63 protein-coding genes and 1 riboswitch (2 of these 64 cut by a window edge) are annotated in these 57,671 nt (G+C 40.6%); of the genes, 53 read left to right on the top strand and 10 right to left on the bottom strand.

The genetic code is table 11. The annotated features are described in order from the left end of the window. From metH to BM380_RS09540, 6 genes are all read left to right on the top strand, one after another. Positions 1-1,168, top strand: partial view of a methionine synthase gene (gene metH, locus BM380_RS09570; protein WP_090494139.1) — the 3' end only. 1,466 nt of this gene lie to the left of the window's left edge; only the last 1,168 of its 2,634 coding nucleotides appear in the window; its start codon lies beyond the left edge, outside the window; its stop codon occupies positions 1,166-1,168. 297 nt (positions 1,169-1,465) lie between these two features. Next, on the top strand, positions 1,466-2,119 hold the full coding sequence (locus BM380_RS09565; protein ID WP_254772064.1) for a hypothetical protein: 654 nt from the start codon (positions 1,466-1,468) through the stop codon (positions 2,117-2,119). A 240-nt stretch (positions 2,120-2,359) separates the two neighbouring features. Next, positions 2,360-3,115, top strand: a complete 756-nt coding sequence (locus tag BM380_RS09560; protein ID WP_090494137.1) for a hypothetical protein — start codon at positions 2,360-2,362, stop codon at positions 3,113-3,115. A 57-nt stretch (positions 3,116-3,172) separates the two neighbouring features. Beyond that, the gene (locus tag BM380_RS09555) at positions 3,173-3,616 is read left to right on the top strand and encodes a hypothetical protein (protein ID WP_090494135.1); all 444 of its coding nucleotides are present in this window, start codon (positions 3,173-3,175) and stop codon (positions 3,614-3,616) included. A 422-nt stretch (positions 3,617-4,038) separates the two neighbouring features. Then, positions 4,039-4,734 carry an aspartate/glutamate racemase family protein gene (locus BM380_RS09545; protein WP_090494133.1) on the top strand — a complete coding sequence of 232 codons (696 nt, stop codon included), beginning with the start codon at positions 4,039-4,041 and terminating at the stop codon, positions 4,732-4,734. 85 nt (positions 4,735-4,819) lie between these two features. Continuing rightward, positions 4,820-5,350, top strand: coding sequence for an ankyrin repeat domain-containing protein (locus BM380_RS09540; protein WP_090494131.1), 531 nt, complete (start codon positions 4,820-4,822; stop codon positions 5,348-5,350). Between the two features lie 108 nt (positions 5,351-5,458). Here BM380_RS09540 and BM380_RS09535 read toward each other — a convergent pair whose 3' ends face one another. Further along, a complete protein-coding gene (locus BM380_RS09535; protein WP_010391132.1) occupies positions 5,459-5,656 on the bottom strand; it encodes a CsbD family protein in 198 nt (65 codons plus the stop codon). Positions 5,657-5,763: 107 nt separating this feature from the next. Here BM380_RS09535 and BM380_RS09530 point away from each other — a divergent pair, with 107 nt between their 5' ends. Further along, on the top strand, positions 5,764-5,943 hold the full coding sequence (locus BM380_RS09530) for a hypothetical protein (RefSeq protein ID WP_090494129.1): 180 nt from the start codon (positions 5,764-5,766) through the stop codon (positions 5,941-5,943). Positions 5,944-5,993: 50 nt separating this feature from the next. Here the strand turns inward: BM380_RS09530 and BM380_RS09525 are convergent, their stop codons facing one another. The 4 genes from BM380_RS09525 to flgA all read right to left on the bottom strand — a co-directional run bounded on the left by BM380_RS09525 (position 5,994) and on the right by flgA (position 9,583). After that, positions 5,994-7,511, bottom strand: a complete 1,518-nt coding sequence (locus BM380_RS09525; protein WP_090494127.1) for a DUF3360 family protein — start codon at positions 7,509-7,511, stop codon at positions 5,994-5,996. A gap of 507 nt (positions 7,512-8,018) precedes the next feature. Further along, the gene (gene flgN, locus BM380_RS09520; protein ID WP_016899393.1) at positions 8,019-8,441 is read right to left on the bottom strand and encodes a flagellar export chaperone FlgN; all 423 of its coding nucleotides are present in this window, start codon (positions 8,439-8,441) and stop codon (positions 8,019-8,021) included. Further along, positions 8,438-8,728: a flagellar biosynthesis anti-sigma factor FlgM gene (gene flgM / locus BM380_RS09515; RefSeq protein WP_016899394.1), complete on the bottom strand. Its 291-nt coding sequence runs from the start codon at positions 8,726-8,728 to the stop codon at positions 8,438-8,440. The genes flgN and flgM overlap by 4 nt, the downstream gene beginning before the upstream one ends. A 93-nt stretch (positions 8,729-8,821) precedes the next feature. Then, the gene (flgA, locus tag BM380_RS09510) at positions 8,822-9,583 is read right to left on the bottom strand and encodes a flagellar basal body P-ring formation chaperone FlgA (protein WP_090494125.1); all 762 of its coding nucleotides are present in this window, start codon (positions 9,581-9,583) and stop codon (positions 8,822-8,824) included. Between the two features lie 59 nt (positions 9,584-9,642). Here flgA and flgB point away from each other — a divergent pair, with 59 nt between their 5' ends. From flgB to BM380_RS09305, 40 genes are all read left to right on the top strand, one after another. Then, a complete protein-coding gene (flgB, locus tag BM380_RS09505; RefSeq protein ID WP_016899396.1) occupies positions 9,643-10,062 on the top strand; it encodes a flagellar basal body rod protein FlgB in 420 nt (139 codons plus the stop codon). After that, positions 10,062-10,478: a flagellar basal body rod protein FlgC gene (gene flgC, locus BM380_RS09500; protein WP_010391144.1), complete on the top strand. Its 417-nt coding sequence runs from the start codon at positions 10,062-10,064 to the stop codon at positions 10,476-10,478. The genes flgB and flgC overlap by 1 nt, the downstream gene beginning before the upstream one ends. Positions 10,479-10,482: 4 nt before the next feature. After that, positions 10,483-11,136 carry a flagellar hook assembly protein FlgD gene (locus BM380_RS09495; protein ID WP_090494123.1) on the top strand — a complete coding sequence of 218 codons (654 nt, stop codon included), beginning with the start codon at positions 10,483-10,485 and terminating at the stop codon, positions 11,134-11,136. Between the two features lie 18 nt (positions 11,137-11,154). Continuing rightward, positions 11,155-12,483: a flagellar hook protein FlgE gene (locus BM380_RS09490; protein ID WP_036956802.1), complete on the top strand. Its 1,329-nt coding sequence runs from the start codon at positions 11,155-11,157 to the stop codon at positions 12,481-12,483. Between the two features lie 11 nt (positions 12,484-12,494). Further along, a complete protein-coding gene (locus tag BM380_RS09485; RefSeq protein ID WP_013464382.1) occupies positions 12,495-13,226 on the top strand; it encodes a flagellar basal body rod protein FlgF in 732 nt (243 codons plus the stop codon). A gap of 14 nt (positions 13,227-13,240) precedes the next feature. Further along, positions 13,241-14,026, top strand: coding sequence for a flagellar basal-body rod protein FlgG (flgG, locus tag BM380_RS09480; RefSeq protein WP_010391154.1), 786 nt, complete (start codon positions 13,241-13,243; stop codon positions 14,024-14,026). A 2-nt stretch (positions 14,027-14,028) separates the two neighbouring features. Beyond that, on the top strand, positions 14,029-14,751 hold the full coding sequence (locus BM380_RS09475) for a flagellar basal body L-ring protein FlgH (protein WP_013464383.1): 723 nt from the start codon (positions 14,029-14,031) through the stop codon (positions 14,749-14,751). Positions 14,752-14,769: 18 nt separating this feature from the next. Beyond that, on the top strand, positions 14,770-15,879 hold the full coding sequence (locus tag BM380_RS09470) for a flagellar basal body P-ring protein FlgI (RefSeq protein ID WP_090494121.1): 1,110 nt from the start codon (positions 14,770-14,772) through the stop codon (positions 15,877-15,879). A gap of 11 nt (positions 15,880-15,890) precedes the next feature. Continuing rightward, on the top strand, positions 15,891-16,352 hold the full coding sequence (locus BM380_RS09465) for a rod-binding protein (protein WP_055011657.1): 462 nt from the start codon (positions 15,891-15,893) through the stop codon (positions 16,350-16,352). A gap of 6 nt (positions 16,353-16,358) precedes the next feature. Beyond that, complete coding sequence (gene flgK / locus BM380_RS09460) at positions 16,359-17,666, top strand: flagellar hook-associated protein FlgK (protein ID WP_090494119.1); 1,308 nt, start codon at positions 16,359-16,361, stop codon at positions 17,664-17,666. Between the two features lie 12 nt (positions 17,667-17,678). After that, positions 17,679-18,575, top strand: coding sequence for a flagellar hook-associated protein FlgL (gene flgL, locus BM380_RS09450; protein WP_090494117.1), 897 nt, complete (start codon positions 17,679-17,681; stop codon positions 18,573-18,575). 26 nt (positions 18,576-18,601) lie between these two features. Next, entirely contained in the window at positions 18,602-19,627 is a 1,026-nt protein-coding gene (locus BM380_RS09445; protein ID WP_090494115.1) for a flagellin, read from the top strand. 235 nt (positions 19,628-19,862) lie between these two features. Then, positions 19,863-20,702 (top strand): flagellin N-terminal helical domain-containing protein, encoded by an 840-nt coding sequence (locus BM380_RS09440; protein WP_010391170.1) that lies wholly within the window; start codon positions 19,863-19,865, stop codon positions 20,700-20,702. Positions 20,703-20,826: 124 nt separating this feature from the next. After that, positions 20,827-22,125, top strand: coding sequence for a flagellar filament capping protein FliD (fliD, locus tag BM380_RS09435; protein WP_090494113.1), 1,299 nt, complete (start codon positions 20,827-20,829; stop codon positions 22,123-22,125). Positions 22,126-22,131: 6 nt separating this feature from the next. Further along, the gene (fliS, locus tag BM380_RS09430) at positions 22,132-22,518 is read left to right on the top strand and encodes a flagellar export chaperone FliS (RefSeq protein WP_016899403.1); all 387 of its coding nucleotides are present in this window, start codon (positions 22,132-22,134) and stop codon (positions 22,516-22,518) included. Between the two features lie 226 nt (positions 22,519-22,744). Continuing rightward, complete coding sequence (locus BM380_RS09425) at positions 22,745-23,080, top strand: hypothetical protein (RefSeq protein WP_090494111.1); 336 nt, start codon at positions 22,745-22,747, stop codon at positions 23,078-23,080. Beyond that, the gene (locus BM380_RS09420; protein ID WP_090494109.1) at positions 23,077-24,366 is read left to right on the top strand and encodes a flagellar hook-length control protein FliK; all 1,290 of its coding nucleotides are present in this window, start codon (positions 23,077-23,079) and stop codon (positions 24,364-24,366) included. Before BM380_RS09425 ends, BM380_RS09420 begins: the two co-directional genes overlap by 4 nt. 25 nt (positions 24,367-24,391) lie before the next feature. After that, positions 24,392-24,823, top strand: a complete 432-nt coding sequence (locus tag BM380_RS09415) for a flagellar basal body-associated FliL family protein (protein ID WP_028835459.1) — start codon at positions 24,392-24,394, stop codon at positions 24,821-24,823. Between the two features lie 9 nt (positions 24,824-24,832). Continuing rightward, positions 24,833-25,555: a FliA/WhiG family RNA polymerase sigma factor gene (locus tag BM380_RS09410; RefSeq protein ID WP_051440338.1), complete on the top strand. Its 723-nt coding sequence runs from the start codon at positions 24,833-24,835 to the stop codon at positions 25,553-25,555. A gap of 17 nt (positions 25,556-25,572) precedes the next feature. Next, entirely contained in the window at positions 25,573-26,436 is an 864-nt protein-coding gene (gene motA / locus BM380_RS09405; RefSeq protein WP_010391179.1) for a flagellar motor stator protein MotA, read from the top strand. 2 nt (positions 26,437-26,438) lie between these two features. Further along, positions 26,439-27,434: a flagellar motor protein MotB gene (locus tag BM380_RS09400; RefSeq protein ID WP_090494107.1), complete on the top strand. Its 996-nt coding sequence runs from the start codon at positions 26,439-26,441 to the stop codon at positions 27,432-27,434. Next, complete coding sequence (locus BM380_RS09395) at positions 27,427-27,828, top strand: PilZ domain-containing protein (RefSeq protein WP_013464393.1); 402 nt, start codon at positions 27,427-27,429, stop codon at positions 27,826-27,828. Before BM380_RS09400 ends, BM380_RS09395 begins: the two co-directional genes overlap by 8 nt. Positions 27,829-27,861: 33 nt before the next feature. Next, entirely contained in the window at positions 27,862-28,767 is a 906-nt protein-coding gene (locus BM380_RS09390) for a FliM/FliN family flagellar motor switch protein (protein ID WP_090494105.1), read from the top strand. 3 nt (positions 28,768-28,770) lie between these two features. Next, on the top strand, positions 28,771-29,103 hold the full coding sequence (locus BM380_RS09385) for a FliM/FliN family flagellar motor switch protein (protein WP_055011667.1): 333 nt from the start codon (positions 28,771-28,773) through the stop codon (positions 29,101-29,103). 4 nt (positions 29,104-29,107) lie between these two features. After that, entirely contained in the window at positions 29,108-29,860 is a 753-nt protein-coding gene (fliP, locus tag BM380_RS09380; protein ID WP_013464396.1) for a flagellar type III secretion system pore protein FliP, read from the top strand. Next, positions 29,857-30,126 (top strand): flagellar biosynthetic protein FliQ, encoded by a 270-nt coding sequence (locus BM380_RS09375; protein WP_013464397.1) that lies wholly within the window; start codon positions 29,857-29,859, stop codon positions 30,124-30,126. Before fliP ends, BM380_RS09375 begins: the two co-directional genes overlap by 4 nt. After that, positions 30,123-30,902: a flagellar biosynthetic protein FliR gene (gene fliR / locus BM380_RS09370; RefSeq protein ID WP_090494104.1), complete on the top strand. Its 780-nt coding sequence runs from the start codon at positions 30,123-30,125 to the stop codon at positions 30,900-30,902. The genes BM380_RS09375 and fliR overlap by 4 nt, the downstream gene beginning before the upstream one ends. 4 nt (positions 30,903-30,906) lie before the next feature. Further along, complete coding sequence (gene flhB / locus BM380_RS09365; RefSeq protein ID WP_090494103.1) at positions 30,907-32,037, top strand: flagellar biosynthesis protein FlhB; 1,131 nt, start codon at positions 30,907-30,909, stop codon at positions 32,035-32,037. Positions 32,038-32,053: 16 nt separating this feature from the next. After that, the gene (flhA, locus tag BM380_RS09360) at positions 32,054-34,129 is read left to right on the top strand and encodes a flagellar biosynthesis protein FlhA (protein WP_090494101.1); all 2,076 of its coding nucleotides are present in this window, start codon (positions 32,054-32,056) and stop codon (positions 34,127-34,129) included. A 139-nt stretch (positions 34,130-34,268) separates the two neighbouring features. Beyond that, a riboswitch (cyclic di-GMP riboswitch) is annotated at positions 34,269-34,351 on the top strand. A gap of 95 nt (positions 34,352-34,446) precedes the next feature. Further along, on the top strand, positions 34,447-35,319 hold the full coding sequence (locus BM380_RS09355; RefSeq protein WP_028835452.1) for an OmpA family protein: 873 nt from the start codon (positions 34,447-34,449) through the stop codon (positions 35,317-35,319). Positions 35,320-35,339: 20 nt separating this feature from the next. Then, a complete protein-coding gene (locus BM380_RS09350; RefSeq protein ID WP_090494098.1) occupies positions 35,340-36,653 on the top strand; it encodes a sigma-54-dependent transcriptional regulator in 1,314 nt (437 codons plus the stop codon). Positions 36,654-36,670: 17 nt separating this feature from the next. Continuing rightward, on the top strand, positions 36,671-36,994 hold the full coding sequence (locus tag BM380_RS09345; RefSeq protein ID WP_010391195.1) for a flagellar hook-basal body complex protein FliE: 324 nt from the start codon (positions 36,671-36,673) through the stop codon (positions 36,992-36,994). A gap of 8 nt (positions 36,995-37,002) precedes the next feature. Continuing rightward, positions 37,003-38,730, top strand: a complete 1,728-nt coding sequence (gene fliF / locus BM380_RS09340; protein WP_090494096.1) for a flagellar basal-body MS-ring/collar protein FliF — start codon at positions 37,003-37,005, stop codon at positions 38,728-38,730. Then, the gene (locus BM380_RS09335; RefSeq protein WP_090494094.1) at positions 38,711-39,730 is read left to right on the top strand and encodes a FliG C-terminal domain-containing protein; all 1,020 of its coding nucleotides are present in this window, start codon (positions 38,711-38,713) and stop codon (positions 39,728-39,730) included. The genes fliF and BM380_RS09335 overlap by 20 nt, the downstream gene beginning before the upstream one ends. 2 nt (positions 39,731-39,732) lie before the next feature. After that, positions 39,733-40,365 carry a FliH/SctL family protein gene (locus BM380_RS09330; RefSeq protein ID WP_090494092.1) on the top strand — a complete coding sequence of 211 codons (633 nt, stop codon included), beginning with the start codon at positions 39,733-39,735 and terminating at the stop codon, positions 40,363-40,365. Further along, complete coding sequence (locus tag BM380_RS09325) at positions 40,358-41,707, top strand: FliI/YscN family ATPase (protein ID WP_090494090.1); 1,350 nt, start codon at positions 40,358-40,360, stop codon at positions 41,705-41,707. The genes BM380_RS09330 and BM380_RS09325 overlap by 8 nt, the downstream gene beginning before the upstream one ends. Further along, on the top strand, positions 41,700-42,116 hold the full coding sequence (locus tag BM380_RS09320) for a hypothetical protein (RefSeq protein WP_090494088.1): 417 nt from the start codon (positions 41,700-41,702) through the stop codon (positions 42,114-42,116). The genes BM380_RS09325 and BM380_RS09320 overlap by 8 nt, the downstream gene beginning before the upstream one ends. Before the next feature lie 48 nt (positions 42,117-42,164). Further along, positions 42,165-44,591, top strand: a complete 2,427-nt coding sequence (gene hrpB, locus BM380_RS09315) for an ATP-dependent helicase HrpB (RefSeq protein WP_090494086.1) — start codon at positions 42,165-42,167, stop codon at positions 44,589-44,591. Between the two features lie 219 nt (positions 44,592-44,810). Then, positions 44,811-45,362 (top strand): heme NO-binding domain-containing protein, encoded by a 552-nt coding sequence (locus BM380_RS09310; RefSeq protein WP_090494084.1) that lies wholly within the window; start codon positions 44,811-44,813, stop codon positions 45,360-45,362. Then, positions 45,355-46,305, top strand: coding sequence for a sensor histidine kinase (locus BM380_RS09305; RefSeq protein ID WP_090494082.1), 951 nt, complete (start codon positions 45,355-45,357; stop codon positions 46,303-46,305). Before BM380_RS09310 ends, BM380_RS09305 begins: the two co-directional genes overlap by 8 nt. Positions 46,306-46,381: 76 nt before the next feature. On the opposite strand, the gene BM380_RS09300 is transcribed toward BM380_RS09305, so the two are convergent. Continuing rightward, positions 46,382-46,603 (bottom strand): hypothetical protein, encoded by a 222-nt coding sequence (locus BM380_RS09300; protein WP_008108632.1) that lies wholly within the window; start codon positions 46,601-46,603, stop codon positions 46,382-46,384. A 192-nt stretch (positions 46,604-46,795) separates the two neighbouring features. On the opposite strand from BM380_RS09300, the gene BM380_RS09295 reads away from it, so the two are divergent. Then, complete coding sequence (locus BM380_RS09295; protein ID WP_013464411.1) at positions 46,796-47,509, top strand: DUF1499 domain-containing protein; 714 nt, start codon at positions 46,796-46,798, stop codon at positions 47,507-47,509. Between the two features lie 119 nt (positions 47,510-47,628). After that, a complete protein-coding gene (locus tag BM380_RS09290) occupies positions 47,629-48,675 on the top strand; it encodes an NAD(P)-dependent alcohol dehydrogenase (RefSeq protein WP_013464412.1) in 1,047 nt (348 codons plus the stop codon). 54 nt (positions 48,676-48,729) lie between these two features. Here the strand turns inward: BM380_RS09290 and BM380_RS09285 are convergent, their stop codons facing one another. Continuing rightward, entirely contained in the window at positions 48,730-49,935 is a 1,206-nt protein-coding gene (locus BM380_RS09285) for an MFS transporter (protein WP_013464413.1), read from the bottom strand. Between the two features lie 341 nt (positions 49,936-50,276). On the opposite strand from BM380_RS09285, the gene BM380_RS09280 reads away from it, so the two are divergent. The 3 genes from BM380_RS09280 (at position 50,277) to BM380_RS09270 (ending at position 53,108) form a co-directional block, all read left to right on the top strand. Continuing rightward, on the top strand, positions 50,277-50,699 hold the full coding sequence (locus BM380_RS09280) for a hypothetical protein (protein WP_028835426.1): 423 nt from the start codon (positions 50,277-50,279) through the stop codon (positions 50,697-50,699). Further along, entirely contained in the window at positions 50,696-50,893 is a 198-nt protein-coding gene (locus BM380_RS09275) for a helix-turn-helix transcriptional regulator (protein WP_013464415.1), read from the top strand. The genes BM380_RS09280 and BM380_RS09275 overlap by 4 nt, the downstream gene beginning before the upstream one ends. An 88-nt stretch (positions 50,894-50,981) precedes the next feature. Further along, positions 50,982-53,108, top strand: coding sequence for a TonB-dependent receptor plug domain-containing protein (locus BM380_RS09270; RefSeq protein WP_090494080.1), 2,127 nt, complete (start codon positions 50,982-50,984; stop codon positions 53,106-53,108). A gap of 106 nt (positions 53,109-53,214) precedes the next feature. On the opposite strand, the gene BM380_RS09265 is transcribed toward BM380_RS09270, so the two are convergent. Both BM380_RS09265 and BM380_RS09260 read right to left on the bottom strand, forming a co-directional pair. Further along, on the bottom strand, positions 53,215-54,558 hold the full coding sequence (locus BM380_RS09265) for a Fic family protein (RefSeq protein WP_036983282.1): 1,344 nt from the start codon (positions 54,556-54,558) through the stop codon (positions 53,215-53,217). A 223-nt stretch (positions 54,559-54,781) separates the two neighbouring features. After that, positions 54,782-55,660 carry a LysR family transcriptional regulator gene (locus BM380_RS09260; protein WP_090494078.1) on the bottom strand — a complete coding sequence of 293 codons (879 nt, stop codon included), beginning with the start codon at positions 55,658-55,660 and terminating at the stop codon, positions 54,782-54,784. A 111-nt stretch (positions 55,661-55,771) separates the two neighbouring features. On the opposite strand from BM380_RS09260, the gene BM380_RS09255 reads away from it, so the two are divergent. Further along, positions 55,772-56,752 carry a TDT family transporter gene (locus BM380_RS09255; RefSeq protein WP_090494076.1) on the top strand — a complete coding sequence of 327 codons (981 nt, stop codon included), beginning with the start codon at positions 55,772-55,774 and terminating at the stop codon, positions 56,750-56,752. Positions 56,753-56,828: 76 nt separating this feature from the next. Here BM380_RS09255 and BM380_RS09250 read toward each other — a convergent pair whose 3' ends face one another. Next, on the bottom strand, positions 56,829-57,671 hold the 3' portion of the coding sequence (locus tag BM380_RS09250; protein WP_090494074.1) for a pre-peptidase C-terminal domain-containing protein. The gene runs 558 nt beyond the window's last position; the window shows 843 of its 1,401 coding nt (coding positions 559-1,401); its start codon lies off the right edge, out of view; its stop codon occupies positions 56,829-56,831.

The following is a 57,671-nucleotide window of genomic DNA, read 5'->3' as shown; positions in this document are numbered from 1 at the left end:
AGCGCATACCGCAGTAAAAATAGAGCCGCAGTACGACAAAGGCGTAGTGTATGTAAATAACGCCAGCCGCGCCGTGGGTGTGGTGTCTAATTTATTATCAAAAGAGCATAAAGCAGAATTTTTAGCTAAAACCACCGCCGAGTACGACAAAGTACGCGAACAACAAGCACGCAAAAAACCGCGCTCAAAACCAGTTACCATACAGCGCGCCCGCGATAATGCTGCAAAGCTCGATTGGGATAACTACACACCACCCGTGCCTAAAAAGCTGGGCGTGACCGAGTTTAAAAATGTATCAATCGCGACTCTACGCAAATACATAGACTGGACGCCGTACTTTATGACCTGGTCAATCGCCGGTAAATATCCGCGCATAATGACCGACGAAGTAGTGGGCGAACAAGCACAAAGCTTGTTTAAAGACGCCAACGACATGCTCGATGAGCTTGAAAAGTCAGGCACTTTGCAGCCATTAGGTGTTATTGGCTTATTCCCAGCTAACCGTGTGGGCGATGATATAGAAATTTACACCGACGAAACGCGAAAAGAGCTATTAACTACCTCATGCCATTTACGCCAGCAAACCGAAAAAACCGACTTTGCTAACTACTGCCTAGCCGATTACATTGCGCCAAAAGGCACACCCGATTACTTTGGTGCGTTTGCGGTAACAGGCGGTTTAGAAGAAGACGACCTCGCCGACGCGTTCGATGCCAAGCAAGACGACTACAATAAAATAATGGTAAAAGCGGTTGCTGATAGGCTCGCCGAGGCCTTTGCTGAATACTTGCACGAACAAGTGCGTAAAGAGTATTGGGGTTATGCACCGGATGAAAACCTGGGTAACGATGAGTTAATCCGCGAAAACTACCAAGGTATTCGCCCAGCACCGGGTTACCCAGCGTGCCCAGAGCACACCGAGAAAAAGAAAATTTGGCAACTACTCGATACCGAAAAGCGCATTGGTATGCAGCTCACCAGCTCATACGCCATGTGGCCAGGTGCTGCGGTTTCGGGTTGGTACTTTTCACACCCACAAGCGAAATACTACGCCGTTGCTGCAATACAGAAGGATCAGGTAGAAGACTACGCTAAGCGAACAAATATGACGCTCGCAGAAGCCGAAAGATGGTTATCGCCTAACTTGGGGTATGAGCCGGAATCATAGCGAAGCGGTCAGTTTTTAGCTGTCAGCTATCAGTAAAAAAAAACGAGCTCAAAGTGGCTCGTTTTTTTTAACTTGCATAAGGGCAGCCGATTGAATTCATATAATAAGGCTATTCAAGTGTGATTAGTGATTTTTATTGAACTGGATTAATATTAGGTAAACGGTTAGGAGTTCCTATAAAGTAATGGTCTAGCTGTAGTAATTGGAAACTACTATGTTTAGTAGCTAAATATAATTTTTTAGTTATCTAATTATCGAGTGAATTATTAAGTTTTTTTAAAATAAGGATTAGCTGTTTTGAGGGGTAAAATTAAGGATTTTTGGAATAGGAAAAAATTTATATTAATCACATTTTTTGCTCTTGCTGTTACTTTTATTGGTGTTTACGAAATTCTCTATCACTCTAATCTACATTATGATGTTTGGCCTGATTTAGGTAGTTGGGTTGGTGGTGTAGGTACTATTTATGCTGTATTTATCGCAATTATTGAGTACAGGAGTCGTAAAAAGGTTGATGGGGCATATGAGAGGTTTGAAATACTGAGTTGTGTAAAAGGAGAGTATTTTCACAGTTGGATGTATTGTACTTTGTATCAACTAGAAACCAAAAGCTGCTTGGAGTCATTAAGAAGTTCTTCAAAAGACAAGCAAGATATTGCCTTGGGAAAGTGGGAGCGTTCTTTAAAATCGACACTAGAGTATTATCAAAAATTTATAAGCGCTCATAGTAAATTGTCTAACTTAGTTATACGTCTAAGGTTTTTGTCTCCGGATAAATATAAAATATTAGAAGGTGATTTTGAAAATTTGTATAAATTAGCAAATGATGTTGAAAAGCTTATGGATACTATTGATCAGCGGCGATTTGATAAAATTGATCCTAGCTGGACGTCAGAATTGAAAGTTTTATCAGATAATATAAGTAAAAAAATAATTATGATCACATTTTAAATATTCAGTATGATAATGAATGGTTGGAATATTTAGAAGGCATTCAAGAAAATGTATTTAACCTTCTATTAAAAAAGTTAGAAAATCCAAAGTTATAATTTAGCAATATAAGGCTATCAAGAGCGTTAAGATACATTACTTTTTTATAAAGTAACTTCCTACCTTATATTTTCACTTAGTGTCAGGTATTACCTGCCTTTATACAATGCATTCTCAGTAACTTTAGATAAAGGACTACTAATGAAGTATCTAAACTACTTATTACTTTTCCTATCTCTACTTTTCACATCTAACATATTTGCGCTTGAGCAAAAGTATCACAAGAATGTTTTACCTGTTATTGCTGCTTTTAAAGCACATGATAAAACTGCGATTGCTGCGCATATTCGCTACCCTTTAAAAAGACGATACTCATTGCCTGATATTAAAAATGAAGCTGAGTTTATTACCCGTTTTGATGAAGTGTTTGATGAGGAACTTGTTACTATTATTGGCAGCTCTAATATTAATACCGATTGGAATAAAGTTGGTTGGCGCGGCATTATGCTAAATAACGGCGTAATGTGGGTAGATACAGACGGCAAAGTTATTGCCGTGAATACACAAAATACCACTGAGCAAGCACATGCAGAAAAGTTAATCGCTCAAGATAAACAATCACTCCATTCAAGTATTAAAACCTTTCAAAAACCAATACTTGATTGGAAAACAGCTAACTATCGTGTTCGCATTGATAATTTAGGCGATGGAAACTTCCGTTATGCGTCGTGGAATATGGATAAAAGCCCAAGGGATAGGCCTGATATCGTTTTAATTCATGGTGAGATAACGTTTAGTGGCAGTGGCGGTAATCACAGTTATACGTTTAAAAACGGGCGCTATAGTTACATATTACACGTTACTGTAATTGGCTGTGATACCTCACCACCAGGTTGGCTTGAAGTATATAAAAACGATAAGCAATTGTTATTTGAAGACGTTGTAAGTAAAGGTTAATACAGTAGCGAAAAGAGTACATAGTTACTAATGATTAAACAGAATTAGATATAAAATATGAAAATAGAAGATATAAAACTTAAAATTGAAAGCTCTGAATTTTATAAAAACTATAATGTTAAACAGTTGATTAAACTGGTTATTGATTTATATGAAAGCTACAGAATTGAAAATACTATTTTAGAAAATGACGGCGATATGCTTCTTTTTCAGTGCGGGGAAGATAGCCTAAGTAAAGACTACTTTATTGTTGATATTACACGCCAAATTATTCCTGATTTAGACGACATAGATGAAGCTACAGATGCTATGCAGCAACTTAGTACGACTTTTAAATTTTTACCAAGCGAGGCTGCATTTGCGCTTTCAACAACGAGTCAGTGGTGTTCTGCGTTAAATGAGGTTGATAGTCTTAGGGCGTTTATTGAAAATAGTGATGCTTTTCAATGGGCTATTAAAAATGATGTGGTAAAAGTAGATATTGAATTATCTTATATATAAATATTAAAACAATAATTGTAGTCGCATAAACTACGATAATGAAATTGGTTGTGCAATTAGCTTTTTTAAAAGGATTTACATGAATAAAAAAACTTCAAACTTAGTCATTATATTTTTATCTGCATTCATTACATCGTTTGTTAGCCGCTATTTAACTGATTCAATAATAAACCTAAAAGATCTACCTTTTTATATGGAGTTTTTACTTTTCCTAGCTATTTATTTGGTAATTTATTTCCCACTAAATTGTGTATTCGAAAAATTCGTTGTTAAGTCAACATCTGATAGTTAGCAAAACAGTAAGGCAGAATGAGTCAGAGGGTTCGCTATACAAGGCTTTACAGGTATCTTTGCTTATTCTTTTGTCGCATATCTGTGTAGTAATCGGCTTGCTCTTAACCACTTTTAAACTAGGCAATTTTATGAAAACGATTGGCATGCTCGGAGGTATGAGTTGGGAGTCGACAGCCAGCTATTACAAAGCGTTAAACCACGGTGTTAAAAATGCGTTAGGTGGGTTGCATAGTGCTAAAATTTGTATGGTGAGCGTCGATTTTGCAAAAATTGAAACGCTGCAGCATCAGGGCGATTGGCAACAAACAGCCACTATACTCACCGAGGCGGCTAAATCTGTAGAGGCTGGTGGTGCCGACTTTTTACTTATTTGTACCAACACTATGCATAAAGTGGCCGATGAGATTGCCAGTAATATTACTATTCCTATTTTGCATATTGCCGATGCCACCGCAGAGCAACTAAAACTCGATAATATTTCGCGAGTAGGGTTGTTGGGCACGCAATTTACAATGGAGCAAAACTTTTACAAAGAGCGTTTAACTAATAAGCATAACATTGAGGTATTAATACCTGAGCCTAATGAGCGAAAGCGAGTGCACGAGGTTATTTATTCGCAGTTATGCCAAGGGATTATTGATGACGATTCGCGAACTGATTATGTGCGTATTATAGAGCGCTTATTTGCACAAGGCGCACAGGCTATTATTTTAGGCTGTACTGAAATCGCCTTGTTGGTAAAACCACAACATACGCAGGTTCCGCTTTACGATACCACCAAAATACATGCCGAGGCAGCAGTAAAACTAGCGCTGGCTAAATAAATAAGATTGAGCTTAATTCTGTAAATAATCACTTCGTTATGCTTGCATACAGTGATGCTGAGAGTAAAGTAATTTGGGGGTAGAGGTGAAAAAGCTTACTATTTATTTGTTACTTTTATTATCTGTTGGATATTCTGCAGTTGCTTTATATTCGCTTATTAATAGTGATATTGAAGATGTTATTATTTGCAGCACTGATGAGAATACTCATTACATCCCAAGTGACGCTTGTGAATATTACTTACTTAATTATAGAGCAGATAAGAGTGATATTGAATCACTTGAATCAGGCGCTGGTCTAGCATTTTTATTTGAAATTAAAGATATAGATAAGCGCGATGCTTATATCGAATACTTTATTTCTAAAGGAATCAAAGTAAATACGTTAAGTCACATAGATGGTTTATCACCTCTACACTCGGCTATTTTGCTTAATGACTTTGGTTTAGTGCAACTTTTAATGGATAAAGGCGCGAGTATTACTATTAAAGAAAAATCACATGGGCTTACACCTTTAGAGTTTATTCATAAACTGAGTGAAAAAAATGCTCAGATAGATAGGCAGCTGATATCTGAACTTTTGACGTCGATTTCAAATAATAAACAGGCTGGTTAATTCAAAGAATTACCGAATATGTTAAATCTAGTGATTCTATTATTTACCAACAAAAAACCGCCAATTGGCGGTTTTTTATTAGCAAGTAAAGCTGTTAACACGCTTATATTAATGACCTTTCTCAAAGTCATTTACTTCGCGCTCGGCTTCCTCTTTCGACTTACCGTATTTTTGCTGAATTTTACCAACAAGCTCGGTACGGCTACCTTCAATTTTATCTAAATCATCGTTGGTAAGATCGCCCCATTTTTGCTGCGCTTTACCTTTAAGTTCTTTCCAATTTCCTTCGATACGATCGCTATTCATAATTAGCTCCTTATTAAGAGTGATGATTTTTCATTTTAAAAGTGTTACTAATAAAATGATTTTTAACGTTCACTTATAAAGTTGCAAAGGCTATACCAGAAAGTAAAATGTTTAATTTTATTTATATATCAACTGGTTATGATTTTTTGATGCGTAAAGTTTTTTTAGCTGGTGGCGAGCTTTATAAAAATTCTGCAGGGTGGCTTGTAATTATTTCAGGGACTGTTACTTCAGGGGCTGTTACTTCAAGGGGGATTATTGCAAGTACACTGTGCTGGTTTTTATAAGTATAAAAAAAGCGAGCTATTAAAGCTCGCTTTGCTGTTTAATAAAGGAATTAATGTCTAAAGCTTGGCATTAGCGCAGGAATGCCTGGCAGCATACCTACCAGTGCCATTACACTGGTTAATAACACAAACATAATAAGTGGGATGACCCAGCGACTCATTCGCGATAAATCAGCACTTCTTTCTTTACAGCCAATAAGGCCTAAGTTATCCAAAAGCATAGTCAGTGACCAACCAAATGCAGGGTTTACTAAGCTTGAGGCAAACACCACAATAGCTGCCGACTGCGTGGTTTTACCTTCACGCGTCATTTCCATACCCGCTTCAAGTAGTGGAATAAACACCCCTACAATTAAGGCAACACATAATACTGGCTGCCAAATAGCTAAGTCCATTGGATAGCCCCAAACACCCGCGATAATACAAAATAACGCAGTTAAAATAGCGCCTGCAGGAATAGGGCGTTTTGCAATAGCAGCAGGAACAATGTAAGTGCCCCAAGATGACGCAAAGTTAGCACCGCCTAATAGCGAGCCAAAGGTTTGTCTTGTTGATGCGCTAAGCATGGTATCGTCAATATTCATTTGTACTTTTTCAGTACGCTCTGGGTAACTAATTTTTTGAAATACTTGATGGCCTAAAAAGTCAGGCGACCACATAGCAACCGCTAAAACTGCAAAAGGAAGTACAACTACAAAGCTTTCAGCGGTTGGTAAACCAAGCATCCAACCAGTGTTTTCCCCCCACCAGTACATAGGGTTCATGTTTGGTAAGCCTGGAGCCGTATGAAACTCAAACGGTGCGCCCAATGCAAAAGCAGTAAAACCACCAATTAAACAGCTCAGTGGCACGGCTAACCAGCGTTTTTTGTAATGCTCCAATAAAGCATAAAGTAAAATTGTGGCTAAGATTACGATAAAAGCAATATGGGTCATTTGAATTTCTTCAGCCCATGCAAACAGCTTTTTAACTTGTGAAATGGTACCCACAAAGCCTAAATAGAGGAGTAGGCCACCACACACCCCTTTACTGGTGAGCTTGGCCATGAGGCTGCCGCCTTTACTAAATGCTAATATCAATCCAAAGGCACCTATGAGTAAACCAAAGGCCATAGGGTGTCCGCCTGCGGCAACCACAATAGGAATTAATGGAATGAGTGGGCCATGAGTACCGGCTAAATTAGCGGTCGGTAAAATAAAGCCCGAAAATAGTAAAATAAATAGCGAAACAATTAAAAGTTCGTAGCGTACGTTTTCAAGTACAAAGCCATCACTTAAACCCAAAGGGCCTGCAAACGTGGCAGCAATGGCTGCAACCATCACAACTTTACCTATAGTAGCGGCCATCGCTGGAATGGTGTCTTCAAATTCAAAGCGATAATCTCTAAATGGTAAATTTGGACGCCAGCGTTTTGGCTGCATAATTTGCAGTTCGTGCTCTAGGTAAGCGTCGCGGCTTTCAAACTCAGAGCTGGGCTTATGAAGATTTTCATAGCTATCGGACACGGTTTGAGTATCCGCTCCTGGTATAGCATCAGATGAATTATCATCTAGCGGCTTGGTGGTCATGACTTCTCCTGCAACTTAGTTGCTAACTCAAAATAAAAATACAGCTTTTACAAAGCAAATGAACATTGAGTGCGCAGGGTAAAACAGCTTGCTACAGATTGTAATTAGGCAAAAGGTCGTGCATAGCCCAGCTTAACGCTTTGTAAGTGTTAACAAAAATAGCAAAGGGATATGTTGTAACTGGCTTGTTAAATCTAAAAGATATTTAAATTCAATGTCTTATGTTTTTGTTTTTACAGTGTGATCTTGCCATGTAAAATAGCAAAAAGGTCATAAAATCAGCAGATTCAGCAGCAATCATTCTTTAGTCTAATAAAGGTGGCGTTAGCCGCTATTTGCTTATTATAAATACAATTAGCCGCAAAGTTGCACAAAAGCTAACAATACTAAGCTTTAACGGAACGACTATTTTTGGACTCAAGATAGGATTTTGAAAGGTAATAATAGGAGTAAAGTAAAAATATGGCGTAAAGTGACTAAACAAGGAAAAGCCTTTATGGAACGTAATTATAAAGGCATTTCTGGGTACGCTTGTTTGTTTTCACCGCCAGTTAAACGCTGTAACAACCGACGTTGGCTTGAGAGTAATTGCCCTGAGCGTTCATTCATTATTTTGCAGGTTTTGGTTTTTAGCTCAAGCTGGTGTAATAATTTTGTGGTGAGCGAGTTTATATCAGCAGGCAGCAACGCGGTTAATTGTGCTAAGCCTTCTTTGCCACCTTGCAGGCCTAAACTCACCAAAAAGCCATCGCGCTGGTTATGCGATTCATTTAAGCTTTCTAAAAAGCCAAGCATTTTTTTATTGTGTGTTTCTAGTTGCACATTACGTTGGCTTAGCAATTCGTATTGCGTTTCAAGTAATTCAATTAATGCGTCTAGCTTAATAATGTCTTGTTGCAGACTTACAATATACTCTTTTACAGTTTTCATTTTTTATGAAGTTCAACCATAGCGTTAACGGTTTCATCAATATTAATTTTAAATTCACCACTGGCAATTGCCGCTTTCATTTGGGCTACTTTATCCATATCAACGTCTGGCTTTGCAGCTAAATCTTGAAATGTTGAGTCTATTGATTTACTTAATGCACTCACTGAATTTACTTGCTCTTGTTTAGCCGCTACAGGTTGTTGCTCTGGTTTTGCATCCAGTGATGAACGCTGGTTTGTTTTTTGGCTTTGCTCAACCGCAGTGGTTGTTATTGCGCTTATATTCATTGTTTGTTACCTAATTCGTTTATCGAATTTATATTGCTTAGTTTATATCAGCGACCAAGTACAAGCATTACTTAACTTTTATTTCGACATTTTTTAAAATGCCGCCTCTGCCACACCTTGCGCAATTACTCTGCCCTGAACTACTTTTTTTGATGATAAATTTTTTACATTAATAACCTCACCAAGCTGACCATCTTCAAGGGCAATGGCTTTAACATTGGCTGAGAAAGTGGCGGTATTTATTTGCAGTGAAATATGCTCATTTTTATTGATTAAATACTGCTTTTCTAGGTATCGGTTGGAGATCACCGTGCCTTTATCAATCTCGCGTTTAACGGTGAGTCCAACTAGCTGGTCAATACCTGTTTCGCCTTGATGGCGGTGCTTACCTAAATCCACGCTTTTATATTCTAAGTCTTGCTTATTAAGCACTTTACCTCGGTTTAAAGTGTGCTTGGCAGCTACTAGGTTTATCCACACACTTACTTTGGCACTGGCCCTAAAACGCCAAGCAGGCGATGGGCAAGATACAGAAATACTTACTCTGCCTGCGGGTGGCGTGTGACTTTGTGAGCGAGTGATTTGCAACTCATCACAGTTTAGGTTTTCGCTACCTTTAGGAATAAATAGCTCTATGTTTTGCTGCTGACTCTGCGAATTAATCGAGTGCAAATAGCTATTTATTTCACTGTGTAAAAACTGCCGAATTTCTTTATCAAAATTAATGGGGGTGGCCATAGCATGAGCTGGCAGTAGTCCAATAGTTAAAAGTAAGCGGAAAAACCAACGCTTCCCTTGGGGAAGTTTAGCTTCCGTATGTTGGGCTGTTTTTTGCTCTTTTTTTATATAAGTCATTGAAAAAATATACTTTTAAAAGTTGGCATAAAGGTTGTTATACACAAGGTAGAAAGTGTATGCGAAGCGCGAAAGCATACAAGAAACAAAAATTAGAGGCAACAATGGAACTATTTGATAAAGCGTTAGGTGTTCACCCTTTTTCAATGAAATTAAGGTTAGACAGAGCAGAAATCATTGCCAGTAACTTGGCTAATGTTGACACGCCAGGGTTTAAATCTCGAGATGTAGATTACCGTCAAATTATGCAAAGTGTTTCATCCAGTTTTTCGCAAAACAGAGAGGTTGATTTTGCTGGCGTACAAACAGATGAACTTAAATATCGCGTTCCTTATCAACCATCAAGTGATGGTAATACTGTTGAGTTAAATATTGAGCAAGCAAAATTTGCTAGCAACAGTATGGATTTTCAAACCAGTTTGACCTTTTTAAATATGAAAATAAATGGCTTACATAAAGTTATTTCAGGGAAATCATAATGTCTTTTAATTCAATTTATGACGCTAGCGGCAGCGCCATGCGCGCTCAAGTTATTCGCCTCGATACCATTGCATCTAACTTAGCTAATGCCGATACCGCAGCCGGTTCAGAAGCCGACGCTTACAAGGCACTTAAACCGGTATTTTCTGCTTTGTACAAACAAACTCAAGACAGCCAATCAATTTCAGCCTCGGTTGATGTACTGGGGATCACTGAGTCAAACCGTGCGGTAGAGCAGCGCTACGAGCCAAATAACCCAATAGCTAACAACGATGGTTATGTATTTTACTCCAACGTAAATGCACTTGAAGAAATGGCCGACATGATGTCTGCAAGTCGTAGCTACCAAACATCTGTTGAAGTTATGGGGCGTGTAAATAGCATGCAGCAAAGCATTCTTAAGTTAGGACAATAATTTTATGCAAGTTAATTCAGCCGTTCCAAGCGCTGCAGACGCCACAAAAAATACCACGAATATTGCCGGTAATAGTTCTGCAGATGAAATGTCGACCATGTTTTTAGAGTTACTCGTTGCGCAAATTAGTAATCAAAATCCATTACAGCCTATGGATGGCACCCAGTATGTAAGCCAGCTTGCAGAGTTTTCGAATGTTGAGTCGTTACAAAGCATTCGCCAAAACACCGCCGATGGCTTGGATTATGTCAGCAGCTTAGCGGTACTTGAAGCCACTAATATGGTTGGTAAAACGGTTGATGTGCAAGCAAGCAGTATTGCCCTTGAGCAAGATGGCAGTGTCTCAGGCATGGTTAATTTAGGGGAGCCCGCAGACTCTGTCACTGTACAACTTTATAACCAAGATGGTGAGTTAGTTGAAGAAAAACAACTGCCTTATTCAGGAGTCGGTTCGCTGCGTTTTGAATTTGAAAACCAAGAAGCCGGTGCGTATGCAGTTAGAGCGTATGCCACTACCGCAGAGGTGCCAAAGCAGCTTGATACTTGGTTAAGCGGTGAGGTTGAGCGTGTTTCTGTAGGTAAATCGTTAGAAGATATTTTATTGCAAGTCGATGGTTTGGGTAATTTTGGCATCACTGAAATTAATCAAGTGGCATAAATAAGAGGAATAAATAATATGTCTATGTTCAATATAGGATTAAGTGGTCTTAAAAGTACCCAAACAGGATTAGAAGTAACCAGTAATAATATTGCTAACTCGGGTACTGCTGGTTATAAAAATAACACTGCAGAATTTGCCGCGGTTTATAACGGTAGCCAACGCGGCGGTGTAAAAGTTGCTAATGTTAAAGAAGATTTTGTTACCGGTGGTGAAATTGTGCGCACTGGTAATGCGCTGGATATCGCTATTGATGGCCAAGGGTTTTTTGCCATATCAGAAAACGGCCGAACGGCTTACACTCAAGCTGGCCAGTTTCAGTTAGATAACGACTTAAATATTGTTAATGCCAACGGCGGCAAACTGCAAGGCTTTGGCGTGTCTCAAGTTGATGGTGGTGATCCGACAATTGTACCGGGTGTATTAACCGATTTAAAAATTGAAGCCTCAAACATAGAAGCGCAAGCTAGTACAAACATTAACTTTAACGGTAACTTAAGTTCTTCTAGCGATGTGATTGCTTATCCAACAGCTCCTGCGGTATTTGATCCTAAAGATGGTAGCCAATATAACTTTTCTCAATCTACCGAAGTGTTTGACTCATTAGGTAATAGCCATGTGATGACCCAGTACTTTAACCATACGGGTAGTAACGAATGGCAAGCGATGTTTTTCTTAGATGGTAAACCCCTTACTCAAGGTCAGCTCTCAGCGCTTGGTGCGACGACAGGTTCTCAAGCTATTGATGATGGTGCGGGTGGTTCAATTAACGCCGGAACCATTACACTTAACTTTGATACCGATGGAAAAATGGTGCCGTTTTCAGGTGATTTAACGGCGGTTGATTTAGAAGTGCCTATTACTTCAACACCAGGAAATGCAGAAATAACCAGTGGTGCTGCAGCGTTAAATATCGCACTTAAATTTGATGGCACTACGCAGTTTGGTTCAAGTTTCAGTGTTAACGAAAATGATGCCAACGGCTATACCTCAGGAGCGTTTTCTGGTGTGAAAGTTGAAGACGACGGCCGTGTATTTGCAACATTTACTAACGGTGAATCTAAATTACAAGGCCAAGTTGTACTTGCTTCGTTTGCGAACGTTGATGGTTTAGAGCAAGGCAGCAATACCGTGTGGTATCAAACTGAAGAGTCTGGCTCTGCACTCTACGGCGAGCCAGAAAGTGGCTCACTGGGTAAATTGCTATCGGGTTCATTTATGGGCTCAAATGTTGATATTAGTGAGCAGCTGGTTGGCTTAATGTCATTTCAACAAAACTACCAAGCCAACGCAAAAACCATCAGCAGCGCTGATGAAATGATGCAAATTTTATTTAGTAACACCTAAGGAAGCTGAGCGTGGAAAAGTTAATTTATACCGCTGTTTCGGGTGCTGAACTTAATAATACCGCCTTACGTGTTGCTGCAAATAACCTAGCAAATGTTAGCACCGTAGGTTTTAAAGCCGACTTAGAGCAAGCGCAATCAATGATGGTACAAGGCGAAGGCTTTCGTACTCGTTACCACGCGCAACTAACACCAGTAACTACTGATTTATCGTCAGGGCCAATCATGGATACTGGCCGTAATCTTGATATAGCACTGAGCAACGGCGGTTATTTAGAGGTGATGGATGACAACGGTGAGCCTGCTTATACCCGTGCGGGTAACTTAGTGGTTGATGCCGATGGCTTTGTTACTGTTAATGGCCGTCGCGTGCAAGGTGACGGTGGCGATATTCAACTTCCTGAGTTTGGTGATATTGAAATTGGCTCAAACGGCATGATCAACCTAACCCCCATTGGCGGTGGTGTAATTGCAGAAGATGCGCAAATTAAATTAGCCAGTACCGATGCAAACTTAATCAAAGGTGCTGATGGCTTACTCAGAGCTAACGATTTACAGCCTCTTGAGGCCGACGAAACAATCACAGTAAGAACCGGTGCTTTAGAAGGCTCTAATGTGAATGCCGTGGCTGAAATGATCAAAACCATGAATATCAGTCGCCAATTTGAGATGAATGTAAAAATGATGAAGTCTGCTGACGAACTAGCAACCAGCGGAAATAAGCTCATCAGTGGACGTGGATAAACAGGAAGCCAAACATGAATTCAGCATTATGGGTGAGTAAAACCGGTCTTGCAGCGCAAGATTTAAGAATGACAACAATATCTAATAACCTCGCAAACGTGAGCACTGCCGGTTTTAAAAAAGACAGAGCGGTATTTGAAGACTTATTTTACCAAGTACAAAAACAACCTGGCGCGCAGGTAGATGAGCTTAATCAGCTGCCATCTGGGATTCAGGTGGGAACCGGTGTGCGTATTAACGGCACGCAAAAGCAATTTACTGAAGGCAGTTTTGAAACAACCAGCAACCAGTTAGATGTGGCCATTGCTGGGCAAGGTTTCTTTCAAATTGAAAGCCCTGACGGCGAGTTATTATTTACCCGTAACGGTCAGTTTCAGCTTAACTCTGAGTCATTACTGGTAAACAGCAACGGCTTACCATTGGCACAAAATATTGCGCTGCCAGAGGGCACCACTAAAGTGAGTATTGGCACCGACGGCACCGTTACTGCGGTAGTAGGTAAGGATGCGCAAGCGGTTGAGTTAGGCCAAATGTTAACGGTTAACTTTGCAAACCCTGCAGGCTTACAGAGCTTAGGTGGCAATTTGTACCGCGAAACAGCGGCATCCGGTGAACCTGTTGAGGGGATCCCTGGCGAAGATGCTTTTGGGGGCTTACAACAATTTACTATTGAAGGCTCAAACGTGAGCGTCGTTGATGAAATGGTCAGCATGATTGCCGTACAGCGCGCTTACGAGATGAACGCTAAAGTAGTCTCTGCGGCAGATGAAATGCTGCGCTTTATAAACCAAAACGTATGATTATGATGAATAAGTTAACATTATTTTTGCTGCTTTTAGGTGTTGCTGGTTGCAGCAACACTCCATCAAAAACCCAAATGGTGGAATGTGAAGTGGTGTATGGGGAAGTGAAATGCCCACAAAATACCACTCAAAAATCAGTTCAAGACTATGAAATAAGCCAAGATGCCTATGCACAGGGTTTGAATCAGCAAGATGGTAGCTTATTTCAAGATAACTATATGTTTTCTTTGTATGCAGATAAACGTGCTTACCGGGTTGGCGATATTTTAACTGTGGTGCTGAACGAGCGTACGCAATCGAGTAAAAGTGCCGATTCGAGTTTAGATAAAAGTACCGACTTGGATGTTTCGGTGCCAGTAGCAGGTGCACTCAATGTAGCTGATTTTAATTTGGGTATAGGCTCGAGTGCTAAGTTTGACGGTGAAAGCAGTGCCAGCCAGCAAAACTTCCTCAGTGGCGCTATTACTGTACGGGTTAATCATGTTTTATCTAATGGGTCGCTGGTTATTAAAGGGCGTAAGCAAATTAAGCTCAACCAAGGTGATGAATACATTGAAATTGAAGGGTTGGTTCGCCCAGGCGATATTGATGTAAGTAACCGTGTTTCGTCGCTTCGTATTGCTGAAGCGCAAATAAGCTATACCGGCAAAGGCACATTGGCTGATGCGAATCGTCCAGGTTGGTTTACCACTTTATTTACCCGATTCTTAAACCCGTTCTAAGGGATTACTGAGGTTTTAATGAAATATTTACTATTAATGCTAGTGTGCTTTTTTAGCCTATTAGCGCCTGCAACTGTGACCGCCAAAGCACGTCCATTATTAGATATTGTTGATGTGCTAGGTGTGCGAGAAAACCAACTCGTGGGTTACGGTTTAGTAGTGGGCTTGCCGGGGTCGGGTGATAAAGCCCAAGTAAAATTTGCCGGCCAATCGCTAAGTAATATGCTAAAGCAATTTGGTGTCTCTGTAGATGAAGAGCGATTACCAAAATCAAAAAATATAGCGGCTGTTGCTGTCCATGCTACGTTGCCGCCTATGGGAAGCCCAGGCCAAGCCATTGATGTAACTGTGAACTCATTAGGCGATGCAAAAAGCTTACATGGTGGCAGCTTAATGTTGACCCCGTTAAAGGGGGTTGATGGCAAAGTGTATGCGCTAGCACAAGGTAATTTAGTGGTGGGTGGTATTAATGCCAGTGGTAAAAGTGGCTCCTCGGTGACTGTTAATGTGCCTACTTCAGGGCTTATTCCTAATGGTGCAATTATTGAGCGCAGTGTTATGGCTATGTATGAAAGTCAAAGCGATGTAATTCTTAATTTAAAAGATCCAAATTATCAAACTGCCCGCAATGTTGTACGTGCTATCAATAAAGTATTTGGGCCTGATGTAGCTACTGCTGAAAACTGGGCGCGCTTAGTGGTTAGTGCGCCAAGCGATGCCAATAGTCGCAACACGTTTATGTCGATGCTACAAGATATTACTGTAGAGCAAGGCTCTGAGCGTCCTAAAATCGTATTTAATAGTCGCACCGGTACTGTCGTAATGAACGATACTGTACGGGTGAATCAGGCTGCGGTTAACCATGGCAATTTAACCATTACCATAAGTGAACAAGAGCAAGTGTCGCAACCAGGGCCGTTTTCAAATGGCCAAACTACGACCACGCAATCAAGTGATATCACAGTAGATCAACAACAAAAAAATATGCTGTTGTGGCCTGAAGGCACCTCATTAGATGAAATTGTAAAAGCGGTAAATGCACTTGGCGCAACGCCAGCCGAGCTTATGTCGATATTAATTGCACTTGATAATGCTGGGGCTCTAGAAGCCGAGCTATTAGTTATTTAAAGGAAATAGCCATGAAAATAGAGTCATCAACCCAATTATCTCAGTCATTAGCGATTGACCCGACCCATCTAGAAAATATTACCGGCAACAGTGAAGCTGGCGTTAAACAGGCAGCAGAGCAGTTTGAAGCCATTTTTTTACAGCTGGTATTAAAAAGTATGGATAGCACCACCAAAACTATGGCCGGTGACAATGGTTTTTTTAATAGTAACGAGCAAGCGCAATTTAGAGATATGCATAATGCTCAAACCGCGCAGCATTTAGCGTCAACTCATCAACTGGGTTTAGCCGAAGCGATTGTTAAGCAGTTTGATGAGAAAATTGCCCCCATAGAAAATACATTTAAGAATAGCCAAAGCTTGGTCGCTAATGATCAACATAAAGGTGCTGAAAGCGTTGAGCCAACCCAAAGCTATGATATTTATGCGGGATCGGCATTTGTTCAGCCATTGAATGCTAATACGATTAGGTAGTTAATTATGTCTATGTTAAATAACGCGTTAAGCGGCCTCAATGCTGCAAATATTGCACTGACTGTGTCAGGGCAAAATGTCGCGAATGCAGCCGTTGAGGGTTATTCGCGTCAGCAAGCTCAATTTAAAACCTCTAATGTATATTTAGGCGGGGTTGAGGTGGCGTCTGTTGATCGGGTTGTTGACGCCTTTTTAAATGACGATATTTGGCGCACTAATTCTGATACCACTTATTATGAAAACAAACAGTCATACCTAGGTTTTATTGAGCAAATCATTGGTACCGACTCGTTAAACTTAAATAACTCCCTTGCAAGCCTAACAGATGCACTCAATGCTGCAGCAACCAAGCCTGATTCACAGGCTTTCAGGCAACAATTTTTATCTTCAGCCGAAGGCTTTATGCAAGATATTGCGCAAATTAATGGCGCACTGGCAGGCCAAGCAACAAAGTTAAATGCACAAATGAGTAACGTAGCGCTTAACGTGTCTTCTATAACTAAGCAAATAGCCGAAATTAACAGTAGCATCGGGTTAGCAACAGCAAATAATCAATCAACCGCAGAGCTAAAAGACAACCGAGAACGCCTAGTAAACCAGTTATCTGGGCATATTGGTGTATCTATTGTTGAGCGAGATAATGGCTTTATTGATATCAGTACCTTAAGTGGTGCTCCGCTGGTGGTAGGTAGTAAAGCCGCCTCAATCTCTGTAAATGGTACTACAGTTACGAGCGAGTTTATTGGACAAGAATTTACTCTTGATAAAAACGTCGGCGGTCAATTTGGTGGCTTGATCAGTGTTGATAACGATGTAATTAAACCAACGCTTGCAACCTTAAACGACCTAGTTGCCGACCTTGCTGATGATATGAACGGTGCACTGCAAAGTGGCTTTGATTTAAATAACAACCCCGGTGAAGCACTGTTTACTTACAATCCATTAAACCCATTAGGGACGATTGAGGTTAACCCAACGATCACTCCTGACAAACTTGGCTTTAAAGACAGTAGTACCTCAGGACCTGGTGATAACTCTAATATTGCTAATATTGTTGCTTCAATGGCAGGAAAAGGCGATAAGTTTACGTTATTAGTAGGGGATCTTGCTATTACTAGTAAGCAAAACTTAAATAGCATTACCACCGCTACTAATTTAAGTGAAAACGCCATTGCTGCGCGCGATAGCTACAGCGGGGTGAACCTTGATGAAGAGGCGGCAAACTTAATGCATTTTCAACAAATGTACAGTGCCAATGCCAAAGTGATCAGCACAGCAGATCAAATGTTTAAATCTTTACTGCAAATGTTTTAAAAGGGCAATGTTATGCGAGTTAGTAGTCATCAGTTTCATTTAAATTCAATCAAAAACATTCAAAGTAATACTGAAAACTTTAACGAAAAGTCAATTCAGCTGGCAACCAATAAGCGAATTCTTAAGCCCTCAGATGATCCGCTTGGCACCGTGATGATCATGAACCTAGGTTCAGAAATTAAATCACTAGAGCAATACAAAACCAATATGGATGCGGTTAACTTTTCATTAGGTCAACAAGAAGTACAGCTAACCGGTATTGTTAACCAAATATATTCACTGCAAAGTTTAATTACCACCGCCGCCGATGGCTCAATGGGCGAGGCAGAAATTAAAGCACTCGGCCAAGAAATGAGTGTGGCTTTCCCGGCAATTGTTGATTTACTAAATGCTACCGACAGCGATGGGCAATATTTTTTTTCAGGCAGTAAAACCGATGAAAAACCCTTTCAAATTGATGCCACGGGTAATTATGTTTATGCCGGTGACGATATTGTCAGAGAAGTCGCTGTATCTGACGACTCAAGTGTAAAAAACAATATCGTAGGTAATGATTTAGACCCCGGTGCAGGTTTTTTAAATGCCATGCAAGACTATCTTGTTGATGTAAATAATCCGCCAGCGGGTGGCGTTGGCAATCAATCACGGGTGATGATAGATAAATTAGCTGACTTTTTAGGTACTATTAGTAGCCAAGTGACCACCATAGGCTCTACTATGGCTTCGCTTGATTCGATTACTACCAGTAATCTAGATATCACCACATTTACGGTTAACTTGCAGGACGATTTGAGTGCTGTAGATTATCCAGAAGCGTTTATTTCGATGAATGAATCTATGGCGGCGTATGAATCATCGATGCAGGTTTACTCGACAGTAAGTAAACTTTCATTGTTTTCATACATTTAAAATTATAATACTTTCAGGAACTAACTATGCTGGTTAAAAGTAGCGAAAAAGCGCAAGCAATTGACTTGGTTAATACCAATAAATCGGATGCACTCGTTACATCAACAAAGGATTCTGCTAACAATTTGTGGAAAAACAAAATTGTTGCCAGAGAGGACCAAGTTAAAGTACTGACTGGCTGGGCGCAGCGCGGGGCACTGAGTCAAGCGCTAGCAAAAGCCGAACAAAGCGAAAGCACTATTCGTAATTTGTATATGGGACTTGAAAAATTAGCACAACAATTAAATACCCAAGCTGCTAACACTCAGCCACAACCTATGCAACAACAGCAAATTAAAGTGCAAATAGCGTCATTACAAAACATAGCAAATAAAAAAGGCTCAGGACTTGATACCCAGCTGAAAATAACGGATCCAAATCGCGCTATTAGCAAACAGCTTAATGCAAATATAGACCTGCTTAGCGCACGTCCACATGAAGAAAACATCCAGTTAGTGATGGGTCGTTCGGGCAAATCATTAAGCTTAAAGATACCCGCCTATCAAGATGAAAAAACCAATTTAACTGCCATTCAAAATGCGTTTGCACCACATCATATAAATGTTGAGCTTAATCGTGAAAACCGTCTGCTTTTTAGTGCGCAAAAAGATAATGCGGCTCCACTTTTAGAGCCTTGGGTGATGAGTGGTCAAGGTGTACGAATTGCTGCAGGAAACCCGATTTCTTTGCAGCTCAATGATTTAGATAACCCTCTGAATGAACTTGCTAAAATAGCCGATAAAAATGCCACTATTGCTCAGCACCGAGAGCAAATCCAAAGTGCGCAGCGCCATTTAAAAGCGAATTTAATAAAAATTCAGGCACAAAAACAGCAATTACAAAGCCAACTAGAGCAGCTTGACTCTGCTAGTTCATTAGCTAACACTGATGAACTACTTGCTTTAAGTCTAGGGGTTAAACAGCATATGCAAAACCCTAGGGTAAATAGTGTAGCTGCGATTATGTCGCAGGCAAACATTACCCGTAATATGGTGCAATACTCACTCACTTAATTTTTTAATGCAGCAAGCTAGTATTGCTGCATCTTTTTTTATTTCTATTATTCCTCTTATCTGCTTTTAGCTAGCGAAAATGCCTATTTTACCCGCTTTGAATACATTGCTTAAAAAAATATAAAAAATAATTAGAAAAAAGTTTAGGTAATTAAAAATATGGTCGCTCTTAGTTATTAGAAGGTGATTTAGGTTCACTAATTACTTTAGCTATTCATTTAAAGAGGAAATAAACATGGCTTTATCAATTCAATCAAACATGGCTTCAATGTCAATCCAAAACCAACTTGGTCGTAGCAACAACGATTTGTCTACAGCACTTGAGCGTTTAGGTTCTGGTTTTAAAATTAACTCTGCTAAAGATGACGCGGCTGGTCTACAAATCGCTTCACGCTTAAACGCACAGGTACGTGGTCAAGACGCTGGTTTATATAACGGTAACAATGCTATGTCTATGATGCAAACTGCTGAAGGTGCGTTTGATGAAATGACTAACATTGCTTACCGCATGAAAGAACTTGCTACTCAAGGTTCAAGTGATACAAACGGTGCAAAAGAATGGGCTGCACAAAGTGCAGAATACACAGCACTAGCTACTGAGCTTACAAACATCATGGACAACACATCGTTTGGTGATGGAACTAAACTTTTAGCAGCTACTGGTAAGTTTGGTGCAGGTGCGGTTAACTTCCAAGTAGGTTCAAGTGCAGCAGAAACCCTTAATGTTGATATTTCTACTCAGTTAGGTGCTGTAACAACAGCCATTGGTTCTGCTGCTGCATTTACTGACGTTGCAACAGCACAAGCGCAGATTGCGTTTGTTGATACTTTAGTTGGCGAAATTGGTACTGCACGTTCAACGCTTGGTGCATCAATGAACCGTCTTGACCATACAATGACTAACGTATCTAACATGAAGCAAAACACTCAAGCTGCTGTAGGTACGTTAATGGACGCTGATTTTGCTGCTGAAACATCAAACATGACTAAGCAACAATTGCTAATGAACTCTGGTATCTCGGTACTGAGCACAGCTAACAGCACAACACAAATGATTGGTTCACTACTTCGTTAATAGTGATTAATCAATTAAGTATGCATAGCTACACCTAAGGGTGTAGCTATTATTGTTTATAGTCATAAGTAAAAATATTTACTTTAGATTTTTTTGCTTATAACTAAAATGCTTGGAGATTAAAATGAGCTCTGCAATAGGAATCAATCCTGGGCAATTAGCCTCACAATATACACAAATTGAGCGTAGCGCTAAAGATCAGCAATTAAGTACTAAAAGTAGCCTTTTTAGCAATCAAATTAAGGCGTTTGATAGCTTGAAAAGTAATTTATCAAGCTTTTTTGATGACTTACAAGCTAGCTTAAAAGACACCAGTAGTTTATTTTCCAACACAGCCACAGTGAGCAATCCATCGGCATTAGGTGTGAGTGCAACTGGCACAGCAGCCAGCGGCGAGTACGATGTATTTGTGGAGCAATTAGCGCAAGCACACCAAGTTGCATTGAGTTTTGACCCGGCTAAAGCTTTAACCACTGATGGTGAGTTAAGCATTGATTTGGCAGGCAGTGCGTTTAGTATTGATTTTGCAAGCCTTGGCGCCGATGTATCATTAACTGATGTTGCTAATGCTATCAACTCGCATGTTGATAATAGCGGTGTTAAAGCCTCTGTTGTGCGCTCTGGCACAGAAACTTTTTTAACTTTAACCAGTGCTGAGCCGGGTGCTGCTAATCAGGTGGGTGTGAGTTTTACTCCAGCTGCGGATGCCAATGGCATTGATATCACCAATGCCATAACAAACAAACAAGATTTAACCTTAGCGCAAGATGCGATTGTTAAGCTAGGGGCTAATTCAGCACTGACAATCACTTCAAGCAGTAATAAACTCGATACGGTTATTGATGGGGTGACGATTGATTTAACGCAGGCGCAGTCGCCGGGCGATCAGCCAATTCACATATCAATTAACCAAGATCAAGAAAGCTCTAAAGAAAACATCCAAAGTTTTGTAGATAAATTTAATTCGCTCACCAATGGCATTACCAGTAACCAGTACTTAAAAAGAGATAATATGGCTGCCGGCCTTGCTCGCTCTTTACGTAACGATTTTCAGGGTACGTTTGAAGGTAAAACCTTGTTCTCTGTGGGTATTGAGTTTGATCGTAGCGGTAACTTAAAAATAGATAATAAAAAACTTGAAGAAGCCATGGCGACTAATCCTGAGCAGTTAACCAGCATGCTCACAGGTGAAAACGGGTTGTTATCTAAGCTGGAAACCCGCGTAGAGCCTTTCACTAAAAGCTATGGTTTGATGACGGATAAAAAGCAATCATTGCAGGCGAGCTTAAATATAGTCACTAGGCAACAAAAAGATCATGAAGTGTCGATGGAGCAAGTGTACCAACGTTACTTGTCGCAGTTTACACAAATGCAACAGACTATTGCGCAATTAGAATCTACAATGGGTCAATTTGGAGGCTAAACATAGATGTTAGATTTAAATGATGGCTTTTCAGCCTATAAAAGCACATCGGTAGATGCAAAAGCGGCCAGTGCTGATATTCATAAACTGGTATTAATGTTATTTGATGGTTTTTCGGATGAGCTTGAAAGAGTAACCGGCCATATAAAACAAAAAAGACATGATAAAAAAGCCGAAAGTATTGAAAAGCTAATGCGCATTTTAGGCGGGCTTGAGGCCTCATTAGACCTTGAAAAAGGCGGTGAAGTAGCGCAAAACATGCAAAACCTTTATCAGCATTGTGGGCAAGCGTTATTGCAAGCGAGTATAAAAAACGACTTGAGCTATATTGATTCCACCCGTGTGGTGATGAACAACCTGCAAGAAGGGTGGCAAGGGTTAGGCACACAATAAACGTATTAGAACCAGCTACCCTTAGCTGGTTTTTTCATTTTTAACACGGCTATTTTTTTACTTCCTCTACTGCTTAAATAATCTTTCTATTTATTATTAATAGCACATCACTTCCTTCCGAGGTGGAAGTTCCGCTTCCGCCTTTTTGGGTTTTTATTTTATTTATCAATGTAAAACAACAACTTAAAGCTGGCTTGCTTTTTGCTAAAAGAAATGTGAACTTATAATGAATTCAGTATTGCTAATGGAACACTCTCAAAAATACGCAGCGCAAAAAATGGAACAATTACTTAGCACCATGGAAGATGCTATCCATGAGAGTAATTGGTATCAAGTTAAAGCAGCCGATAAGCAGTTACTTGCGCTTTATACACAGTTACAAAGTATGCCTTGGTTTAGTTCAATGAAAACTGAACAAGACAATCTAAAAGCACGCTACGCGGACTTAATTGAGCTGGTTAGTCAAAAGCAAGCAGCTATCAAAGTGCAAATGCAGCGCCATCAAGAGGATAAAGAAGGCTTACTGGCATATGAAAAAGTACAACAAGGACTGTCATTATGAGTATCCAAGCAAATACTATGGCGACAAAGACTGACTTTGGCAGTGCCACTAATAAACCAACCATATTAAAAAGTAGTACGCCTGCAGATGCGCAAGAACTACAGAGCGAGCTTGAGCCGTTTACGCTTTCTTCAAAGCAACAGCAAACAAAACAGCAAAATGTGCAAGGTGAACAACCTCAAGAAAGTTCAGAACAACTAGCGCAAGAAGATGCCAGTGCAGAAACACAAGAAATAATAAATCCGTATTTTTTTAGCACCGCAAATTATAATCTTGATACCAATAAAATAAGCGCGCCTGTCAAAACCTTACTAAATCCAAATAGTAACCTTGGTGTAGATAGCGAAGTAATGGCTGAGGAAACACCAACAGCACAGCTTGTGGCTAATGAACAGCTGCAGACCACGCATTTAGAGACTCAGAGCGAAGACAGCTTTGTAACTCAAGAGCCTGCTAAAACTACGCCTGTGCAAAACATTGCAATGAACATAGCCACCACGGCTGCGCCTACTGCGGCCATAAATGTAACGCCAGCAAATGCAGTAGTTAATAAAGAATTAAATACACTCGAAGTAGACAAAGCACCACAAACACTATACTCGCAAGCGCTTTTGAATCGATTAAATCAACCTTCGGTAGTGTTGAACACTTATGCACAAGCGCAATCAAGTAGCCTAACCAGTGAGCAAGTAGCCATACAACCGAGTGTGTCGCTGAGCAAACTTGAGCTTGCGGCATTGTCACAAAGTGCGCAATCGAAAATGGTCTTTACAGAAAGTCGCGAGAGTACGGGTCAAAAATCAACATTAGTGAATGCATTTTCAGCGTCCGCACCCGCGCCAGAGAGCTTTGAGTGGCATAAAGAAAAATTAAAAGAGGCTCCCAGTGAATGGGGGCAGCGCTTATTACATGTACTTGGCGACAAGGTAAAACTGCAAATAGGCCAACAACTACAACGCGCGCAAATTAGATTAGATCCTCCTAATTTAGGCAGTATTGAAATATCGATAAATATTGAAGGTGATAAAACCTCAGTCAGTTTAACTACGAGTAATGCGCAGGTGAGAGATGCTATAGCACAAACTTTAGATCAGTTGCGTCAGTCATTATCACAAAACTCATCCACCACAGTGGATGTTAATTTAAGTGATAAACAGCAGCAGTCGCAACAGCAGCTTGAAAATAACGAGATTGCAAATAATCAAACCGAGTCGCCCTCCCATAGTGATACAGCCAGCACTCACTCAGCAAAATCGCCATTAGATTGGTTAGATTTATTAGTATAACTACCTTGGATTAAGAGAGATAAAAGTGAAAAAAATAATAATAGCCCTAACCGTATTAGCACTTATTGCGGCTGCATTTTTTGCGGGACAGTTTTTTAACGACAGTGACTCATCTCAAGAGAGTAAACAAGCTGACATTAGTAAAGTTGAATATCACGAAATGGAGCGCTTTATTATAAGCGTATCAGATGACTCAATTGCCCGTTATTTGGTGCTCGACTTGGTACTTGTTACTTCGCCATCAGTTTACAACACAGGAACAGAGGCCATGGAGCCGCTAGTGAGAAATGTACTGGTAAAACAGTTTGCCAACATGAGCCATAGCCAAGCAAAAGCTGTTTTTAAGGATATCGATGCGGTTCAAAAAGACTTACTCGAGCAGTTTAATTTGGTTTTAGCGAATGCGGTTTCGGTTCGTCTAGATAATGTACTCATTACGAATGTCTTTATTCAATAGGCTATCGCTATGATGCTGCAAGAGGAGTGGGGCGAGCTAGTCACCGAGCCGCCAGTGATATTCACACCGCAAAAAGAGACGCAACTATTATCGCAGTACTCTTTTTTAGTTAATAGAGCGGCTGCGCATATGCGCACTCAAGTAGGCGTTATTGTTGATAACGATGATATTTATCAAATAGGCATTATTGCCTTGCTGTCGTCTATTCGTCGCTATGGCCGCGACTTAGATGAAAAGTTTGCTGCATTTGCGTTTAAGCGTATTCGTGGAGCCATGCTAGATGAATTTCGACGTGTTGATTGGCGACCGCGTCAACTAAGGCAGCAGTCTCATCAGCTTCGTGATATGAGCCGCTCACTTCAAAAGCAGCTTGGTCGTGATGCAACAGACACCGAAATGTGTGAAGCATTAGGCATAAGCCATAAAGAGCTTATTCAACTGCACTACAGTGAGCAAGCCGAGGCATTTGATAGCCTTGAAGCGCTATTAGAAGCTAACCCTAATTTAGCGCTTACCAGTGCCCATACACATGACAAAGAAGAGACAGCAGCTACGCTAAAAGCGGCCATGAGCAAGCTCAATACCCGAGAAAAGCTGCTCTTACAATTGTATTACATGCACGAAATGAATATGAAAGAAATAGCATTAACACTCGATTTAACAGAGGCACGTGTTTGCCAACTTCATAAACAAGCACTTGAAGCGCTCACACAAGCGCTTCAAAAAATCTAATACCTAAGGAATAAAGAATGCAAAGAGTTATAGGGTTAATAGTGGTACTTGCAACAGTATTAGGTGGTTTTGCGTTTGCCGGCGGTAACATTGCCACTATGTGGCAGCCATACGAGTTTTTAATCATTTTTGGCGCTGGCTTAGGGGCGTTAATTGTGGGTAATTCAAAATATGTGCTGACAGAAATGCTATCGCAATTAAAATATCAATTTATTAGTGGTAAAGGAACCGATACCTCTGAGCTTTACCATGACCTGCTACTGGTTATTTACTCTTTATTAGATTTAGCCAGAGTGAAAGGCATAAAGGGCCTAGATGAGCATGTTGAAAACCCCGAAACCAGCTCTATTTTTCTTGCCTACCCTAAAGTGTATGAGTTCCCTCAGTTAGTTACTTTTATTTGCGATAACTTACGTTTGTTTAGTATGGGAAAAATCAACTCGCATGATTTTGATGCCATGTTAGAGCAAGAAATTTACACCATTGAAGAACAGCGCCTTAAACCATCTCACTCACTTGCCAATATTGCTGAAGCCATGCCTGGTTTTGGTATTTTGGCGGCTGTAGGCGGCATTATTATCACCATGCAACACTTAGATGGGCCTTTAAGTGAAATTGGCTACCATGTAGCAGCCGCGCTAGTAGGTACCTTTATTGGTATTTTTGCCTGTTATTGTTTAATTGCACCGCTTGCTTCTGCGATGGAGCAGTATGTAAAAAAACAAGTGGCGATGTTTGAGTGTGTGCGTGCCATGTTAGTCGCTCATGCCAAGGGCCACGTGCCAATTGTAGCGACCGACTCAGGTAGAAAATTAATTAATGAAGAAATTAAACCGACCTTTACCACCATGGAAGAGTGGATCACTAACAAGGCGGCTTAAGCATGGAAAACAAAAATCAAGAAATAGTCATAAAACGCTCTCGTAGAAGAGCAACCGAAAAACCGCACGGTGGCGCATGGAAAGTAGCCTTTGCTGATTTTACCTTAGCGATGATGGCGTTTTTTATGGTGATGTGGATTATGGCGATCACCAATGAATCTGAGCGTGAAGAAATCGCACACTATATGCGGACTCACTCAATTTTTGATGGTGGCCCTGCTATTTTTGACCCTCAAAATAGCCCGTTCCCCGTTGATTTAGGGGGATCTCCATCGGTAATTAGGCATTTAGAATCAGGTGATACGCCGCCGGATTCTCCAAGGCCAGGAATCAGTGAAGTTTTACAAGTGCCCGATGGCACCGTTGAGCCCAAAGCAGGGCAAGGGAACAAGTTAAATTCAGCCATTGATAGCCAATTTAAAGCCTCATCAGAGTTGAGCTTATTACTTGAAAGTATTGATGAACTTAGTAAAGAAGAGTTACTAAAAAATAACTTATTAGTAGAAGAAGTGCCTTTAGGGCTAAGAGTGATTATTAGAGATGACAAACATCATCAAATGTTTGAACGCTCAAAGTCGCAAATGACTCCGTTTTTTGAAGATCTGTTTTTATACCTTGGCGGCTTAGTAAAAGACATCAATAACAAAATCATTATTTCTGGGCACAGCGATGCCAGCCTGTTTATTGATGGTAGCTCTCGTAACTGGGATATTTCTGGCGATAGGGCGCAACAAGCCAGAAAAGTGATGACCATGGGCGGAATGCCATCAAGTCAAGTGTTACAAGTTAATGCCTTTTCATCTAATCGACCACTTAATAAAGAAAACCAAAAAGCCAGTGAAAACAGGCGGGTTGAACTACTTATTTTAACCAAAGATGCAGAGGGTAAATTTAATCAGTTGTTTGATGATAGCAATATTAATAACCCAGTAAAAAAATCTGCCAGTGCGGCAACTGCTAATAAACCTGTGCTACGCCTTGAAGAGAATTATGAGTAACCAATCAGAAACTAAACGAAGTTACAAAAGATGGAATTTAAACCTCAAAGATAATTACGAGCCAGAGTCAGTTCAGCTTGGCGGGGTGGGCGTACAGTTACTTCGCCGCTGCTTTATTGATATTCCACTTTGCCATGGCGTTGCAAAAGACATTAGCGTAGGAGGTGTGGGTTTATTAGTGCCTGCTGAAAAGGCTATTCCAGACAAATTTATTGTGGTTTTTGATAAAGCCAATCGATTGACTGGCAAGGTAACGTACCGCCGCGAAGTAAGTGATAAGTTAGTGTTTTTAGGCGTGGAGTGGATAAGTAAAAATGAGCGCTTACGCAGCGATATTGTTAATCATTTACAGTTACAAGCCCAATTAAAAAAAGCAAAAAAAACCAATGCATAGGCAACATAGAAATGAATCAGGAAATACAGTGATATGAGTAAAACGTTAAGCGCTAAAGCAAAGTTAATTAAAGCGAAAGATTCTGAGCATATTACTCCATTTGCACTAACGCTAGAGCAAAGAGCCTACGAACATGCGCAGCAAAAAGCAGCGCAAATAAACGTCAATATTCGTAAAGCATTGGAGTTAGAACTTGCCCAATTATTTAACGACAGCCGCTTTGATGTAGAAATTTCGCCTTGTTCGCATTCAACCATTAATAGTTGGTTTAAAGAATCGCCTAGAATATTTCTTGCCTGTCCTTTATTTGCACCCACTCAAGGCGAAGCTTTCTTAGCGCTTGATTTTCAAAGTGCTCATAAAACAGCTGATTTATGTTTAGGCGGGCAATTCAATAATTCAGATAATTCAAGCCACGATTACTCGCCTACCACGAATGAATTGAGTGCAACAGAGAGCCGTATTTGTGGCCGTTTATTACAACGCCAAGTGCAAGGTATTCAGGGCTTATTATTTAGAGAACGCTCTGCGCTATTAGGTGAAATACAAAAATCACATGCTTTACCAGAAGCATTACAATATTTGGCTTTTAAAGTGCGGTTTATATTAGAAACCCAAGTAATAAGTTGGTTTTTATGGTTACCAATTAGCTTTTTTTGCGCAGCCGATAGCGAGCAAGACCCAGCAAGTAGCGACACACTCAATACCGATATGTGGGCACAGTTTGCAGTGCAAGGCCAGATTGAAATGGCGAAGAAAAAAGTCACATTAAAACAACTGAAAGCCTGTGTTGCTGGCGGTGTATTACCGATTGAGCTTAATGAAGCGGCGCTATTTAACCTAGGGCATAAACAAATATTTAAAGGCCAAGTCGTTGAGCAAGAGGCTGGCTTAGCATTTCAAATCACACAATTATCAAACAATACAACGAGTAATTAAATTATGAACGAAAACCTTGATAGCGCCTTAGCGGGCTTAGAGCTGGATGCTTTTGATGGATTTGATGATAAATCTGCTGATAAAACGAACGAAGGCAATATGTCATTTTTTCAAGACGTTCCTTTGTTAGTGACTCTTGAAGTTGCAAGTACTGAAATTACCTTGGGCGAGCTTAGCCAAGCCAAAGAAGGCGACGTGCTTAAACTAGATAAAGTAGCCGGCGAAGCGCTTGATGTAAAAGTGAATGGGGTGTTTTTTGCTAAAGCAGAAGTCGTGATGGTTGAAGGGCAGTATGGTTTGAAATTTGCTCAAACAGATACCGCAAAGGATCAGTAAAAAAATGAATAAACGCGTAATTTTTAAAGTTAGCCTACTGTTGATCATGTTGTTTATACCAAGCTGGCTAAATGCAGAAGAACTTACGCTGTTTTCGCTAAAAGATACGGCCGACGGACAAGACTATAGCGTTAAACTGCAAATACTTTTGTTAATGACGGTATTGAGCTTATTACCTGCGCTATTAATGGTTTTAACGTCTTTTACGAGGATTATCATTGTATTGGCGATTTTACGCCAAGCAATGGGGTTACAACAAAGCCCGCCGAATAAAATTTTAATTGGCATCTCACTGATGCTCACCATGTTGATTATGCGACCGGTTTGGCAAGATATTTATCAAAACGCGTATACGCCTTTTCAGCAGCAAACCATAGGATTAGAAGACGCTTTACTCACCGCTGAAAAGCCTTTACGTGCTTTTATGCTCAGACAAACACGTGAAAGTGAGTTGCGCCAAGTGCTGCTAATTGCCAATGAGCCAACGACACTCACCGCCGAAGAAATTCCGTTTGAAGTGTTAATGCCTGCGTTTGTATTAAGTGAGCTTACTACCGCTTTTCAAATTGGCTTTATGTTGTTTATTCCTTTTTTAATTATTGACTTAGTGGTCAGTAGTGTATTGATGTCTATGGGTATGATGATGCTATCGCCGCTGATCATTAGTTTACCGTTTAAGCTCATGGTATTTGTACTTGCCGATGGCTGGTCAATGATAGCGGGTACACTGGCGGCTACATTTGGAATGTCACCATGACCCCAGAAATGTCGGTAGAGCTTATTTCAAGCGCAGTTTATACCATTATCAAGCTCATTTTAGTGCTTATTGTACCCGGATTATTGTTGGGTATTGTGGTTGCCATTATTCAAGGTGCTACTTCTATCCAAGAGCAAACTCTGACGTTTTTACCGCGTATGTTATTAACCTTGTTAATGGTGGTATTTGCAGGCCATTGGATGCTACAAATTTTGATTGATTGGTTTGATAAGCTCAAATTTATGTTACCTGGGGTATTTGGTTGAGCTCATTACTCTCTTTAACGTCTACTGATTTAGTCAGCTGGATGGGCACGCTTTGGTGGCCATTTGTGCGTTTTTCTGCACTTTTATGGTCTATGCCGGTATTTGATAATCCGGCGGTAACGCCGCGCTCTCGTATTTTAGTGTCTATGATGTTGGCTTTTTTAGTCGCCCCACAGTTGCCGCTAGCGCCTGCTATTGACTTGTTTTCTTTAGATGCCGCCATTTTAACCTTCGAGCAAATTATTTTTGGGGTAATGATGGGTCTATCACTGCGTATTTTGTTTGAAGTAATGGCAATGATAGGGCTGATTTTATCCATGCAAATGGGCTTATCAATGGCGCTTGTTATGGACCCCGGTAGTGGTAACCAAGTTGCCCTGTTAGGGCAATTATTTTGGATTATGTGTGCATTACTGTTTTTTGCCGCAGATGGTCACTTAATAACTTTGCAAGTTATGGTAGAGAGTTTTCATAGCTTTCCGATTGGTCGCAGTATTTATGAGTTTGATATTCAATCGATCATTATGCTATTTGCGTGGATGTTTTCCTCTGCTTTACTGCTTTCGCTACCAGGGATAGTCGCCATGTTATTGGTTAACTTAACCTTTGGTGTAGCAAGCAGAGCAGCGCCGTCATTGAATATTTTTGTGCTGGGTTTCCCTATGTCGCTGTTGATGGGCTTTTTCTGTGTATTTATGACCTTAGAGTACACAGGAAGCGCATTTTCAAGGTTAACGTATCATGTGCTAACAACCTTTGCACAGGCGATGAGGTAGCGGTATGTCTGAAAATAGCTCGCAAGAAAAAACAGAACAACCCACAGAGAAACGGCTAAAAAAAGCCAAAGAAGACGGCCAAGTTGCGCGCTCAAAAGAGCTCAATACCGCTATTTTATTAATGGTTAGTATTGCTGGACTATTGTGGTTTGCCAATTTATTTTACAGCTTATTTGTTAACTTAATGAACAGCACCATGGTGCTGGATCACACAATTATAAATAATAAAAAAATGATGCCCATCGCATTGGGCGACGCCATTATGAATATGCTATTGACCCTTACGCCGTTTTTATTACTAAGCTTTTGCGCAATGTGGATCACTGGGTGTTTACCGGGTGGGTTTGTGTTTTCAAAAAAACTGATCGCACTAAAAATGAGCAAGCTCAACCCATTAACCGGGTTAGGCAAAATGTTTGGTAAACAGTCGTTAGTTGAGCTGCTTAAATCGATATTAAAAATAACCTTGCTAGCGATTTGCTTATATACCTTTTTAACCAAGCTGTGGATGCAGCTGATGGTATTACAAAACTTAGATATTAAAGTGGCGATAGGCCAAGGTATTGAACTGTTATTTTTATCATTAATGATCACGGTGACTTTGTTACTTTTTATTGCTGTTATTGATGTGCCTTTTCAGCAGAAACAGATTGCCGATAAAATAAAAATGACCCACCAAGAGGTAAAAGAAGAGCGTAAATCTTCTGACGGTAGCCCTGAAATTAAAAATAAAATTAGGCAAATACAGTATCAGCAATCAAACCGAAAAATTGAAGAGCGCGTTCCCACTGCCGATGTCATTGTCACCAATCCAACTCATTATGCTGTGGCAATAAAGTACAGTGAAGAGGCAGCTAAAGCCCCTTATGTTGTCGCCAAAGGCGTGGATGAAATGGCGCTGAGAATACGCGAAGTGGCCCGCATGAATAACAAAGAAATAATAGAAATCCCCGCATTAGCACGGGCTATTTATTTCTCGACCCGGGTCGACCAAGAAGTGCCCAACGGCTTATACAGCGCAGTTGCCTATGTACTGACCTATGTATTGCAACTAAAAGCATACAAGCAAGGACGTGGGCAAGCACCCGCAGCCTTACCTGAATTAACAATCCCTAAAAACTTACAGAAACCTTAGATGTTGGAGTTATAATTTGAACTGGCGCAGTTTTACTCAACCTTACACCGCTATTCCTATTTTGCTGTTAGCTGTTTTGTCGATGGTTATTTTGCCATTACCAGGATGGTTATTAGATGCATTATTTACCTTCAACATTGTATTGTCAGTGATTGTATTGTTGGTAGCGGTGTCTACTAAAAAACCGCTCGATTTTTCTGTATTTCCGACTATTTTGTTAGTCGCCACCTTGATGCGTTTAACCCTAAATATTGCCTCAACACGGGTAGTACTACTACACGGTCATGAAGGCTCAGATGTCGCTGGTCGCGTTATCCAAGCGTTTGGTGAAGTGGTTATAGGTGGTAACTACGTCGTTGGTATTGTGGTGTTTGTCATTTTAATGGTGATTAACTTTGTGGTTATTACCAAAGGGGGCGAGCGTATTTCTGAGGTGGCAGCTCGCTTTACCTTAGATGCTATGCCCGGTAAGCAAATGGCAATTGATGCCGATTTAAATGCCGGATTAATTGGACCTGAGCAAGCAAAAGAGCGACGCAGCACCATAGCCCAAGAGGCCGATTTTTATGGCTCTATGGATGGTGCCTCAAAGTTTGTGCGCGGTGATGCCATTGCCGGTTTAATTATTTTAGTGATTAACCTACTCGGTGGTGTATCAATAGGTGCTTTTCAACATGGTTTAAGCTTAGCCGAAGCGTTTCAACGTTTTGCCCTATTAACCATAGGTGATGGCTTAGTTGCACAAATCCCCTCGTTGCTGTTAGCCGTTGCTGCTGCAATTATTGTTACGCGAATGAACGATGAAGGTGATGTGAGTGAAGCGGTCGGTAAGCAGTTACTTGCCTCTCCACGTGTTATTTTTACCGCCGCTTTAATCATGGTCACGCTTGGTATTGTGCCTGGGATGCCAACTGTCGCCTTTTTAGCATTTGCTGCGCCATTGTTTTATGTTGCTTGGCGATTGCAGCGCTCTCTCCCCAATAACTCCTTAATTGAAGCAGAGCAGATGACCGACACCATTTTAAGTGAGCAACAAGCTAACTTAGAGTGGGGAGATATTTCTCATGTTGATAAGCTGTCGGTTGAGCTTGGCTTTCGTTTGGTTTATTTAGCAGATAAAGACAAAGGGGAAGAGCTGGTAAAAACCTTAAGAGGTGTGCGTAAAAATCTCTCTGAACAACTTGGGTTTTTATTACCGGAGATCAGAATAAAAGATAACCTGAAACTAAATCCACAAGAATACAAAGTAAACTTAGCGGGTGTCCCCGTTGCCAGTGCCAATGTGAATGCCAAAGAGTTACTGGCGTTAAATACCGGGGATGTATATGGCTCGCTAGATGGTGAAATAACCACCGACCCTGCTTATGGGCTTGAAGCTGTATGGATAAAAGATGATAGCAAAACCCAAGCGTTGAATATGGGCTACTCGGTGGTAGATTTAGGCACCATTATTGCCACACACACTGGTAAGGTGATCAAAGAGCATTTAGATGAGCTATTTAGTTATGAGGATGTACAAAAACTCAATGAGCGTTTAAAAGAGATTTCACCTAGCTTAGCGGAAACCTTCGAAAAAGCCTTACCCACTAACTTGCAGCTTAAAGTCATTCGTTTATTGCTTAAAGAGCACATTAGCATTAAAGATATTGTCACCATTGCAGGTACTTTAATAGACAGTGTTGAGGTAACTAAAGATCCTATTCTACTGGTTTCAGATGTGCGCTGTGCTTTGCAAAAAGTATTAGTAAAACAGGTAATGGGTAATCGTGATGAACTCAGTGCTTATAGCTTAGATGAAAAACTAGAAAGTACCTTACAAAGCTCACTCGACCAAGCGATGCAAGCAGGCAAAGTTGTACTGGATAGTTTTGCGGTTGACCCTAATTTACTAGGCCAATTTCAACGCACTATGCCACTGATTGTCGAAGATATGAAATCAAGAGGGGTAACACCTACATTAATTGTGGTGCCACAGTTACGACCCTTGCTGGCACGTTACGCCAAAACCTTTACTAAAGGCAGCTTAGTAGTTCTTTCTTATAATGAAATTCCAGATACCATTCGTGTTGATATACTCGGATCGTTGGGATAATTAGTTAGATTTTATCTATAAAATGAACTTAGCATGAATTTTGTAAGTAATATTTGCAATTAATTCTATTTAACTATAGTCTATTGTTTTTATTATACATAGTTACTAGTTTTTATGTTGGTAAAAAACAATGCATAAGTAAATTAAATGGCAAACTATGCGAAAGCATAGGACGCAAAGCTTCCAGTCTAAGGCAATCGCTACGATCGTGGGGTTACATTAACTTAGTGATATTAATTAATACCTTGTTTGTATTTGTTGTATTTCGCTATTCATTTAAAAAACTTAATTGTTCTCTAAACTTATACGGAATACTCATGAACGGATTTCCTAACATTATTAAATTTGCACTTCCTTGTGCATTATTTTTGACGCAATCAGGGCAGGCTGCAGAACAAAATCTGGTCCAAAGTTATGAAAACTCGACTTGGACTGTTAAGGGCGATTCTTTCGCTTGTTCGCTACAACAGCGCTTTGAAAATTATGCGTTGCTTGAAGTTAAAACCGTGCCAGCACAGCAGCAACAACTTGTGTTTACTTGGCTTTTAAAAGATAAGCCAATAACCCGTTTGCACGTTTCATCACGCAAAGCCGATTGGCAATCAGCAAATACAGTACTCACCCCACTTAACTTCACATCAACAGATATCGAAGACAATAAAGTGCAATTTTCAGCGGATGTAAGCGCTTTACTTCGTTTAATTAAGCAAGGTGGTTGGTTAGACACTTTAGTCAGCTTTAAAGATGAGCAGTTGCGCCTAACGTTTACCAATACCCATAGCGATGAAATAGTTGCAGATTATCAACAGTGTTTAAATAACCTTTCTCCGCTTTCTTGGGAGCAAGCACGTGATCATCAGTTACAGTTTGCCAGCGGGCAGCGCACGGTAACAGCTGAAAAAGACTTAAAATTTCTAAAGGATTTAGTGCGTTATATTTCTTTAGACAATCGCGTTAGTAAAGTACTTGTGGATGGCCACACCGATAATACAGGCTCGCCGCTATCTAATCGGCTGCTTTCAAAAGAAAGAGCGGATGACGTAGCTTCAAGACTCATTGAATTTGGTTTGCCCAAAGACATGTTAGAAGTGAGAGCGCATGGTCAACGCTACCCCATTATTAAAAATTCAAAGCAGGGCGCATCGTCTAATCGCCGTGTTTTAGTTCGTCTTTTCAGACACTCAAGTTAATTGCATCGTAAGGGAATTATATGAGTCAAAGATACCTCTTATGGATCAGTGAACAACAGCCAACGCCTGAAATTCAGCAAGTTGTATTTGCCGAAAATTTTAAGTTTTTGCATACAAACTCTATCAGCGATGCGGTTAGTCACTGTCTTATTAGTAAACCTGAGCTCGTGTTTGTTGATGCTGATACTCAACAACTCGAGCTTGTTGAATTAGTAAAATTACTGCGCAAAACATGCCCAACCTCACAAATTGTTACTTTAGTGGATTCATCGCAAAGTGAAATTGCTTCAAAAACAATTAATACCGGTGGCGCTGTTGATTATCTCTTAAAACCTTTCTTTGCTGAACAGCTTAAAAAAACAATCAGAAACACTGATTCAATGAAGCATGGGTTTGAAGATTTAATCGCTGTTTCTACTAAATCACAGCAAGTATTACGTTTAGCCAACCGCGCTGCACATACCTCAGCAGGCGTGTTAATCACCGGCGAGTCTGGAACAGGTAAAGAGAAGCTCGCGCACTTTATTCATAAAGCTTCAGATCGCAAAGATAAGCCATTTATTGCAGTTAACTGTGCTGCTATCCCAGAAAATATGCTCGAAGCTATGTTATTTGGATTTAATAAAGGTGCGTTTACCGGCGCTGTAAATACCCAGCCAGGCAAATTTGAATTAGCCAATGGCGGTACTATTTTACTCGATGAAATAACTGAGCTACCGCTCGATTTACAAGCTAAGTTACTGCGCGTATTGCAAGAGCACGAAGTTGAAAGACTGGGTAGTCATCAAAAAATCAATTTAGATATACGCATTATTGCCGCCTCCAACCGCGTACTGCGTGAACAGGTTGAGCAAGGCGCTTTTCGTGAAGACTTATTTTATCGTTTAGATGTATTACCACTTAGTTGGCCTGCACTTCGGGATCGTGTTGATGACATCATCCCATTGGCTTATCACTTTATCAAAAAATATGGCAACTCTGAGTTTCATATTAGTAAACAAGCAGAAGATGTGATGCTTTGTTACAACTGGCCAGGGAATGTGCGTGAAATTGAAAACGTAATCCAACGCGCCTTAGTGATGGCAAGAGGGGCAGAGATTCAGGTTGAAGACTTAAATTTACCGCAATGCTCACCGGCGGCGGCAGCTTATTGTGCCACCCAGTTAAAAGAAAATAAAAAGCAGGCAGAATTTGATTACATATACAGTTTGTTGAGTCGATTTAAAGGGCATCGCACCCAAACAGCACAGGCGCTTGGGGTAACTACCCGAGCATTAAGATACAAAATTGCCGCAATGCGTGAATGCGGTATTGATATTGATGCAATTGCATAATTTGAAGGAAAAATAAAATGTCGCCAATTGAAAGTCAACAAATGATGCTGGGCAAAATGATGGACATGCAAAAAATTGCAGGTCCAGAAAGTATAGAGCCGGCTGCTATCAGTAATCAAAATGTAAATATTAGTGAAGATTTTAAGCATGTTATTCGCTCTATCAACGCCCAACAAAATATTGCCGGTGAGATGGTTAAAGCCGTTGATACCGGTGAAAGTGAAGACGTAGTAGGGGCGATGATTGCCAGTCAAAAAGCAGGGCTTAGTTTTTCTATGCTAATGGAAATGCGCAATAAAGTGCTCAATGGCATTGATGATGTCATGCGCATGTCACTGTAGAGGCTGATATGAAAGGAGAATTAACAAAAGTACCTGAGCAAAATGAGAGTAACCTAAAAGAAAGAGTGGTTAATCTCTCAAATAAATTAAATTTTGGCAGCTCAGGTGACAGAAGTGTCGCGACCATTGCTCTACTAGCGACATTAGTAGCGGCAACCATAGTCCTTATTTTATGGACATCGGCTAAAAACTACGTGCCGCTCTACGGTAACCAAGAAAGCTACGATAAAGCCAATATTTTAGAGATTTTAGATAAAGAGCAAATCACTTTTCGCATTGATACCGATAGCGGCAATATTTTGGTTCCTCAAGAAAAGCTGGCGGATGCACGTATCACGCTTGCGGCCAGAGGAATAAAAGCCTCTATGCCTGAGGGAATTGAAAATATTAGCGATAAAGTGTCTATGGGCACCAGTCAATTTATCGAATCTATGCAATACCAGCATGCCTTAGAAGGTGAGCTGGCGCGCACCATTATTAACATGCAAGGTATTCGCAATGCGCGCGTGCATCTAGCAGTTCCCAAGCGCAGCTTGTTTGTTGGTCGTACTGAGCAAAAAACCGCAGCGTCTGTGATGGTTGATTTAGCGCCAGGCCATGAGCTTAAACCGGAACAAGTGGAAGCCATTATTGCACTGATTATTGGCAGTGTGCCAGGGCTTGATTCTCGTTCTGTGTCGGTGGTGGATCAGCGCGGTAAACTACTCAGCGGCGACTTATTTGATACCACCCCAGTAGGCAAAGAAACCGATAAAAAACTCGCCTTTATCGAAAAAGTTGAGCGCAACATAGAGCAACGTGCCTCTATTATGTTGTTGCCCATTTTAGGCGAAGGCAATTTTAGAATTCAGGTTTCAAGTGATGTTGACTTTAGCGTGGTAGAAGAAACCCGTGAAATGGTTGACCCACAAAATGTATTAACACAAGAGTTTATTAAATCTGATAGCACCCTAGATCAGCTGGCGGCGGGCATTCCGGGTTCTTTAGCTAATGAGCCACCAGTGCCTAATGAACAAGCTGAAGATGAAAACAACGAGCGTACTTCACAACGAAGTGAGAGCAAGCGACAGTTTGAAAATGGCCGCTCAGTCACTCACACCCAATTTGAAGTAGGCCGAATTAAAAACATGAGCTTATCGGTACTTATTAATGAGCAAGTAGCAGGCACTGCTGATGGCTGGAGTGAAGCAAAGCTCGCTTCATTAGGTGAAATGGTAAAAAAAGCCACGGGGTTTAACGACGCACGCGGCGATCAATTCAACATAACCAGCTTTGCCTTTGTAGAACAAAAAATACTCGCCCCAGGTGAAGGCCTTGAGTGGTGGCAAATGCCAGAGCTTAAAGAGTATGCCCGTTATATTGTTGGCACTTTAATTAGTTTATTGCTGATTTTATTTGGCGTGCGTCCATTAGTTAATCATTTAATAAAAGGCAAAAGTAACGACGCAAATATCGCCATGGCAACCACAGATAATGAGGTTAAGTCAGCCTCTGCAACAGAAAGACAAAGCAGCCCGCTTGATGAAGCCATTAATGCGAAATCGCAAATAGAAAACTTAACTGCCAAAGAGGGCGCAAACGAACATCAAAATATGTCGTTACCGCAAATAGGCAATGACTTTGAAGAACAGATAGCGCACATGCAGTTACTTGCTAATAAAGAAACCGAGCGCGTAACGTCAGTAATAAAGTATTGGGTAGAACAAGGAGTTGAAATTGAATCAAGAAAAGCTTGATAAAGGCTCACAATTGCCGGCATTAGATCGCGCCGCTATTTTATTGCTAAGCATGGGCGAGGAAAACGCCGCCAGTGTTATTCGTAAATTAGGCCGCCGTGAAGTGCAGGCTATTTCTGAGCGCATGGCTAAAATTTCAAACGTTACTCAACATGATGTTGCAGGCACCTTGAGTGAATTTTTTGATTGCTATCGCAATGAAAGTGGCGTCAATGGTGCATCGCGTGTTTATTTAGAGCGAGCACTCGATAAAGCTGTCGGTAGAAAGCTTGCCAAAACTATGCTTGATGATATTTATGGTGGTGCCATGAATGACGATTTACGTCGTTTAGAGTGGATCCCGCCTGAACTTATCGTGCGCTTTTTAGAGCAAGAACACGTGCAAATGCAAGCGCTGTTTTTGGCTTTTTTACCGCCAGAGCAAGCCTCTGCCATTATTGTGCTGTTTCCAGAATCTAAACACGATGACTTACTTTATCGTATTGCGAGTCTTCGTGAAGTGAGTGAACACGTTATTGATGATGTGCGCTTAACGCTTGAGTCGTGTATTGAATTTGTTGGTCGCCAAGTGGGCGCGCAGGTTAATGGTGTGGATAAAGCAGTTGAAATTATGAATCGTTATAACGGTAATAAGAGTCAAATTATCGAACTAATGAAAAAACATAACACTAACGTGGCTGATGAAATACAAGAAAAAATGTACGATTTTGACAGCTTAATTAAGCAAACAGACGAGACATTAACCTTGCTACTTAATGACATTCCTGATGAGTTATGGACGATGTCATTAAAGGGTGTGAACAATGAATTTTTAGCGCGTGTTTTAGGTGCACTACCTAAACGTTTAGCGCAAGTGTACCAACAGCAAATAGACGGCTTAAGTGCACAACCACTGAGCAAAGTCATTGCCGCCAGAAAAGAAATTATGTCGATTGTCAGAGACATGAGCAAACAAGGTGATATTGAATATCGCTTATTTGAAGAAGAGACTGCAGGCTAACTATGAGTCAAGCATTTAGGTTTCCCACTTTAAATAAAAATGAGCAACATCAAACGCTGCAAGAGCGTTTAGATGCTGCTCAGCGTATTGGTTTACAGCAGGGCTATGAAGAAGGGCTCGCGCAAGGGGCTGCCAATAAGCAAAGCGAATTAGAGCAGCAAATGGAGCAACAAATAGAGTTGCGTGTTACTGAGCGTCTTGAGGCGCAAAAAACACAGCTTATTGAACGTTTTAACACTTTATTTGATAAAGCGAATAACGAACTACTTAACTTTAATGATGAGTTTAAACAAGACCTTGCCTTGATGATAAGCAGGTTAGCAGAGCACGTTATTGACTGCGAGCTAAAAGTACGCCCCGAAATACGCGCGCAGCTGATTGAAAAAGCCATTACCTTGCTTAGCAATCGCGATGTAGTAACAAAAGTTATGATCTCAGGGGCTGATCGCCACTGCTTTAATGATGCGCGTTTAGCTGAATTTTCGGTGCCGGTTTACTTTGATGAGGCTCTGATCAGTGGAGACGTTGAACTGGTGGCAGAGCAACAAACACATCGGTTTTCTTTTTCAGAGCGCCTACAAAGCTTACTGGATGAAGTGATACCTGAAATACTCAAAGCGCAGCCACATGACTAACCCCCTACACACTAGCTTAAAATCTGCGCTGACAGCGCTAACCCCGCCTGAATTAGTTAAAAGCTATGGTCGTTTAACGCGAGTAAATGGTTTAACACTTACCGCGACGGGTGGGCAATTCGCTATGGGCGAAAAGTACCAAGTTGAGAGTGTTGACGGTCACTGGTATGACGCTGAAGTTGTGGGTTTTAATCTAGATGAAGCCTATTTAATGCCCTTGAAAAAAATACAAAATTTATATTCTGGTGGGCGAGTCAGGCCGGTTATAAAAAACAGCCATGTGGCTATTTCAGAAAAGCTATTAGGGCGAGTAATTGATGCGCAAATGCTACCCATTGATAACCTAGGCCCACTTGAACAAGACAGCACAAAAAGCGCCAGTAAATTGGGTAACGATTATTCTTTAACGCCACTGGAGCGCAAAGGCGTTACCGAGCCGTTAGATGTGGGTATTCGCGCTATTAATAGCCTATTTAGTGTGGGTAAAGGCCAGCGTTTAGGGTTATTTGCAGGTTCGGGTGTGGGTAAAAGTAAATTACTTGGCATGATGACCCGCTTTACCTCGGCCGATGTAGTCATTGTAAGCCTAGTCGGTGAGCGTGGTTGGGAAGTAAAAGATTTTATTGAGCAAAGCTTAGGTAAAGAAGGGTTAAAAAAGGCTATTGTGATTGCATCCCCAGCGGACGATTCTCCCTTATTGCGTATTAAAGCCGCCGAGCTTAGTCATAAACTGGCGGCCTATTTTAGAGATAAAAACTCAAATGTATTGCTATTAATGGACTCATTAACCCGCTATGCGCAAGCACAGCGTGAAATTGGCCTATCGGTAGGCGAGCTGCCCGCATCTAAAGGGTACCCGCCATCGGTATTTAGTAAATTAACCCAGTTGGTTGAAAGCTCCGGTAATAGTGAAAAAAGTAAAGGCAGCATGACCGCCATTTATACGGTATTAGCTGAGGGGGATGATCAACAAGACCCAATAGCCGATAATGCCAGAGCAATTCTTGATGGCCATATAGTATTGGATCGCACATTAGCAGAAAAGGGCCACTATCCGGCCATTAATATTGGTTCATCGATTAGTCGAGTGATGCCAAATATAGTGAGCGATGAGCAATTGAGCTTTTGTTATAAATTGAAAAAACTTTATAGCCGCTATATGCAAGTACATGAGCTTATTCCTTTAGGGGCGTATCAGGCAGGTAAAGATCCGGAACTCGACAGTGCGGTAAATTTGTATCCACAAATCGAATCATTTTTATGCCAAGGATTGAACGAACAAGTGGATTTCTCACAGTCAGTGAATCAGTTAAATGCAGTGATGGGTGAACTGAATGCTTAATAAATTTTTAGGATTACAACAACAAAAATTAGATAAAATGCTGGCCGAGCAAACTCAATTACAACAAAGAAGTAACTTAGAGCAGCAGCGACTATTGCAGCTACAGCAGCACATAAACAGTATGGATAAAAACCAGCAAATGAGCTCAGCGATAAGCTTACAAAATTTATCAGGGATGAAACGCATTTTGTCTGGTTTGTCAGCGCAGCAACAAGCGCGGATTAATGATTCACAGCAAGATGAATTACGTCAACAGCAAGCTTGTTTTAAGCAAATGAGCTTTACCAAAGGCATAGAAGGGATAGTGAGTAATAGGCATCGTGCTGATCAAAATAAAGCGCAGCAGCAAGAGGCTAAAATATTAGACGAAATGATAAGCCAAGCACATAGCCGTACCCTGCATAAATAACTGCTAATTTTTGCTACAATGGCGGCAAAGTAATTTAGGGTAAATAGCGTGCTGCCGGTTCAAGAAATATATAACTCACTTATTGATGCATTAAAAGCCAACCCAATCACCTTACTGCAAGCGCCGCCTGGTGCAGGTAAATCAACGTGGTTGCCATTACAGCTTATGCGCGATGGGCATTATAAACACATAGTGATGTTGGAGCCGCGGCGCTTAGCTGCACGTAATATTGCCAATTACCTAGCCCAATGCCAAAACGAATCCCTTGGACAAAGTGTTGGTTTACGGGTGCGAGGTGAGAGTAAAGTAAGTGCGAACACGCGCCTTGAAATAGTCACCGAAGGCATGCTGACACGCATGTTACAAAATGACCCTGAGCTCAGTGATGTTGATTTACTGATTTTTGATGAGTTTCATGAGCGCTCTATCGCAGCAGATACCGCGCTGGCTTTTGCTTTAGAATCGCAAGCGGCGCTACGTGAAGATTTAACCATTATGCTGATGTCGGCCACCCTCGATAGCGATCGTTATACCGCATTTTTTAATTGCCCAGTTATTCAGTCAAGCGGGCGAAGTTACCCGATTGACGAAATATATTGCCCAATAAAAGATGAAAGCCGCTGGCTTGATGCTATCCCTTCAATAATAAAACAAGCACTCAATGAGCAAACCGGCAGTGCGCTGGTATTTTTACCCGGCCAACGAGAAATACTGCGCGTGCAACAAGCATTGAGCGACTTACCTAGCAACTTCCTAGTTGCCACATTATTTGGTGAGCAAGATAAAGCCAATCAACAAGCTGCAATAGCACCTGCGCCTCAAGGGATGCGAAAAGTAGTACTGACCACCAATGTTGCCGAAACCAGCTTAACCATTGAAGGCATTCGAATTGTGATTGATAGCGGCAAGCGCCGTGCAGCCAGCTTTAATTTAAAAACCGGTGTAACTGAGCTGACGACTCAAAGTATATCTCGTTCATCGGCAGTACAACGCGCAGGGCGTGCAGGACGAATAGAACCAGGGGTTGTGTATCGTTTAGGTTCAAAACAAACTTTTGAGCGACGAAACAGCCACGATAACCCTGATATTCTTACCTCAGATATTAGCCAACTGATGCTTGAGGCGAAGCAGTGGGGCGCAAGCATTAGTGAACTCACCTTACTTGACCCGCCGAGTGAGCAACAATGCAACCAAGCTACCAATTTATTATCTATGCTTGAAGCGATAGATAGCCACGGTAAGCTCACCGCACTGGGGAGTAAAATGTTGGGCTTTGGTGCCGATATTCGCCTAGCGCACATGTTATTAAAAGCGCAAATGCTAGAACCACAGTTAAGTGGGATTTATCGCTTAGCTATTTATTTAGTCGCCTTACTAGAAAGCCGAGTTAGTACTGCCAATGAGCTCAACCTAGCACTGCATAGTCAACAGCAGCGTCCGCATCCTGTGTTTAAGCAACAATTAAATTATTGGTTAAAACGCTTAAAATTTACCGACAGCAAAACAGATTTAAACACCGATCATTTAAGCTTATTAGTGTCGCTTGCCTACCCAGATCGCATCGCTAAAAAACGTGGTAATGGCTACTTACTTGCTAATGGCGCAGGGGCCGAGCTAAACCCTGACTACTGGCATAATGACGAATATATAGCTATTGCCAGTATGGGCGGACACAAAGGCGGGCGAGTTTTTGCGGCCACGGCGCTAAATCCAGTAGCGCTTAAAGAGTATTTACCGCATTTATTCACTGAGTTGACCCGCTGCGAGTTTGATGAAAAAGCTGCTCGGTTTATTCATCAAGATGAAGTAAAACTTGGAGAAATTACCCTTAGCAGCCAACCAAGTAAACATAAGCTTGATAAAACAGAGCGTGCCAAGGCATGGCTTAGTGTGTTTGCCAAGCAGGGCTTTTCACTGTTTAACGAGCAAAAAGAAAGTGAGCAGTTACTTATTAGAATGTGCCTAGCCAGCAAATTGATGCCAGAACAGTTTCCTGTTATTAATCAGCAGCAGCTCATTGAAACAGCAGGTGATTGGTTAGGGGTATACCTTGAAGATATTAAAACCCTTGAGCAACTTAAAAAGTTTAATTATTTTGAGGCACTACAAAACAGTTTTAATTGGCAACAGCAAAGCGAGCTAAAATCTTTACTCCCACTGCGACTAACAGTACCAAGTGGCTCTAACATAAAAATTGAATACCAACTTGATGGACCTGCCAAGCTTAGTGTGCGCATGCAAGAGGTATATGGTTTAACCAGTACACCTATGCTAGCTAACGGTAAATTAGCATTGCTAATGGAGTTGTTATCGCCAGGCAAGCGTTCACTACAGTTAACCCAAGACTTAGCACATTTTTGGAATAGTAGTTACCGCGAGGTACAAAAAGAGATGAAAGGGCGCTACCCCAAACATTTTTGGCCAGACGACCCTGCCAATAGCCTTGCCACCAATAGAGTAAAAAGCAGAATGTGAGCACGCTTCCTTAATGTCACTTAATGTTAAACGTTGACCATGCAAATAACGAACATTTTTGGGCGTTTTACAAGCACTAAACTATTATTACTTTAATGCTGATATTTTATAGGGTAAGACTTATTACCCTAGTGTACATATGAGCCGTAAGGTAGCGAGCGTTTGTAACTAATTGAAGATGCAGCTAACAATCTAAAAGTGATAATAGAGGGAACATGCATGAAAGGCGTTATCTTTAGAGGGCTTGAAGCACTGGTTATTGAAAAATGTGGCATGGCTGCATGGGACGACTTACTTGAAAAAAATGCACCTGAGGGTCGTGTTTATATTTCTGCAGAAAGTTACCCGGATGAAGAAATAGTTGGTTTAGCCCAAGATGTAGCAACTGCACTTTCTATGTCTATGCCAGAGGTATTAAAGGCCTTTGGAGAGTATTTATTTTCTCACTTAAAGGCACGTCATCCAAGCATTGTTGCTAACTTTAATTGTTTTGCTGATCTCATTATTGGTATTGATAAAGTAATTCATGTTGAAGTAGCTAAGCTTTATCATGAGCCTAATTTACCTGAAATTGACGCCCAAATTATTGAAGACGGGTTTATTTTAATGCGTTACAACTCTAAGCGACAGCTTTGTATGTGCGCCGAAGGGCTTATTTTTGGTGCTGCGACTCATTATGGGGTTGATGCTAAACTTAATCATGCCCAGTGTATGCATGATGGGTTTGATTCGTGTTTAATTGAAATAAAATATGAGACTCCCCATGGCTGAAGACGACTACAATTATAAAAAAGCGTATTTGCGCGAAAAATCAGCCAGAGATCAATTAGAAACCCTACTAGAAGACAAAACACGGGCATTGTTTATTGTTAATCAAGAGCTGGAAGAAAAGCTCGAAACGGTTAAAAACCAACAAATAACCTTAATGCAAAGTGAAAAAATGGCCACGCTAGGGACACTCTCTGCTGGGATGGCCCACGAAATAAATAACCCGCTTGCTTACATAACCAGCAATGTAGAAAGTATAAAATTTATAAAGCCCGTGTTGGTTTCGTTAATGACGGCGGCTCAACAATTTGTAGATAAATCGATTTCAGTATCGCAGTTAGAGTCTATTTTAGTTCAGCTCAATCAAGAGAACGATTTAAGCTTTATTGTGGACGATATTGATGACTTAGTTGATGATACCCAAGAGGGATTAGAACGTATCGCTCATATTGTTAATAACCTTGTTGACTTTGCAAGCCTAAAAGACAACGTAACTGCAATGGCAGATATTACAGAATCACTCAATGGCACACTAAAACTACTCGACAACCAGCTAGGGGCATGTGCTATAGAGTTACACATTGAAAAGTTACCTCTAACACGGTGTAATATATCATCGATGAAACAAGTGTTTGTAAACTTATTAATTAATGCCAAACACGCCTGCGACGATTTGCGCGATCAGCAAGGAAAAATAAGAGTTAAGCTGTTTGCCAATGAAAACAATATTTACATAGAGGTGGCAGATAACGGCTGTGGAATGGACGCTGATACACTTAAACAAATGTTCGATCCCTTCTTTACCACTAAACCCGTAGGCCAAGGCACTGGTATGGGAATGGCTATAGTTTACAATGTACTTAAAGAGCACAATGGCACTATAGAGGTTGAAAGTAAAGTGGGTATGGGGTCTTTAATACGTTGTGTAATACCTATTGCTACATAACTTTGTAAGCTTAAAGTTTACAATGCAGGCATGGCTACAAAGTGTGTTGTGGCTATTGAGCGTAGGTATAAGTATCTTAACTCGATACTTCTTGTCCGCCGTGTTGCTCGGCTAAATCATCAAGTTCGGCAACCGTATAATCAAATCCGCTTTCATCATATTCGTAGCTTACTTTAACGCTGTCGCCGCCATTAAAAAGACGTGTTTTTACGTCATTGACTGGCCAATCTTTTAATTCGTGTAAAAAGCGGTTGGCTACTTGTGATGACTCAAACCGATAACTAATCTCTGTTTTCATAAATAATAATACCCTGATAATTTTACCCCCGTAGTTTGTTGATTTTTACCAAGGAGTCAAGTTATCAACTTTAAAAGGGCAATAAATTATGACTTTATAGATACTTATCGGTCATAGTAATCTAAATTGGAGTGTTAACAGTATAAAGCTTGTTTAAAAAACAATAACCATATAACAATAACGGAGTAGGCAATGAAACATTTAGTGACCTTAGTTGGGCTTATCGCTTTTTTAATGGTGGTACTACCGGGACCTCTTTATAAATTTAATATTGTTGAACTAGGTACTGCCTTTGCTGGTTTTAGATTAGGCGTTTATGTTGGTGGGGCAGCATTAGCCTTATTATTAGTTCAAGTGCTATTCATGCGTAAAACAGTGAGCCTAACCAGTGCAGTGGTCACGGTTATTTTTGCAGCTGTTGCGATTGCAATGCCGATTAACATGATGAATACAGCAAAAAGTGTTCCGCCAATTCATGATATTTCTACCGATTTAATTAACCCACCTAAGTTTGTTGCGGTTGTGCCTTTGCGTGCTGATGCACCTAACCCTGTTGCTTACGCGGGTGAAGAAACGGCAGCGCAGCAACGTGAAGCGTACCCAGAACTAAAACCGCTCGAGTACAACCAAACCCAAACAGAGCTGGTGGCAGCAATTACTAAAGCCATGGAAAACTTAGGCTGGGAACTGGTTAATAGTGATGTTAATAATGGCATTGTTGAAGCAACAGACACCACGACCTGGTTTGGCTTTAAAGACGATGTTGTGGTTCGTATTAACGATAAAGGCAGTAAGCGTGTGGTCGACATACGTAGTAAATCACGCATTGGTAAAAGTGATTTAGGTAAAAATGCACAGCGTATTAAAACACTGATTGACGAGTTAAATGCCGTTGTTGTGGAATAATTGAATACTAATAAACAGCCCTGCACTTTATGGGGCTATTTGCAGTTGCACATGATCAGCTTATGTTCATAGCTGACAATGCATACTGTGGATGATTTTTAATAAACTATGGAGTTATTATGAAAACAGTCGGATATGCAGCAAAAAGCCAAGGTTCTGAGCTTACAGAGTTTTCTTTTGAGCGCCGCGATTTACGAAATAACGATGTAGCAATAGAAATTTTATATTGTGGTGTGTGCCATTCAGACTTACACGCAGTGCGTAACGACTGGGGGGGTAGTAATTACCCATTAGTTCCTGGGCACGAAATTGTAGGTAAAGTAATATCAGTCGGTAGTGATGTAAAAAAATACAAACAAGGCGATACCGTTGCCGTAGGGTGTATGGTTGACTCCTGCCAAAGCTGTGACCAATGTGATAATCACGAAGAGCAATTTTGTCGTGAAGGCATGGTCGGTACTTACAGCGGGACCGATAGAGTTAACGGCGAAATGACTCAAGGTGGTTACTCTAAACACGTTGTAGTACGCGAAGAGTTTGTATTATCAGTGCCTGAAAACTTAGAATTATCGCGCGTGGCGCCGTTACTTTGCGCCGGTATTACTACTTATTCACCATTACATAAATGGGGTGTAAAAACAGGTAGCCGTGTTGCAGTGGTAGGCCTTGGTGGATTAGGTCATATGGCGGTTAAAAATGCAGTAGCAATGGGTGCAACCGTTACTGTTATTGGTCGTACTGAGTCTAAAAAAGAAGATGCAATTAAGCTCGGCGCACAGCATTATTTAGTATCAAACAATGATGATGAAATGAAAAATGCGCAGTCAGCGTTTGATGTCATTATTGATACCGTGCCTGTAAAGCATGACTTATCAATTTACACACCACTACTTGATATCGATGGTACCTTGGTTATTGTTGGCCAAGTAGGCCCAGTAGATGAGCTAAACACAGTTCCTCTTTTAATGGGTCGTCGTCGTGTGGCTGGTTCGTTAATTGGCGGCATTGCAGAAACACAGCAAATGCTTGATTTTTGTGGTGAGCACAACGTACTGCCAGAGTGTGAAATGATCAACATAGACGAAATTAACACCGCTTATGAGCGTATGGAACGCTCTGATGTGCGATACCGTTTTGTTATTGATATGTCATCTATTAGCGTTTAATACGCTAAAGAGTAAAATGTAAAAAAAGCCGCTTAGCGGCTCTTTTTGTTTTTATTAACAAGGCTGTGCCTGTTTAGTTTTGTTGCCGCTAATTTGTATATAACTAAGCAGCCACATTAACAGCCCACCTAAAAATAAAGCCGCAGCAACATAGCCTGTTTGATTTGGCGCTGCCCCTTTTGCAATAGCAATGCCGCCAACCCAAGGGCCAATAGCATTTGCAATATTAAACGCACACTGCACTAATGCCCCAATCATGGCGTGGCCGTCAGGTGATACATCCATTAATAGCGTTTGCACTAAGGTTGATAGCCCTAAGCTGCAGCCAATAAAAAATATAACCGCATACAGCAGATAAATATTATAGCTGGCACTTACATATGCAAATGCAAAAACAATGGTAGAGGCAAGCGTAAATCCGGTGGTTTTTATCGCTGATTTATCGGCAGCTTTACCTAGCACGTAATTACCGAGCGTAGAGCCAATACCAAACATCACCATAGCAATTGAAATTGTATAGGGCGCGCTCTGAGTGACCTCTAAGATCGTATCGGCCACATAGGTATAAATACAAAATACGCCACCAAAGCCAATAATAACAATCCCTAATATTGACCAAACCAGTTTGTTTTTTAGCACCCCTAATTCGTTGAGTAAGTTAGAAGTATGGGTGTTTTTAACATTAGGCACCACGTTATACACAAAAATAAAGGCAATAAACGCCAACACCCCAGCCGCAGCGAGGCAATAACGCCAACTAAGATTTTGCCCAACCAATGTCACCACCGGCACACCAACGATAGTGGCTATGGTTAAGCCCATAAACACTTTTGACATAAAGCTAGCGCGTTTTCCTTGCGGTGCTATATCAGAGGCCAGTAATAACGCCGCACCAAAATAAGCGCCATGGGGAAGGCCACTTAAAAACCTAAACAGCACCAGTTGTTCTAACGAGGTCGCTAATGCACTTAAACTGTTTGAAATACACATTAAGCTTAAAAATAATAATAGCGCTCGTCGTTTTCGCATATTTGCCGTTGCCAACATTAAAATGGGTGCGCCAACCACCACCCCAAGAGCATAAGCACTAATAGCATAACCACTTTGTGACGGGGTACTGCCAAATGCCTCACTAATTAATGGCAACATAGGCATCATAGAAAATTCAGATAACCCCAAAATAAAAGTACCCAACGCCAGCACAATTAAAATAGCGGTTCTATTGGGCTGCCCCGACGGCGATGTAGTATCAACGGCCATATAAAATCCTTGAAGATAATAAATAAAATTTAATAACAAACTAAACGCCAGTGCGTTTAAAAATAAAGCACACACGCTTATTTAGTTGAATGTGGAAATGAGGAGTAAAGAGGCGTGCATTTTAAATTAAAAGCTCTCTTTCGTCATGGACTAAACCATAATTTAAGATGAATAAAATTTAACTTAAGCCAACCAAAGGATGGTTAAGTAAGTTCAGCAAAGTATTAACGCAATCAAAAATAAGCAGTGTTAAATTTAAAATGTAATGTTAACTTGACTTTTTGTAAGGCATGAATGATATTTGTAAAGTAAACATTACTTTTAAAAACAGGATAAAGGCAATGAAAGCAGAATTAAATTTAAAACAACGCCAAATTAAAAATACCAGTTACCTAGCTAAATGGACCTTAATATGGCTTTTTACTTTAGCTATTTGCAGCTTTGGCCCCACTTTAATTTGGGATCGTTCAGCGCTAATTAGTGGCTTTTTTATTATTATAAATTTGGCTGCTGGCGTAGGGATGATTTTAGCCAACAAGCGCTATTTGCAAGGCATGGATGAATTAATGCAAAAAATACATCTCAGTGCCATGGGGTTTACCTTAGGTGCAGTGTTAGTAGGCGGGCTGGCATACACCAATTTACAATTGAGTGGTTTAATTGATTTTAAAGCGCAAATACCCGACTTAATGTTTTTAATGGGGGCGGTGTATTTAATTAGTGTGTATGTGCTTAATAAACACTATTGCGCAGGTGATGAATGAAAAATAGATTAAAAGTGTTAAGAGCCGAGCATAATTTCACTCAAGCAAAGTTGGCCGAGCTGTTGGATGTATCGCGCCAAACGATTAATGCCATTGAAAAGGGCAAGTTCGATCCCAGCTTGCCACTGGCTTTTAAGGCCGCAAGGTTGTTTAAACTTAAAATAGAAGACATTTTTGATGACGAACAGGGTTAAAAATTAACAAAGTGCGACAATATGTCGCGCTTTTTAACTTGCCGCAGCACGTATAATTTACCCACAAAATTTTTGTGGTAAATCAATAATGACTGATAAAAAAAATCCCCTAACCTCCTATTTAGTATCGCCTTTGGCACTTGTTATAAGTGGCGTACTATCGCCTGTTGCCTTTGCAGATGACGCCTCAATTGAAGTGATTGAAGTACACGGTCAAGCACAAAACAAACACCTATCGTTAGGTTCATCTGAATCGTTATTAACTGATTTAGGTGTGGACTTTTCAGCCGCCGGTGGTATGGCTAACTTACCTGTTTTAAATGGTTTAATGGGCGATAGAGTGGCGGTACTGGTCGATGGAGCGCAAATCACCGCCGCCTGTGCCAATCAAATGAACCCGCCACTGTCGTATATTTCAGCCAATCAAATTAGTAGCTACAAAGTGGTTGCAGGTATTTCTCCGGTAAGCGCGGGAGGCGATAATATTGCAGGGGTGATCGCGGTTAATTCTATTTCACCTCAGTACAGTGAAAGCAAGCAACTTGGCTGGCACTCTGGCTACGTATCAGCCCAATACAATACGCTAGATAACGCCAAAAAGGTAGGCGCGGGCATGCGCATTGCCAGCGACGTATTCAGTTTTAATTATCAAGGTGCGTTTAGCGATGCTAACAGTTATGAAGATGGTAACGGCGATTTAGTGCTCGATACCCTGTACCGCGCGCAAAACCATAGTTTAAGCGCTGCCATGCGCGATGATAAGCAACAATTAGTTGTTAAGCTAAGCCATCAAAAAATACCCTATCAAGGCTTTGCTAACCAATATATGGATATGACAGATAACACCAGCTATGGCGCTGTTGCCCAGTATAAGCGTGCTTTTACAAACAGTGAGCTTGAAGCGCAGTTAAATTGGCATAGCGTAAAGCATGAAATGGGCTTTTTCAGCGCAGAAAAAACCGGAAAAATGCCAATGGAAACCGACGCCGAAGATATAAGCACTCAGTTAAAATGGCGATTAGCGCTTGATAACAACAGCCAGTTATTACTCGCCCAAGAGTACCATTATATGAATATTGATGATTGGTGGCCTGCGGTTGAAGGCTCAATGATGATGGGGCCAAATGACTACAACAATATTAATAACGGCCGGCGTCAGCGTATTGCCCTGCTCGCTGAATATGAAAGCCAATTAAATACTCGCTGGTGGTTAAATGCAGGCGTTCGATTTGAAAATGTAATAACCAATACCGACGATGTACAAGCATATAACGCAGGTATGGTCGCTATGAGTGCGATGGCCATGGCGGTGCCAAGTGATGCAATGGCCGCTAAAGAGTTTAATGATCAGAACAAAAAACAAACAGATAACCTAGTCGATGCAAACGTGCTGATTAACTATCAACTAAGCAATAATGACGAGTTACAAATTGGTTTAGCTCGTAAAAATCGCGCACCTAATTTATACGAACGTTACAGTTGGGGGGTGGGCAATATGGCCACCACCATGATAGGTTGGTACGGCGATGGTAATGGCTATATTGGTAACATTGCCCTTAAACCTGAAACCGCACATACGCTTAGCACTACGTATACCCGTATGGCTAAAGACGACAGCTGGCGTATCAGTGCTAATGCGTGGGTGAGCGATGTAAATGATTATATTGACGTCAACAGAGTAAGAAGCTTTAACCGCACAGCGCTTGCTGCCAATACTCGTAATGTACTTATGTTTAATAACGTAGATGCCACGCTTTATGGAGTAAAGCTAGATGCGGTTGCTACTCTGCACGAGTCTAAGCAGTCTGGTAGTTGGTCGTTAAAAGCTAACATTACCAATACCCGTGGTAAGCGCGACGATAGCAATCAGCCGCTTTATCAAATTAAGCCACTGCAAACCCAATTTGCGATTAACCAGCAAATAGGCCGCTTTGAAAACGCACTCACGTGGCAGTGGGTCGATAGTAAAACCCGCGTAGATAAAAACCGCCTAGAAAACCAAACCGAGCAGTATCATTTACTTAATTTAAGCTCAAAAGCCAGTTGGGATGCATTGACTGTGAGTGTTGATATTACCAACCTGCTTGATGAGTATTATGAATTACCACTGGGCGGCGTAAGTATTGCTGAGTTTAAACAAGATTCAACGCAGGGGTTCAATCAATTAGCAGGACAGGGTCGTTCTATTAATTTGGCTATGAGTTACGCGTTTTAAGATGAGAGAGTAAGTTAGTGTGAGCTGTCAGATTCGATTTTTGGTTAATCGAATCTGACAGTTTAAGTTGAGAAAGTTACTTTTTTATTATGGCGGCTACTAATAATTAATTTACTTTCAATCTATTCATTAAGTCTGATGGAGCAAAGTACAAAATAGTTCTACCGTCTTTTGTGGGTAAAAGCAGTTTCAAATCTACTAATTTATTTAAATATCCTCTCGAAGTATTTTCAGATATACCGTAAGAATTTGCAGTTTCTTTAACTGTAAAAATTCTCCCAGGCTCTTTTGTACCTTTTTTGACAAGATCCTTTTGCACAAAGTTTAATATATTACTGAACTTTGAATTTTCTAAAATTTGAAGTACTTCATTAAATTCTTCGGTTTTAGATTTAAGATATTCTTGTAGTTCTTCAAAAGCATCTAAAATTACATCAAGTTGAAAATCGATAAAATATGTCAAATCGTTTTGATCTCTTTCTGTATACATGTAAGAAAGGCCGTAGCCTTTAGGGTCGTCTTTAAGTAATTTACTGATTGATATATACCTGAAAAGCTCATATTCATTTTTAAGCATAAACCAGTAAAATAGTGCTCTCGCAGTCCTCCCATTCCCATCTCTAAAAGGGTGCTCATAACCGATCATAAAATGAAGGATAATTGCTTTGATTACTGGGGGAATAAACTCACCACCATTCATTCCAGAGTGGTCTTCATTTGCAAAATCACAAACACATTGAAGTCGTTCAGAGATTTTCTCAAAGCTAGGTGGTTGATGAGCAATTTCTCCTCTATCATCTTCTACATATATATCATTATCCTCTCTAAATTCACCAGGGATAACATTATTTTCCGTAGTTAAATTAGTGGCCTTTTGGTGGAATTCTAGAATTAGATCTAAGGTTAAATCTGCTTTAGCTTTTTTCTCGGCAAGCTTCAAAAGAAAGAAGTTATTGAGAATCATTCTTTCATCTTCATCTACAGGCTCTCTTTCATCCTCCAGCATTTTTTTTGCTACTTCTCTTGTAGTCGAGGCACCTTCAAGTTGGGCACTTGTTATAGCTTCTTCCATAATTAGAGAAGAGACCAAAAACTTACGTTGAATTTTATCTGATGCGGCTTTATCAGCTACAGCACCAACACTACCACCAGCAATTTTAATAATCTTATGAAGCTTTGCTTCCATTGAATGCGGTGTGCAGTATGAAAATAAATTATCTTTATCACATCTTAGTGGTATGTACTTCATTTGCATTGTTCTTTTGAACTTTATAGCAGACCAAATATCTTTTGCTTCAGCTTGAGGGACTCTCCATTTTAATAGACTCCAATGTAAATAATGTCCTTTTTCATCTGTAGCGTCATATTTGTTAATGTATTTGCCTATTTTTTCGTAGTCTACATTCGAAAGTTCAAATTTGGGTGCTCTTTCAACACTTGGTTTAGCCATGTTAACTCAAATATTTTTTTTTGCGTTTTGTTTGTTTAATAATGACACTTAAAACGGAAAAGTCAATTTATCCTTTTTGAAGTTAAGGAGGTGAAAAAGATAAATGTAGCCTTTATCTGAAAGGCACTATCCGATGATTTCAACCCCCATTATTAATAGACTTTCTCCCAGAAAGTGGTATTTGATTTAAGATAAAAACTATAACACACGCGAAAAGAGTAGATTAATTGTGAACGCAAAAATCTATAAACTGCGTTAACAGCGGATTTTTGTATTTGTCTTTATGCATTACTAACCAAAATTGCCTTTGCATAGGGTGGTTTAAATTAAGTTTTGTAACGCGGCCATCTTGTAAAGCGTACTGTGCCGCGAGTGACGATAAACATCCCAGCCCTAACCCTTCAGCAACGCTGTTGATCAATGCCTCTGTGGTATTGAGCTCAAAACTTTGGCTCCAATTATCGATATGTGTAGCGAGGTTTTGTAAAAAGAATGAGCGTGAACCAGAGCCAGCTTCCCTTAATACCCATTGACTGTTTGCTAAGTCATTAAAACTAAGCTGTGGTTTTTTAGCTAAAGGATGGGATAGCGGTGCAATAATACACATGGTGTCTTGACTAAACACGGTTGAGATTAAGTCGCCTTGATGTGCTTGGCCTTCAATAAGTGCTATATCGAGCTCGTAATCTATAAGTTTTTGACAAATAAGCTCAGAATTTGAAATAAAAACCTGCTGAGAATAATGCTGCTGTTGTTGGCGAAATCTACTGAGTATTGAAGGCAAAACATGATTACCAATGGTATCGCTAGCACCTATTTTTAACGTGCCACTGGCTTTTGCGTGGGACGAAAAAAGCGTATTAATATCATTTGCTCTGTGCAGTAATTCATCGGCCAGGGGCAGTAATTTTTGCCCTTCTTGATTTAAAATTAAGCGATGATTTACCCGGTCAAACAGTGGGTGGCCTAATTGTTTTTCAAGCTCGCTAAGAGACATACTGAGTGCCGCTTTAGACAAGTAAAGTCGCTCTGAGGCTGCGCTAAGCGTTGTATGCTGGGTAATACCTACAAACACTTTAAGTTGTTTAAGAGAAATATTCATGAGCTTGGTGTTTAGTTTTTCTGAACGTATGTTCTATATAATTAGATTTAACTAAACAAAATGCAAGGTTAAACTTCTTTATAAGATAAACAGTGAGTGTGGAGTATAAACATGTTTAATTGTATAAAAGCCAAAGTAATAACCGCACCCACCCCAATGGGGGGATTAGCATTAGGCATAGCCAGCCTTGGTTGGGCTTGGGAAAATATGTTTAATGTAAATGGGGCAGCGCAATACACTGGGGCGGCAATTGCGAGCGTATTATTGTTAATACTTGGCTTAAAATTTTTACTGCACCCGCAATTACTAAAAGCCGACTTAGCGCACCCTGTTGTAGGCAGTGTGGTGCCTACTTTTGCTATGGCAACGTTGGTGGTATCTAATTCGTTAGGACACGTTAATCCATTAGCAGGGGATGTGCTTTGGGTAGGCGCATTTTTATTGCATTTGGGATTTTTATTGAGCTTTATTATTCATCGTGTTCGTGAGTTTAAAATTGAACACATGGTGCCAAGTTGGTTTGTACCACCGGTGGGGATTATTGTTGCCGATGTCGCGTTCTCGGGTAACCCAGCACTGCTATTTTTAGCACAAGGGGCACTTTATTTTGGCATGTTAATGTACGCAGTTATGTTGCCGTTAATGATTTACCGGATAATATTTGCTGAGCAAATTCCTGATGCTGCACAGCCTACACTGGCTATTTTAGCGGCGCCAGCAAGTTTATCGTTAGCGGGGTATTTCACTGTGGTGACCCAACCGTCACCAGTGATTATTGGGGGTTTATTTGGTATTGCCATACTAATGACACTCATTATTTATACGGCATTTTTTAAATTACTACGCCGCAGGTTTTGCCCAGGGTTTGCTGCATTTACCTTTCCCATGGTCATTGGTGCTACAGCGTTATTTAAACTCGCGGATTGGATGCTAACGATGAACGTGGATATGCAGTTTATAAATCAAATACATTACTTAGCGGTATTTGAGCTGCTAGTAGCAAGCGCTGTGGTTGGCTATGTAGCGATCCGTTATACGCATTATTTTAACCCTTTGACTTCAAAGTGGCTTGAATATAAAACGAATAGGTAATTATCAGGTTTTTGTTTATTTAGTTATTATTTTTGCGACAGTTAAAAAAGAGCCCAAAGGGCTCTTAACTGGGGGATTAATAAGGATTGATAGGGGAATAGAAGTTGTTGTTATTACCATTAATGCTCACGTCTAGTTGCATACCATTATGAGCGTGGCTAACCACATTGTAATTATCACCAGGTAGTAGCTTTATTCTATTAACATTTTGATAGTTAACAGCACTGCCACATTGCAATGTTACTCTTTGCGTATTAGCCGTTTCTTTAAAGATGTAAACTTCATTGCTGCCGTCAACAACACCTGTACCAGAGGCATCGATGAACAGTGAGGTTGCCTCACTGGCTGCAATAGAAAAGTACTGATTGCTGTGATGGCCTAAAGACACGATGGCGCGCCCCATTCTGTCACGTTCTTGGAAGTGCGTATCGGTTAAGCTATTGTCTAAAACAGGCACATCAATAAAGCGACTGCTGAAGTTAAGTGTTTCGTGGCAAAAGTCAGTGACTACTTCATCGGATACTGCACCAGCAACGCCATCTGGGTCGTACACGCTGTTTGCCATTAATGCCATGCCTGCAGACGTTCCGCCAACGACACCGCCCTTATCAAAAACGTGTTGCACAGCGGTTTGTACTTTTGTACCTTGCCATTGATTAAGATAATCAGATTGGTCACCGCCTGCAATCCATACAAATTCAGCACTGCGGATAGCCCAGTCAACATAGTCATCATTCGCTTTGTTGCGAGTATCAATGATCAGTGTTTCTACTGAGTCGGCATTCATTAAGTTCAGTAAATAATTGTTATAGGCGTCAGTACCTGAGGTTCTAAGCACAACAACATCGACACCGCTGCCAACATGGTTGGCAACGCGATTACTAAATGCTTGATCAACATCGCTGCCACCACCCATCAG

It is taken from the genome of Pseudoalteromonas sp. DSM 26666, assembly GCF_900116475.1.
GTDB lineage: Bacteria > Pseudomonadota > Gammaproteobacteria > Enterobacterales > Alteromonadaceae > Pseudoalteromonas > Pseudoalteromonas tetraodonis.
This window is presented reverse-complemented; position numbering and strand designations above follow the sequence as displayed.

Excerpts from the sequence above, each read along its gene's own strand:
- BM380_RS09560 (WP_090494137.1), top strand. The coding sequence starts at position 2,360 with ATGAAGTATCTAAACTACTTATTACTTTTCCTATCTCTACTTTTCACA.
- BM380_RS09555 (WP_090494135.1), top strand. The coding sequence starts at position 3,173 with ATGAAAATAGAAGATATAAAACTTAAAATTGAAAGCTCTGAATTTTAT.
- BM380_RS09545 (WP_090494133.1), top strand. The coding sequence starts at position 4,039 with ATGAAAACGATTGGCATGCTCGGAGGTATGAGTTGGGAGTCGACAGCC.
- BM380_RS09535 (WP_010391132.1), bottom strand. The coding sequence starts at position 5,656 with ATGAATAGCGATCGTATCGAAGGAAATTGGAAAGAACTTAAAGGTAAA.
- BM380_RS09530 (WP_090494129.1), top strand. The coding sequence starts at position 5,764 with ATGTTTAATTTTATTTATATATCAACTGGTTATGATTTTTTGATGCGT.
- BM380_RS09525 (WP_090494127.1), bottom strand. The coding sequence starts at position 7,511 with ATGACCACCAAGCCGCTAGATGATAATTCATCTGATGCTATACCAGGA.
- flgN (WP_016899393.1), bottom strand. The coding sequence starts at position 8,441 with ATGAAAACTGTAAAAGAGTATATTGTAAGTCTGCAACAAGACATTATT.
- flgM (WP_016899394.1), bottom strand. The coding sequence starts at position 8,728 with ATGAATATAAGCGCAATAACAACCACTGCGGTTGAGCAAAGCCAAAAA.
- flgA (WP_090494125.1), bottom strand. The coding sequence starts at position 9,583 with ATGACTTATATAAAAAAAGAGCAAAAAACAGCCCAACATACGGAAGCT.
- flgB (WP_016899396.1), top strand. The coding sequence starts at position 9,643 with ATGCGAAGCGCGAAAGCATACAAGAAACAAAAATTAGAGGCAACAATG.
- flgC (WP_010391144.1), top strand. The coding sequence starts at position 10,062 with ATGTCTTTTAATTCAATTTATGACGCTAGCGGCAGCGCCATGCGCGCT.
- BM380_RS09495 (WP_090494123.1), top strand. The coding sequence starts at position 10,483 with ATGCAAGTTAATTCAGCCGTTCCAAGCGCTGCAGACGCCACAAAAAAT.
- BM380_RS09490 (WP_036956802.1), top strand. The coding sequence starts at position 11,155 with ATGTCTATGTTCAATATAGGATTAAGTGGTCTTAAAAGTACCCAAACA.
- flgG (WP_010391154.1), top strand. The coding sequence starts at position 13,241 with ATGAATTCAGCATTATGGGTGAGTAAAACCGGTCTTGCAGCGCAAGAT.
- BM380_RS09475 (WP_013464383.1), top strand. The coding sequence starts at position 14,029 with ATGATGAATAAGTTAACATTATTTTTGCTGCTTTTAGGTGTTGCTGGT.
- BM380_RS09470 (WP_090494121.1), top strand. The coding sequence starts at position 14,770 with ATGAAATATTTACTATTAATGCTAGTGTGCTTTTTTAGCCTATTAGCG.
- BM380_RS09465 (WP_055011657.1), top strand. The coding sequence starts at position 15,891 with ATGAAAATAGAGTCATCAACCCAATTATCTCAGTCATTAGCGATTGAC.
- flgK (WP_090494119.1), top strand. The coding sequence starts at position 16,359 with ATGTCTATGTTAAATAACGCGTTAAGCGGCCTCAATGCTGCAAATATT.
- flgL (WP_090494117.1), top strand. The coding sequence starts at position 17,679 with ATGCGAGTTAGTAGTCATCAGTTTCATTTAAATTCAATCAAAAACATT.
- BM380_RS09445 (WP_090494115.1), top strand. The coding sequence starts at position 18,602 with ATGCTGGTTAAAAGTAGCGAAAAAGCGCAAGCAATTGACTTGGTTAAT.
- BM380_RS09440 (WP_010391170.1), top strand. The coding sequence starts at position 19,863 with ATGGCTTTATCAATTCAATCAAACATGGCTTCAATGTCAATCCAAAAC.
- fliD (WP_090494113.1), top strand. The coding sequence starts at position 20,827 with ATGAGCTCTGCAATAGGAATCAATCCTGGGCAATTAGCCTCACAATAT.
- fliS (WP_016899403.1), top strand. The coding sequence starts at position 22,132 with ATGTTAGATTTAAATGATGGCTTTTCAGCCTATAAAAGCACATCGGTA.
- BM380_RS09425 (WP_090494111.1), top strand. The coding sequence starts at position 22,745 with ATGAATTCAGTATTGCTAATGGAACACTCTCAAAAATACGCAGCGCAA.
- BM380_RS09420 (WP_090494109.1), top strand. The coding sequence starts at position 23,077 with ATGAGTATCCAAGCAAATACTATGGCGACAAAGACTGACTTTGGCAGT.
- BM380_RS09410 (WP_051440338.1), top strand. The coding sequence starts at position 24,833 with ATGATGCTGCAAGAGGAGTGGGGCGAGCTAGTCACCGAGCCGCCAGTG.
- motA (WP_010391179.1), top strand. The coding sequence starts at position 25,573 with ATGCAAAGAGTTATAGGGTTAATAGTGGTACTTGCAACAGTATTAGGT.
- BM380_RS09400 (WP_090494107.1), top strand. The coding sequence starts at position 26,439 with ATGGAAAACAAAAATCAAGAAATAGTCATAAAACGCTCTCGTAGAAGA.
- BM380_RS09395 (WP_013464393.1), top strand. The coding sequence starts at position 27,427 with ATGAGTAACCAATCAGAAACTAAACGAAGTTACAAAAGATGGAATTTA.
- BM380_RS09390 (WP_090494105.1), top strand. The coding sequence starts at position 27,862 with ATGAGTAAAACGTTAAGCGCTAAAGCAAAGTTAATTAAAGCGAAAGAT.
- BM380_RS09385 (WP_055011667.1), top strand. The coding sequence starts at position 28,771 with ATGAACGAAAACCTTGATAGCGCCTTAGCGGGCTTAGAGCTGGATGCT.
- fliP (WP_013464396.1), top strand. The coding sequence starts at position 29,108 with ATGAATAAACGCGTAATTTTTAAAGTTAGCCTACTGTTGATCATGTTG.
- BM380_RS09375 (WP_013464397.1), top strand. The coding sequence starts at position 29,857 with ATGACCCCAGAAATGTCGGTAGAGCTTATTTCAAGCGCAGTTTATACC.
- flhB (WP_090494103.1), top strand. The coding sequence starts at position 30,907 with ATGTCTGAAAATAGCTCGCAAGAAAAAACAGAACAACCCACAGAGAAA.
- BM380_RS09355 (WP_028835452.1), top strand. The coding sequence starts at position 34,447 with ATGAACGGATTTCCTAACATTATTAAATTTGCACTTCCTTGTGCATTA.
- BM380_RS09350 (WP_090494098.1), top strand. The coding sequence starts at position 35,340 with ATGAGTCAAAGATACCTCTTATGGATCAGTGAACAACAGCCAACGCCT.
- BM380_RS09345 (WP_010391195.1), top strand. The coding sequence starts at position 36,671 with ATGTCGCCAATTGAAAGTCAACAAATGATGCTGGGCAAAATGATGGAC.
- fliF (WP_090494096.1), top strand. The coding sequence starts at position 37,003 with ATGAAAGGAGAATTAACAAAAGTACCTGAGCAAAATGAGAGTAACCTA.
- BM380_RS09330 (WP_090494092.1), top strand. The coding sequence starts at position 39,733 with ATGAGTCAAGCATTTAGGTTTCCCACTTTAAATAAAAATGAGCAACAT.
- BM380_RS09325 (WP_090494090.1), top strand. The coding sequence starts at position 40,358 with ATGACTAACCCCCTACACACTAGCTTAAAATCTGCGCTGACAGCGCTA.
- BM380_RS09320 (WP_090494088.1), top strand. The coding sequence starts at position 41,700 with ATGCTTAATAAATTTTTAGGATTACAACAACAAAAATTAGATAAAATG.
- BM380_RS09310 (WP_090494084.1), top strand. The coding sequence starts at position 44,811 with ATGAAAGGCGTTATCTTTAGAGGGCTTGAAGCACTGGTTATTGAAAAA.
- BM380_RS09305 (WP_090494082.1), top strand. The coding sequence starts at position 45,355 with ATGGCTGAAGACGACTACAATTATAAAAAAGCGTATTTGCGCGAAAAA.
- BM380_RS09300 (WP_008108632.1), bottom strand. The coding sequence starts at position 46,603 with ATGAAAACAGAGATTAGTTATCGGTTTGAGTCATCACAAGTAGCCAAC.
- BM380_RS09295 (WP_013464411.1), top strand. The coding sequence starts at position 46,796 with ATGAAACATTTAGTGACCTTAGTTGGGCTTATCGCTTTTTTAATGGTG.
- BM380_RS09290 (WP_013464412.1), top strand. The coding sequence starts at position 47,629 with ATGAAAACAGTCGGATATGCAGCAAAAAGCCAAGGTTCTGAGCTTACA.
- BM380_RS09285 (WP_013464413.1), bottom strand. The coding sequence starts at position 49,935 with ATGGCCGTTGATACTACATCGCCGTCGGGGCAGCCCAATAGAACCGCT.
- BM380_RS09280 (WP_028835426.1), top strand. The coding sequence starts at position 50,277 with ATGAAAGCAGAATTAAATTTAAAACAACGCCAAATTAAAAATACCAGT.
- BM380_RS09275 (WP_013464415.1), top strand. The coding sequence starts at position 50,696 with ATGAAAAATAGATTAAAAGTGTTAAGAGCCGAGCATAATTTCACTCAA.
- BM380_RS09270 (WP_090494080.1), top strand. The coding sequence starts at position 50,982 with ATGACTGATAAAAAAAATCCCCTAACCTCCTATTTAGTATCGCCTTTG.
- BM380_RS09265 (WP_036983282.1), bottom strand. The coding sequence starts at position 54,558 with ATGGCTAAACCAAGTGTTGAAAGAGCACCCAAATTTGAACTTTCGAAT.
- BM380_RS09260 (WP_090494078.1), bottom strand. The coding sequence starts at position 55,660 with ATGAATATTTCTCTTAAACAACTTAAAGTGTTTGTAGGTATTACCCAG.
- BM380_RS09255 (WP_090494076.1), top strand. The coding sequence starts at position 55,772 with ATGTTTAATTGTATAAAAGCCAAAGTAATAACCGCACCCACCCCAATG.